Genomic DNA, 56970 nt, shown 5'->3' with positions numbered 1-56970 from the left:
CATGCTTTTTTGTATGTATTTATTCGCAAGTTTCACACCACTTTCCTTTGGGGAGTGGTGTTTTTTGTATGTCCGGCCTGTTCGATACAGGAGGTGATGGCAATCAGATTGATGGCAGTAACTGATGATGCACATGAGGCAGCAGACTTGGTGCGTATCTTGCTTGAGATACATCCTTATGTAGATCATGTGCAAATCCGGGAGAAGCAAAAACCAGCTGGATTGGTGTATCAGCTTTGCATGGAGCTCTTGGAGGAAGGCCTGCCGGCACACAAGCTTTGGCTCAATGATCGGGTAGATGTCGCATTGCTGCTTGGCTTAAAGCAAGTTCATATACCGGGTCAGGGTCTTCCGCTGGAAGAATTGAAAAAGCTGTATCCTGATTTGCGGATTGGTGCGCCTGTCCATTCGCTCGAAGAAGCAGTACAGGCGGAGGCTGCCGGAGTGGCATATGCGCTCTACGGGCATTGTTTTTCAACAGCCAGTAAAAAAGGGAAATCCCCGCAGCCATTAGCCAATTTAGGGTCTATTCGTCAGAACATCCGAATTCCATTGTACGGAATAGGAGGAATAGATGTTGAACGATTAGTCTCTTTGAAAGCGCTTGAATTAGATGGAGTTGCTGTTATGAGTGGTATCTTTTCAGCGAAAGATCCGCTTAGTGCCGTGAAGAAATTAAGGGAGGAGTGTCTTCGTCTTGACGAAATCCAGTGAAGTAGCAGTTGTCGGAGGAGGTATCATCGGCAGTGCAATCGCTTATTATTTAGCAAAGGCTGGCCATCAGGTGGAATTGCTCGAAGCAGGAAAAGTTGGATCAGGATCGACGCAAGCAGCCGCTGGTATGCTTGGAGCACATTCGGAGTTTAAAGAATTTGGTGCTTCCCTATACTCCTTTGCTCGTACTAGTCAAGCGATGTACGAAGAAGCGGAAACGGATATTCGTTCTCTGACTGGGATAGACATCGAACGCCGCACAGGAGGATTAATGCAGCTTGTTTTTAATGAAGAGGAAAAAGAAATGTTGCTGTCTCAGTTCTCTTCTTTGAAAGGTGTGACTTGGCTGGATTGTCCAACTGTCACGAAGAAGATGCCAGGACTGTCAAAATCTGTTTTAGGTGCATTCCATATGGCTGAGGATGTGCATGTCACACCTGAAATTGCTTGCCGAGGATTCCATACAGCCGCAAGTATGCTAGGTGCCCGAATTAACGCTTATACCAGTGTCGATGAGATTGTGAAGGAATCCGATCACTATCGATTACGGACTTCCAAGGGAGAATGGCAGGCCGAACGTGTGGTGATTGCCAGCGGGGTTTGGAGTAATGCACTGCTCCAGCGTTCAGGGTTGGGAACGCCAATTTTTCCAGTCAAGGGTGAGTGCATTGCTGTTACAAATACACAAACTCCTCTTACATGCAGTTTATTCCATGACCAGCATTATATTGTCCCGCGGAACAACAACGAGTTGATCATAGGTGCAACCAAGATCAAGAATGATTGGAGTACCGAACCCACACTTGGCGGATTACAGACTATCGTGGAGAAAGCGAGAAAGATGCTGCCAGAGGTGGATAAGATGCCGTTCCGCAGAAGCTGGGCAGGTCTTAGACCTCAGACATCTGATGGCAAGCCGCTGATTGGTGAACATCCGGAAATGAAGGGCTTGTTTATTGCTGCTGGACATCAGCGCAATGGAATTCTGCTTGCTCCAGCTACGGGTAAGATGATTTGTGATTTGATAGGCAGCAATGTAGTTCCGGAAGAATGGAAGGAAGCATTTCGTGTCGACAGATTGAACACTGGCGAGGAGGTGTTGATGTGAACATTCAGCTGAATGGCAGGCAACAGGAACTATCCGCTGATATCAAGACTATAGCTCAGCTGTTAGCATCACTTTCCCTGGAAAAAAGGATTGTGATTGTCGAACTGAACAAAGAGATCATTAACAAGACTGCATATGCAGAACGGCCGATTAGAAATGGTGATAAAGTCGAGCTGATTCATTTTGTAGGAGGAGGATGAAGGATGTTACAGATTGCAGATAAGACTTTTACTTCTCGCTTATTACTAGGAACAGGGAAATACCCGTCATTTGAGGTGCAGGAAGAGGCAGTCAATATTTCGAAGGCAGAGATACTGACATTTGCTGTAAGGCGGATGGATATATTTGAGCCATCTCAGCCTAATTTCCTGGAACAGCTGGATTTGGAAAAGTACTCTTTACTGCCAAATACAGCAGGGGCAAAGACGGCAGAGGAGGCTGTTCGTATTGCCAAACTAGCCAAAGCTTCCGGGTTATGCGATATGGTGAAGGTGGAAGTGATCGGCTGTGATAGGACATTGCTTCCAGATCCAGTCGAGACTTTGCGAGCTTCGGAAATGCTGTTGGATGAGGGCTTCATTGTTCTGCCTTACACTTCGGATGATGTTGTATTAGCCAAGCGACTTGTGGATCTGGGAGTGCATGCAATCATGCCAGGTGCATCGCCAATTGGGTCGGGGAGAGGAATCATCAATCCTTTCAACCTGCGCATGATTATTGAACAGAGCAGTGTACCAGTCATTGTAGATGCTGGTATTGGTTCACCCAAAGATGCTGCGTATGCAATGGAACTTGGGGCTGATGGTGTCTTGTTGAATACAGCTGTGTCCGGCGCTGGTGACCCTGTTCGTATGGCACATGCGATGAAGCTAGCCATTGAGGCAGGCCGATTAGGGTTCGAAGCAGGAAGAATTCCCGAAAAAAATTACGCAGTAGCAAGCAGCCCGAATGAAGGTTTGATTACCTGATGAAGGATCGTTATCGGAAACAGGAGCTGTTCATCGGCAAGGATGGGCAGGCGCAGGTAGAAAACAGTAAAATTGTCTTAATAGGGATGGGAGCATTAGGTTCTGCTTCAGCAGAGATGCTGGTACGTGCAGGTATTGGAGAACTGATGCTTATTGATCGGGATTATGTTGAATTTCATAATCTCCAGCGCCAGCAGCTGTATACGGAGCAAGATGCTGCTGCTTATCTGCCGAAAGCTTCTGCAGCAAGGGAGCGATTACAGGCAATCAATCATCAAGTTACACTGCATACAGTGATCGAAAATGTTGATCACCATAATATCGAGCATCTGATAGAAGGTGCAGATGTAATTGTGGATGCTACAGATAATTTCGAGACACGCTTAATTGTCAATGATGCAGCATTGAAGCATAATATTCCTTACTTATATGGAGCATGTGTAGGCAGCTATGGGATAACATACCCAGTGCTTGCAGATAAAGATTCTCCATGTCTTCACTGTCTTCTGGAACAGCTCCCGCAGCAAAGCGAAACATGTGATACAGCGGGAATCATCAGCCCGATTGTCCAATGGGTGGCAGCGATGCAAGTCACACAAGCATTGCGAATCTTATGCGGTCAGGAAGTAAAGGCAGAACTATGTGCGTTTGATATATGGACAGGGGATTATACGAGGATGGACGTAAATAGCCTTCGTAATGCAAGCTGTTCCAGTTGCGGCACAAATGCAGAATTGCCTTTTTTGAATGGTTCCTCCCAGACGAGGCTTGATGTGCTTTGCGGCAGGGAGGCTGTCCATATCCGGCCTAGCGCCAAGAAATCACTGGATTTGCCAGCTTTATCAGAAGAATGGGCAACTGCACTTGACCAGGTCACTGCCAATAAATACTTGCTTGCCTTTCAATACAAGGGTCATCGAATTGTGTTATTTGCCGATGGCAGGGCGATCATTCATGGTGTGGCCGATATAAGCCGAGCACGTTCCCTTTATGACAGTCTTGTCGGATAATGTTGTTAGAATTTTCAGTTGACTCTATATATTATTCATGCTAAACTCCTTCATAACAAACGAATAGAAAACTCTTATCAAGAGCGGCGGAGGGACTGGCCCTATGATGCCCGGCAACCTGCAAGTGTAACTTTAACTTGTATAGGTGCTAATTCCTGTAGATGAGAGAAGACACAGTACGGTAAATTCGTCTCCCTGTCCTCTCAGGGAGGCTTTTTTTATGCAGAAAATCATTTAAGGAGGCAAAACAGATGACAGCAGTGAAGATTGGATTGATTGGATATGGCACAGTAGGAAGTGCTGTAGGGAGGACGATCCGCTCCCACCAAGAGAATCTGCAGACGATTTTCGGTAAGGAAGTACAAGTGGCAGGTGTCTTGGTGCGGGAGAAGCAGAAGTATGAACAGCAAGTAACGGACGCATTGCTGACGGACGATGCAGCGGAGCTTTTCTCAATATCTGACCTTGATGTAATCATCGAAGCGAGTGTCGGCATTGAGCCAGCCTTCAGCTACTTGACTGAAGCTATCCATCATGGCTGTCATATCATCACGGCAAATAAAGAACTGATTGCTTCCAGGGGGGCGGAGCTCAAACGCTTGGCAAAGAAGAAAGGCGTGCGGCTGGAATATGAAGCAGCAGTCGCAGGCGGCGTGCCGGTGATTGGGACGCTGAAGCAGCTTCTGCATATCAACCACGTCGTTAAGGTAGAGGCGATTTTGAATGGCACATCCAACTTTATACTGACGGAAATGTCAGATAAGGGACTACCGTTTGAAGAAGCGCTGCAGCTTGCGCAGGAAGCAGGATTTGCAGAAGCTGATCCCGGAAATGATGTTGATGGCTGGGACGCTTTTTATAAACTGATGGTGTTGAGTGATTTGTTATTCGAGGCTCAGCCGGACTGGGAGAAAGTTACACGAAAGGGAATCCGCTCAGTTTCCTCACAAGATATCCAAGCCGCTGCAAAACAAGGTTGGAAAATCAAGCATGTTGCTACGCTTGAAAACGCTGGCGGAGAGGTGACTGCATCTGTCGAACCAGTCATCTTAACGGCTGCACATCCTCTGTACAGCGTGGATGGAGTAGATAATGCTGTATGTGTGGAAGGTGACCTAGTTGGCAAACTGAAGCTGCAAGGGCCAGGCGCCGGAGCCCTGCCGACGGCAAGCGCCATCGTCGAGGACTTGGCGAATCTTGTCCACCAGCGGAAGGAAATCGAAGTAAAGCGGGTAATTAAATTCACGGAGAAACGTGAGGCAGTTCCTTTCGTTCACTTGCCGTCTGGTGAGACCATTCTTCTGCACGGAGAAAACGTTGAATCCGATAGCCATTATTATCGAGTTGCAACTAGAACACCGGCTAAAGCAGAAGCCTAACATAGGAGGGGAGTTCGAATGACAATCGTATTTCTAAACGGAAGCTTGAATCCTCTATCCGTTACGAGACATTGTAGAAATAAGTGCGCATTACGTAAAAGATTCGATTGAGTGTGAAAATAGATTGTTCGGGGAGGCATTCCATGACCTATCGATTGGGCATTCTGGATCAAAGCAGAATAGCGGATGAAGATAATCCGCAAGATGCGCTGCAGGCTACTATTCGACTTGCCGAGCAAGCAGAAGAATGGGGATATGAACGATTCTGGGTTTCAGAGCATCATGGAAAAGAAGAGCTTGCAGGCGCTTCACCTGAAATCCTGATGTCTTATTTGCTGGCTAAAACTAAAACGATCCGGATTGGCAGCGGAGGTGTTATGCTTCAGCATTACAGCCCGTATAAGGTAGCTGAAAACTTCCACGTCTTAGCAAATCTTGCGTCTGGCCGTATTGATGCAGGAATAGGAAAAGGACCTGGCGGAGGACCAAAAACGTCAGAGGCACTGCGGCAAGGCGGGCCGGACACGATTCCTTTTACAGAGAAACTTCAAGAGCTGGATAGGCTTTTGAGAGGCAGCTATACAAGTGCATTGCCTAGTCCTATCCCAGCAGAACCCCCAGATAGATTTCTGTTGGGAGCGGGCGTGAAAAGTGCTGAACTTGCTGCTGAGCATCACTGGAACTTCGTATTTGCAGCATTTATCAATGGTGATAGAGAGGAATTGCAACGCACAGCGCAGGCTTACCGGAAACAGTACCCGGATGGCAGGTTCATTTGCTGTCTTCCGGTCTTTGCTGCGCATAGCAGGCAAACAGCTGTAGCTTTAGCCGAGGATAGTAAGGTATATAGAGTTAAAACAGCTGGTAAGACAGTCACGGTGACGACAAGGGAAGAAGCAGAGAAGTTAGGACGTGAGACAGGAGAGGCGTTCGAAATTGAATCACATACGATAGAAGTTATCGCTGGTACAGCAAATGATGTACACCATCGTTTGGAACAGTTGCAGCAGGAGCACGATATAGACGAATTTCTGCTTCTAACGAGCATCGGGACAAAGGAACAACGGATGCAATCCTTCCAATTACTCAGCCCTTCTCAGCACCATTCGGCTAGAAAGGAGAAAGCGGATGTCAGCAGCTAAAAAGATACAATTCGGTATCATGATTCAAGGGCCGGGAAACCATATGCATGCGTGGAAGGATCCTCGTACCCCTGTTGATGCAAGTGTGAATATCCGCTATTACCAGTCTGTCGTGAAGCAGGCAGAAGCTGTAGGGTTCACATTTGCCTTCATTGCTGATGGATTAAGCATTAGTAATCAGTCCATCCCGCATTTTCTAAATCGCTTCGAGCCTTTGACTTTATTATCTGCTTTGGCGTCGGTAACAAGTTATATAGGACTCGTTGGAACGCTATCCACCACCTATAGTGAACCTTTCACCGTAGCCAGACAATTTGCGTCCCTGGATATGCTTAGCGGAGGCAGGGCAGGATGGAATCTTGTCACTTCCCCGAATAAAGGAGCGGCTGCTAATTATAATAAAGGACAGCATCCGGATCATGCAGAACGGTATCGAATTGCTGAGGAGTACCTGGAGGTCGTGCAGGGATTATGGCATTCCTGGGAAGATGGTGCCTTTGTGCGTGACAGGGAAACAGGCCAATTCTTCGATGAAGAAAAGATGCACACACTTGATCACAACGGCGATTATTTTTCAGTGAAAGGACCATTGAATATCGCTCGTTCACCGCAGGGCCAGCCAGTCATCTTCCAAGCAGGGGCCTCAGAATCGGGCAAAGCATTCGCTGCGGCCAATGCCGATGCGGTCTTTACCAATGCTGCGACTTTGGAGGAAGCTAAGCAGTATTATAAGGATGTAAAAGGCCGGGCAGAGAAGTATGGGAGACAGCTTCGTGTTTTCCCTGGTATCCAGGTCATCGGAGGGGAAACGTTGGCTGAAGCAGAAGAAAAGTATAAGAAAATTCTCTCCTACACATCGATTGATGATGCATTGCTTTATCTGGGCAGATTCTTCGATCACTTTGATTTCAGACAATACCCACTCGACGAACCTTTTCCGGATATCGGAGATGTTGGGAAAAGTGGCTTTCAATCTACGACAGATGGTATCAAACAGCGAGCAGAGGATCAGCAGCTTACTCTCAGAGAGACAGCTCTGCAGCTGACAGTGCCGAAAGGTGAATTTTTCGGGACTTATGAGCAGATTGCAAATAAGCTGATAGAATGGATCGACCAAGATGCTGCTGATGGCTTTATCTTCGGTGCGCCTATACTAGCGCCCGCGCTAGAAGAACTTGTAACACATGTTCTGCCCATACTGGAAGAACAGGGCTATTATTCGACAGATTACAAGAGTCGAACACTGCGAGAGAATTTGGGTTTAACAGAGCTATCTGCCATACCGGATTAAATTACCTAGGCATACACAAGGAAGTGTATGTCTTTTTTCACGCATATTCTAATAAACACTGACTCTTTTGACCTATTTTTTGTATAATGAGGAAGTACATAGATAAATGTGCAATTTTTTAGGTAAGGGAGTAGATTTTATGGTATCTTGTCCGTCGTGTGGACACAACAGTACAGAAGAGAGTAAGTTTTGCGAGAATTGCGGTGCGGCTTTGGAAGGGCAAACTACAGCAAATACAACGCAATCTGCTGTAACCCAAACACAGCAAGCAGCATCAAGTCAGCAAGATGCCAGTGGAAAAGCGAATGAATATTTGGAGACAACGAAAAAAGTGTCTAAACAGTACTTTTCTTACTTCTTTGATGTCTTAAAGCGTCCTGATGGAAATGGAATGAAATACGGAACGGATAATTTTGTGAATGCTATTATTACATTTGTTTTATTCTCATTGATCATTCCGTTGACTCTCTATTTCCAAGCTAATAGACAAAGTTATTTTGAAGTACCATTCGGAGAAGTAGTAGTAAAGCCTGTCATTGTCTTTGCTGTATTCCTATTTATTTTTGCGACAATTATCTTTGGTGTATTGAAGCTAGATCAGTCAACCGCATCCTATAAATCTGTCCTTGTTCGGTATGGCAGCTTGCTGGTTCCGTTTACTGCTATAATGATAGTTGGCGCATTATTTACATTTATTGGATTGGAATTTTGGGGTATTGTTTTAGTGATTAGTGGATTTTCTTTTGCCCTGTTCATCGTTCCGTTAATTTTGATTCCAGGTTTCAAACAGGATAGACAGCGCGGGATTGATAATGTCTATTTAGTATTGATTGTCTATGTAATTACAAGCATTGTTCTTGGGATCATGTTCTCTATGTTAGTAGATTCACTGCAGTATTCTGATTTTGGTAATCTGTTTTATTGAAAAAAGCACATCAGCTTAGCTGATGTGCTTTTTTCATTTACTCAATATTAGTCAGCTGCCAATCATCTCCGGATTTTTCTGCTGTGTAAGTCCAGTTATAATCTTGTTGTTCGGAGGTGCCATTGCTGTAAGATATTGTAATCGACTCTTTTGTTGTGATAGTTGCTGAGTCGCCATCTTCTTTATAGCTTGTAATCTCATAATCATCTAGGGATTCTGTGATACTTTTAGACGTTAGATTATCAACAAGTGTCCGTTGTGATTCGTATAACGCAGAACCATCTGCCATATAAGGAGAAACGCTGCTGAAGCTATCGTAATTAATTGCACCGATTAAACCATATAGATAGTTGTCCATTAATGTGACTGCTGTATCAGGAATATCCCCTTCAGCGCCGTCGTCATCCTTTTTTGTTTCATCGGATTTGGCAGATCCATCAGCTGCATATACTGTAGGCTCCTTGTTCTCCACTATTTTTGTGTTTTCGCCGATGGAGCTAAACAGTCTATTTTCTGCATTATATACTTGCCATTTCTTTGCTTTTTCATCATACAACATGATAAAAGTCAATTCATGAGACTGCTTCTTAAGTTCATCAGAATATTCATCATAAATTTCAGCTTCATTGAATGTTTGACTTACATCGACTGTTACTGCCCAGCCAGGCTCATATTTAGAAACATCAAATGAATCCATATCAAATTCCGATGAAAGGTAAGAGCCTTTGTACGTTGTTTTAAACAAATAATCCAAGTCATCTATATCATCTTGGATCATTTGTTTGAAAGGTTCTCCTACGTCTTTCAACACGCTCGTGTCTTTAGCAGCCTTCGCGTGTGTAAGCTGATCGCCAACAACATTAATTTGGTCCATAATCTGTTTTCTTGTCTCTTCATTTATGGACGCTTCTACCTGCAAATCAATGTATGGATTCGTATCTTCACTGTAAAGATCGAGGCTTTCTGCGGCAGCCATCTCTACCATATTTTTTGTCAGAGTTGCAGATACATCGTGGGTGCCAGGTATGAATGGACCATAAGTTTTCTCAAAATCGTCTTCATCTGCCTTTCCTACTTCTTTACCATCTACTTTAAGGATAGAATCTTTATAAGCAGTGGCTAGCGTTATGTAATAGGGCTGGACATTAATTTCATAATTATCATATAACAGAAGTTTCTTGCCATCTTTGGAGAGGTGGACTGGACCAGTGGCATATGCGACTGATTCCTCCGTTTGTCTTCTCATATCCGCTACCAGAATGTCCAATTTTTCTGGATTTTCATTGTAGAAATTAATTAAACCTTTGACTGAATTTTCATTGATTGTAAGTTCTTTATCATCTGTAGTGAGAATTTTAGCAAGTTTATTTGCATCTTTCTCTGCTAATGCGGTTTCGAACTTGTCAATCACCTTTTCCTTAGAGGTCATGGCTTCTCCGGTTTTGTAGCCGGCAAACAGGATAATAAGGACGGCGATGACACTCGCTAGAATGATTTTGTTTTTCTTACTCATTTTTTTCTTGGGTGCGGTTTGTTGCTGACGCTGAGGAGTGGATGTACCGCTCGCGTTTGTGCCACAATTATTACAAAATTGCGCACTGGGCTTCAGCTCCTTACCGCATTCTTTACAGAACTTCATAAGTTCCCCTTTCCCTGTCTTATCGGAATAATATTATAAAAATAATAAAGACAGCATTATTATTATAATATTATCCTACTAAATATCTAGATTAATAAGGGAATTAATTTGGAAAAATGGAATTTTTATTATAAAAACCAATAAAAAACGACTATAAAGGTCAAGAGAGAAGATATGCAGTTTATAATTTGTAGTGAAAACGGACCATATCTCTACACTGAATACCATTTTCAAAAATAGGTTCATCGTAGTGACGGAGAAAGAAATCATGATCAATCGTTGCCATCCTGAAGCCGCATTTTTGATAAAAGGCAATTTGATCGATACTGGAATTGCCTGTTCCTACTTCCAGATAAGCATAGCTCTGTGCGCGGGCTTGCTCAATCGCATGTTGGATGAGTTTTTTACCTATACCTTTTCCTTGATCAGCTTCTCTTACAGAAATGTTGATTACTTCCGCGATGTCTGAGCTGGTCGGCAGCAGAACGTAAATGCCCGAGATATGATTGTCTATTTCTGCAATAAAACTGCTTCCATGACGAAGGTAGGACGCTATTTTTGTCTTAGATGGATCTGCTTCGAGCAAGAGATCCATGGGCGGTATTTCAGTTGGGTGCAGCTCGCGTATCTTCATTAATTCACACCTCTAATAATTCATTTAGTATAGGCTATGAAAAAGGCTGCCGAAATCCTTCGGCAGCCTTTTGTTATGACAGGTATTTGACAATCATAACAGAGCATTTGGCTCGTTTGGCTACACGGCTGCTGACACTTCCAAGGACGATTTCCTGGAGTGGATTCAGTCCGCGACTACCGATGATAATAAGGTCAGCTCGTGTATCGCGTGCATGCTCTAAGATCATCGGCGCTGGTTCGCCGTGTTTCATTATCAGCTTGTACTGAATGGATGCCGCTTCGAATGCATCACGAAAACGCTGTAGCTTTTCGTCGCGTTTGCTTTGCAGTTGAATTGGATCAGTACTGTGCAGAACATCTGCTTTGGTCTTTTCATAATCAAGTACTTGAATTCCCTCCACATGGGTTCCAGGCTGCAGCTTCGCCAGTTGGATGGCATGCTCTGCTGCTAGGAAGGAGTGGTCGGACCCGTCAATTGCTACTACGATTTTCTTATACATGGATGCACCGCCTTTTAGTGGTTTGATACGTTCACATGTGTTGAATCGTTAGTTGTCAATTTGTGCAAAAGTGCCTGGCTATCCTTGTTCAACCCTTCCAAAGTAACGGAAGAGCCCTTCTCCTTGAATTTTAGCACGATTTTGTCAATCGCTGCCACTGCGGAGTCATCCCAAACATGTGTGTTTGTGAAATTAAGAGTTACTTGTTTTGCCATATCCTCATAGAAGAAACTGTTCATGAATTCGGTCACGGAAGCAAAGAACAGCTGTCCGGTAATAGTGTAACGAATATGTTCTGCTGTAGTATCGGTTCTTTTTTCGACTTTCACTTTCGATATTTTAGCAACAAAGAAAATAGCGCTAAGCAGAATACCGATGAATACACCGATGGATAGGTTATGCGTCGCCACTACAGCGATGACGGTTACTACCATGACTATTGAATCCGATAAAGGAACGCGGGTAAGGCTGCGCAGGGAAGACCAGTCAAATGTACCGATACAAACCATGATCATAACACCGACTAGAGCGGGCATCGGGATTTTCACTACCCAGTCTCCTAATACGAGAATTAAGAACATAAGGAATATACCTGCAACAAGCGTAGAGAGTCGTCCCCGTCCGCCTGATTTGACGTTGATAACGGACTGTCCGATCATTGCACAGCCAGCCATCCCGCCGAAAAAGCCAGTTAAAATATTGGCAATACCTTGTCCTCGGGCTTCTTTGTTCTTGTTACTGCCTGTATCCGTCATGTCATCGACGATAGACGCAGTCAGCAAGGATTCCAGCAATCCGACGATCGACAAAGCTAGTGCAGTCGGGAAGATGATTTGCAATGTCTCTAAGTTGAGCGGGATGTTTGGAATAAGAAAGGAAGGCAGTGCTTGCTGGATTTCCCCTAGATCACCAACGGTCCGGACATCGATATGCAGGAACATCGACATAATTGTCACTGCCAGAATGGCCACAAGCGGAGCAGGAACAGCTTTCGTGATGAGCGGGAACAGATAAATGATGGCAAGCGTGAGTCCTACTACGATATAGGTGGATATATTGATGCCAATGAAATGTGGAACCTGCGCCATGAAAATCAGAATAGCGAGTGCGTTCACGAATCCGATCATGACAGAACGCGGGATGAATTTCATAAAACGGGCAATACCTAATATGCCGAATAAGAGCTGTAATACCCCAGTCAGAATCGTAGTTGCGAATAAGTATTGCAACCCGTGATCCTTTACTAATGTCACCATCAATAACGCCATTGCGCCGGTTGCTGCAGAAATCATTGCCGGTCTGCCGCCGACGATAGCAATGACAACTGCCATTGAGAAGGATGCATATAATCCGACCATCGGGTCCACGCCTGCGATGATGGAGAATGCGATTGCCTCGGGGATTAAAGCCAAAGCAACAACGATACCAGAAAGGATGTCCCCGCGGATGTTGCCAAACCATTGCTTATTTAATTTTGCTGTTGCCAAGTTACATACACCTCATTTTTATTATTTTTATGACTTCTAAGTCTCATAGAAGTCGGGTCCGAATTTTGATAAGCTTACTGTAACACGATTCAGTTAGTTTTGGAACCAAAACTACCGTTTTTGGTACTTTATTTGGAGTGAGATAAAATGAAGATTGGATATATACGGGAATTCGTACAAGAAAAATGGGACAGTCAGCCAACAGAAATAATGAACTGCGAGAGATTGATGGAAGAGAAAGAGGACGTGCAGGGTCAGCCTCTATTAGAGGAGCTTTTGGAGAAGCTGCAGCGGGGTGATGTGCTAGTTGTACGTAAGCTTTACAGCCTGGCAAATTCGACAAAGCATCTGATCGAAATTTGCCGTAATCTGCAGGAGAAGCAAGCGGATTTGGTATCGATCGAGGATAGTATTGATACGAGAGATGATTCGTTTTTTCAGCATTTGGAGCAGATTGTCGTATTCCGGAAAGAAGTAGTAGGGGAGAGAACCAAGGCAGGACTTTCCGAAGCAAAAGCAAGGAACCGAGCGGGTGGAAGACCGCGTAAACCAGATAGGAATGTTCAAAAAGCTATCGATATGTATCAAAGCAAGAAGTACTCGATAGCCGATATAACCATTGAAACAGGTATCAGTAAGACAACGCTGTATCGGTATCTTCAAGAATAGATTTTGTCGGCATTTGTTTTATAATCAATCGTTTGTTTAGCTGAAAAATAAGCACCTGCATCGCATTTGGATGAAGGTGCTTTTCATTTTTTATACTATATTCCTTGATAATCTATACACAACTGCAAAGAATTTAAACTGGTTGTATACAATTTGAAGAATGATATAACATCATTCTATAATACTTTTTAGTACCCAATAGCATAGTTAATCTACATCCGAACTGAACGCATCCAGACACCTAGACTCAAAAATATTACTCCTGTCAGAAAGAGAATTCCAAGTATGGCGGGTAGTTGAGCAGCTGAATCAAATAAGGTGATTTGCAGACCGAATGTTTCTTTGAATTCATCCAAAATGGAGACCGGAGCTTCAGCAAAGGTAGTTTCAATTGCAGGCTGCATCAGAACGTCACGCAATGCTGCAACACCATAAGTCGGGGGAAAGAACTTGGTTATTTCCTGTACAAAGGCCGGCAGCTGTCCAATTGGTATGTAGATGCCCAGCAGAAAACCGGATAAGGTACCGACCAGAGTACCCATAGATGAAAAAGATTTTCTGGAACGTATTAGAACTGTAATGGCGAAAAGGAAAGTTGCGGAAGAAAAAGTAATCAGCATGATTAAACCGATAGCCGATAGTAAGCCATTCCAAGTAACGGTAGGTTTATCATTTAACCAGAAGTATCCTTGAGCAATGAGCAAGGCGCCGACAGAAAATATTACAGCGATCAGCCAAGCGGATAATAGGTATCCGATGACCAATTGGGTTCTTGTTATTGGTGTGATCAGTAAAGCGTGCAACTGATTGCTGACGGCGTCTTCAATCATCGTACTTAAAACAGCCAATGTGACTGTCAGAGAAATGACTACAATGATTCCGGCGAGAAGCCAGCTTTGCATCAGTTCTTTCATGCCAGTTGCTCCCTGTGCTGCTTGCTGTGCCGAATCAGTCGTCACATCAGCCAAGAAAAGCAAATAAAGGACAATAATGATACCAGTTGTGAGTAAAGACATGAAGACAGCAGTCTTGTCACGAAAATACAATCGATTAGAGCGCTTTGTCAGCTGCCAGATTGTGTGCATGTGTATTCTCCTTTACTAAGTTAATGAACACATCGTCCAGACTGCCTTTGATTAATTCGAAATCGGTAATACTGTCCTCTAAATATCGCAGGATATGGTAGGCTTGCAAGCTATTTTGGACGGAAACTTGGAATAAGTCGTTCTTAAGGCTATAGCTGTAGCGATGTTCATTTAAATACGTTGCTGTAAAATCGTTATCGTTTACTTGCAAGCGCAATGTATCTGAAGCGTAAAGCCGTTTTAACTCTGCAGGTGTTCCTTGTGCCTTGATTTTACCTTTATCGATGACAACAATTTGATTCGCTTCAGCTGCTTCCTCCATGTAATGCGTCGTCAAAAACACAGTCATTTGGAGCTGCTGCTGAAGACTTGCAATTGTTTTCCACACATCGACTCTTGTTTGAGGATCCAGACCAGTCGTCGGTTCATCTAAAAATAGAATAGCTGGCCGGTGCAGCAGTGCGCGGGCTATCTCTGCACGTCGTTTCTGTCCGCCTGACAGATGCCGGAATTGTTTTTTTAGGATTGGTTCCAGCAGCAAGGTATCGGTTATCCAGGAGATACTTTTCTGAGTATCGGTTTTCGACATGCCATAGAAACGCCCCCACATGTCGAGATTCTCCTTTACGGTAAGAACATCATCGAGTACATTATCTTGAAAAACCAGACCAATCCGCTTGCGAATTTCTGCGTCATCCTTGCCTGCCTGGAAGCCATCGACAAAAATAGCTCCATTTGACTGCTGCAAGCGAGTTGCAATCATATGGATAGTTGTCGACTTTCCTGCGCCATTTACACCTAAAAATGCGAATAGATGCCCTTTTTCCACATCGAAGGATATGTCATCCACAGCAATGAACTTACCATAGCTTTTCGTTAGATTATTAATTTCAATGATTTTCATTTGCTCCAGCCTTCTTCCTTTTATAATTAGCCAGTTCTTCATTCAATTGCTTTGCTTCAACACTATGAATAAGGCGATAGATAGCCCAAAGGACGATATAAATGAAGATAACAAGAGCAAATAATAACGCGAGCAGCTTCCAGTTACCTGTATCAAACCAGCCGAACAGGGCAGCGGAAGCTGTGAAAGTACCCAAGACAACAAGGAGGAACAGAAGTGAGCGGGTAAAGATGTTAGATTCATTTGCTCGACCCAGAATCAAATGCTGTATCCAAGTCAGCACAAAAGTAATAAGTAGATTTTGAGGTACAAGGGCAATATCCATTGTTTGATTTCCGATGAAGGCATAAATGTATATGCTTGTTGCCAAAATAGAGAACATAAACATGATGCCCCATGATTGGATGAAACTTACGAAAGTCTTCATCATTTACTCCTCCTTTTCTATCCCGAGCTTATGCTTGAGCTGCGGTACGTATTGCCTGGAAATCATTAATTTTTCTCCGTTCGTGAGGGTGGCAGTAAGTTTCCGACCTAAAGCGGGCTTTAGTTTTTCCACCTTCGAGAGATTGACGATAACAGATTTAGAAATACGTATAAGATCAGGACTGAAATGCGATTCCTCAATTTGATACAGCTTTAATGAGGATTGGTATACAGCGTTCTTATCATAGAGAAATACCGTATTATCCACTGACTCGATATAGTAGATAGAGTCAGGCTGCAGAAGATGCAGCTCGCCATTCCTTTCACCAGACAATCGTTCCTTGTTAGAGGCTGATAGGATTTTGACGAGTTCCAAAATGCCGGAATCTGTTTGACGGCAAGTGATCTGCACTTCGGTTTCCTGGCAATTATCGTCCTCCTGGATTGTGATTTTCATAGCACGCCCCCTATCTTTTAACTTGTTGATATTTCCAGTGTACCGGTCAGCAGAGGAAAAACAATAGCTGATGGTGTATCCTGCCAATAGAAGCACGTAAGCTGCCATCTAACAGATTGATCAAACGTTTGATGAAGAATGCTAACCGGGAAAAAGTAAGTGATGAAGGAGGAGAATACGATGAAAACTATTACCCTGCCGGATGGAACAGAACTAGCGGCAATAGGACAAGGAACTTGGTATATGGGTGATGACGATTCGAGGCGTCATGATGAGGTCCAAGCTTTGCGTACAGGAATTGATCAGAAATTGCAGGTTATTGATACAGCAGAAATGTATGGAGCCGGCCGCTCGGAACACTTGGTACGGGAGGCGATAGCTAATCGAAGGGAAAAAGTATTTCTCGTTTCGAAGGTGCTGCCATCTAATGCAGCATACGATGATGTGCTCACAGCATGCAATCGTTCCTTAGAACGGTTAGGAACTGATTATCTTGATCTGTATTTGCTTCACTGGCGGGGAGCAGTGCCGCTTGAAGAGACAGTGGCTGCTTTTGAAAAGCTGAAGGAAGAAGGAAAGATTAAGCGCTGGGGCGTATCGAATTTCGATACGGATGATATGGAAGAGTTATGGAATGTAGAGAACGGGAAGAATTGTGCAGTCAATCAAGTACTCTACAATCTTACTGCGCGAGGAATTGAATATGATCTGATTCCGTGGCAGAAGGAGAAAGGTATTCCAATTATGGCGTATTGTCCATTAGCGCAAGGTGACCGGAAGGAAATCTTGCATAATGCCGCAGTCCGTGAACTGGCAAAAGCATACGGAGTGTCTGTTTCCCAGATTGCTTTAGCGTGGACGATTCAGTCAGGACATGTGCTCAGTATTCCAAAAGCGGGACAGGCTGCTCATGTGGTGGAAAATGCTGTGGCTGGCAACCTTGTCTTAAATAAAGAAGATCTTGCAAAATTAGACAAGGAATTCCCACCGCCGATGTCGAAAGTACCGTTGGAGGTCGTGTGAATGCATAGGCATTTTACATGACAGCCTATGCAGGCAACGCTATACTAAACGAGAAAAACGGCTAAAGGAGTGCTTTTAAATGAACTATGTAACACTGAATAATGGCGTGAAAATGCCACAGCTTGGCTTTGGAGTCTGGCAGGTTGGAGATGAAGAAGCAACTGCAGCAGTAGCGAAAGCACTTGAAGTTGGTTATACAAGCATCGACACAGCAATGATCTACAAAAACGAAGCAGGCGTCGGCAAAGCGATCAAGGAAGCAAACGTGAACAGAGAAGATTTGTTTATCACAACAAAAGTATGGAACTCCGATCAAGGTTTCGACAATACAATTACAGCTTTTGAAGCAAGCCTTGAACGTCTTGGACTTGAGTATGTGGATCTTTATCTTATCCACTGGCCTACTCCGCAATATGATGAGTACGTGGATACGTTCAAAGCATTAGAGAAGCTTTACAAAGACGGTCGCGTGAAAGCAATCGGCGTATGTAACTTCGAAATCGAGCATTTGGAACGCCTATTAAAAGAAACAGAAATCGTGCCAGTCTTGAACCAAGTGGAATGCCACCCGTACTTGGCACAAAACGAACTAAAAGACTTCTGCAAAAAGCATGACATCTTTGTAGAAGCATGGAGCCCGCTTGATCAGGGCGGCGATGTATTGAAGGATGAAGTCGTGACAGCAATTGCTGAAAAACTTGGTAAAACAGCTGCACAAGTAGTACTTCGCTGGCACCTTCAGAATGACACAATCGTCATTCCGAAATCTGTAACACCATCTCGTATCGAAGAAAACTTCCAAGTATTCGACTTCGAGCTATCTGCAGAAGATATGGATGCAATCAATAAATTGGATGCAGGACGCCGTAAAGGTGCACATCCGAATGACATGAACAAACGATAAGAAAGACAGGAAGAGCGCCGAGATGGCGCTCTTTTTTTACGTTGACACTTATAGGGAAAGGGGATCTATGGGTGTAGAATCAAAAGAAGGCTGTCTGAATATCAGACAGCCATCATCTTACCTTCTTACCATTCGCAGCCTACTCCATCTCCATCACGATCTAGATGCCTGCCATATCCAGGATCTCCATCGCGAACCGGTGCAGCTCCAGCTTCTTTAGCAGCTGTGCAGTTGTCGAAATAAACACTAGTTGTCGCTGTGTTATTCGACTCTTGCTCATAAGTATTATCATTACTACTAGAAGCTGTTTGTACTGATGCTGTTGCTTCGGACTCTAGGTTATCGATTTCGTCTTCAGCACTTGAGAGCTGAGTTGTTAACGTGCTGTTTTTTTCTTTCTCAGAATCCAAATCACTTTGCAAACCGTCTTTCTCTTTTTCTAATGTTTCAACTTTAGCTTCTAATGATTCTTTATTTGAGCCGCTTTCCTTTGCATCCTCGGTCAATTGATCGTTTTTCTTCGTAAGATCCGATACTGTAGCTGTCAGGTCCTTCACTTCCTGAGCTGATGCATCTAATTGGTTTTGAAGTTTAGTCTTTTCTTCTGTTAGAGTATCTAGTTTCTGTTGCAAGTCAGTGTTATTTTGCGTTGCTAAAGTTGCATGACTTTCACTTGTCATGGACATGAAAGTCATCGTGAAAATGAAGAAGAGAATAATGGCACCAGGATAGATATACAGAATATGACGACGTCTTTTGAAGAAAGCAAGCCTCGGGTTAATCAACCCTAAAACAAGAAATATAAGTGCTGCTAAAAATAAAACCAGAAAGATTAGTGCAAGTGCTAACATAAAACAAAACACTCCTTATTTATATTTTGAAAAACAAGAGTATGTATAGAGGAGAATTTTGCTTTTCTTGAGGATTATATACTATATTTATGGTTTTTGGTGGAAAAAGATAGTTATAATTACATTTTAGGAGTTTCATTGTAATAATCTAAGAGGAAATGAACGGATCTATCTGCATATGATTGAAGATGATGAAGGAAAGGAAATGTATATGGAGAAAAAAGGACATATCTATAACCTTATTTCTATTCTAATGATGGCGATAGGACTTTACTAGCTAAGTTTGGTGTGCTGGAGATAAGCCCGGCACAAGCTGCAATCATTAATGTGCTGGTTATTTTACTAGCAAGCTATCTATTCGGATGGATACAAGGCAAACAAGTAACCTTCTATGCAGATAAAGAGATGATTCTGCTAGGAGTGCTGAATTCATTCGGCGTTATTCTTCTTTACATTAGCACCAGTTTGTTGTCTCCTGTTGAAATAGGATTCATTGGCCGTTTCTACACGGTATTCGCAATCTTATTGTCTTTGTTCATTCTGAAAGAGCGATTGAGCAAAAAAGAGACGTTATTTATCTTGGCAGCCATGTTAGGGATTTTTCTATTTATTGATACGACGAACGTATCTGGTGCTAGCTTGATAGGCAGTATATGTGCACTCTTCCAAACATTCTTCTTTGCTCTCTCCAATATCTATATTAAAAGGACTATGGCGACCGATAAGGATTCCAATTCTATCTTGTTCACCAATAACTGTATCGCGCTCGTTTTTGTAACGCTCTACGCAATTGTTACTGGACAGCTTTGGGAAGGGAATTTGTCGTTTTCAGGTATAGGATTGATTGCATTATCTTCTTTACTGACGGGCTTCATTGGCACGTTGTTCCTATATGAAGCTTTGAAATATTTGAGATTTTCAATTGCTAATACGATACGCGCATTTAGCCCGATATTGCTCGCTTTTATCTCTTTTCCGTTCTTTCCAGTTGAGATTACTTGGCAAAAAATCGCGGGAGCAAGTGTTATGCTGCTTTCGATTTTTCTTCTCACTGCAGATAAAAAGAAAAGACATCAATCATCCAAAAAGAGTACGGGTTGATGATAAGGTTTGTGCATGTCATATGCTATAGTAAAAGGGAAAATTAGAGGAGGGATTAGGATGCAGACAGAACGGTTACAGAAGCAGGATTTAGAAGCGGCAATGCAGATGTCGGAGTATGCTTTCCGATACCGCATACCTGAGGATAAGCGTGAGGCGAGACTGGAGCAGATGGATCAGCACCAGCAGCTTTATGGTATCAAGGAAAATGGGAAGCTGGCTGCTAAGCTGCAGCTGCTGCCGCTTTCGATCAAACTCGGTGAGCATACAATGCTGATGGGCGGGATCGCCGGGGTGGCTACTTATCCGGAATATCGCCGGAATGGGTATATCAAGCGACTATTAACTGATACGCTTTATCACATGCGCGAGCAAGGGATGCCTGTTTCTATGCTGCATCCATTCTATGTTGATTTCTATCGTCGGTTTGGATATGAGTTGTTCACGGACCGTACGATATATACATTGAAGAAGAAGGACCTCATTCGCTTGGCTCCAGTGGACGGAACAATTGAACGTATGAAAAAAGAAGAACATACGCAGGAAATTGAAGATATTTACACTGCCTATGCAGCTACATACAGCGGCATGCTTGCGCGGGAGGATTTTTGGTGGAAGTATCGGGTATACCGGGACCATGATTTTATTGCCCTTTATCGTGACTCTGACGGAAAGGCGCAAGGGTATATCATTTATGAAACTTCTTCGCGTGACAAGCTAGACGTGTCGCAATTTGTAGCGCTTAATGCTGAAGCCCGCAGGGGTCTGTGGAATTTCCTTGCTCAGCATGATTCCATGTTTGAGGAAGTAACACTGGATCTTCCGCCGCATGATCCTCTCATTTTTATGCTGCCAGATCCGCAGCTTGAGGTGAAGCATTATCCGTACTTTATGGCTCGTATTTTAGATGTGCCTGCTTTCTTTGAAAAATATGATTGGCAGGGAAGTCCTGCGGGTGTTGTGCTACATGTGGAGGATACAATCATTCAGGAAAATAACGATACTTTTACGTTTAAAGATGCAAACACAGTGATTTCAACAGAGACAAAAGGCATCAAGCTATCCATCAACATGCTTTCCGCCATTGCGTTTGGTTACAAGCGTCCGCTTGTACTTTGGCAGGCAGGGTTGATAGACGGACCAGAGGAAATGATCCGAAAATTCGAGCTGAGTATTCCAAGACGTGAACCGTACATTTATGATTTCTTCTAAGGAGATTAGCATTATATGATAAAGAAAGAATTTCACCGCCTTGCCCGTGCTGTAATCCGGAAAGGAGACAGCATCCTGCTTGCTAAGGCTGAAGGATGGCATAACAGCTTCCTGCCTGGCGGTCATGTGGAAATTGGAGAAGGTGCTGAAACTGCCTTGCTGCGTGAACTGCAGGAGGAGCTTGGCGTAAAGGGTAAGATTAGTAGCTTTCTCGGCGACTTTGAGCACAGCTGGCAGCATGAAGATACTGTACACTTTGAATTGACACATGTGTTTGAAGTGGTGATTGAAAAGGAGCAGATCGAGAGCCAGGAACCGCATCTTCAATTCTTCTGGGCAACAGTTGAAGAATTTGAAGAGCTGGATTTGCAGCCTTATCCACTTATCGGCGTTTTACGTGCAAGCCTGCTTCCTGCATCGGTCTGGCGGAGTACATTGGAGACAAACTGATTTTATCGGTTTGTCTTTTTCTTTAAAAAAGGACTTGCGGTTAACGTTGCGTCAACGTTTATCGTGAAAGCAGAAGGAGGGAAGTATGATGACATATACCGTTCAAAAACTGGCAGAGCTTGCTGGTGTGAGCAAGCGAACATTGCGCTATTACGATCAAATTGGTTTGCTGCATCCGGCAGAAATTAATGCGAGCGGTTATCGGATTTATACGGAGAACGAGGTAGATCTGCTGCAACAAATTCTTTTTTTTAGAGAGTTGGATGTGGATCTAGATACAATCAAATCCATTATTTATTCTCCGGATTTCGATAGGAAGAAAGCTTTAGAAGAGCACCGCGACAGTTTACTGAATAAGCAGGAGCATATCCGTATGCTTCTTGGAAACGTTGAGAAAAGCATTCAAGCAATGGAAAGGAAGGTAGAAATGACTGATAACGAGAAATTCATAGGCTTCAAAGAAAAGAAAATTGCTGAAAATGAGGCCAATTATGGAGAAGAAATCAGAGAAGCATATGGCGAGGAGGCAGTAGAAACTTCCAATCAAAAATTCCGAGGTTTGACCGAGGAACAGTACAGAAAAATGGAGGCAGTCGAGCAACAATTATTCGAGAAGCTGAAAAATGCAATGCAGGCAGGAGATCCAACAGCACCAGAAGCGTTACAAGCTGCTGAGTTGCATCGGAAATGGCTGTCATTCACTTGGTCTACATACTCCAAAGAAGCGCATGCAGGTTTAGCGGAGATGTATGTCCAGGATGAGCGATTCGCAGCTTATTATAAAAATAAAATCCGAGAAGGAGCAGCTCAGTTTCTCCGGGATAGCATCCGTTATTACACAAAACTTTAATGTCATGCGCAGCTTTTGTAATCCAAAGCAAAGAGGTGATACACTTATTGGAAAAGGAGAGATGATATGAACAAAAAAGTAGTAGTGAACGGCATGGAATTGGCGGCTTATGACTATGAACATAAATATGTCACGAAAAATGGAAAAGAATTGAACGAGATCAGCTTCAAGTTTCCAGTGACAAGTGAGGCTTACCATGATGTAGCTGTGTTGCTGTATAAAGATGATTTCCAAGTGGAAGTTCCGGAAGATAACATTACTTTTGAAGCAGCGATTAAACAGTACAGCACAAGTATTACGAATCTGTATGAGAAAGACCAGGTAGGCGAATATTCCCTTGTGCTGGAGGAGAAGGTTGGAGCAGCGCTATGAAAATTGTCGTAGCTCCCGACTCCTTTAAGGAGAGTATGACAGCCTTGGAAGCGGCGGCTGCATGTGAGCGGGGAATCCGCCGGGCGATGCCGGACGCAGATGTCATCAAGGTCCCGATGGCAGATGGCGGTGAAGGGACTGTGCAATCACTGGTCGACGCAACGGGCGGCAAGCTGCATACACGTGAAGTGACAGGACCTCTTGGAGATAAAGTAACTGCTGTATTTGGTATGCTTGGTGATGGAAAAACGGCAGTTATCGAAATGGCTGAGGCATCAGGTCTCCATCTTGTGCCGCGTGACAAACGGGATCCGCTTCGGGCTACAACGCGTGGAACAGGCGAATTGATGCAGGAAGCATTAGAAGCAGGAGCAAATCATATAATTATCGGCCTTGGCGGTAGTGCAACGAATGATGGCGGTGCAGGTATGGCTGCTGCACTAGGAGTTGAATTCCTCGATGCAAAAGGAGAGCAGCTGCAAGATGGCGCGCTGGCTTTGAAGAAGCTCACCGAGGTGAAAGCAGAAGGAATAGATCCTCGCTGGCAGCATGTCCAAGTGGAGGTAGCCTGCGATGTGGAGAACCCTTTGACCGGTGACAATGGTGCATCTTATGTGTTCGGTCCGCAAAAAGGTGCAGATGACGAAATGGTAATTCAATTGGACGAGATACTAACACATTACGCTGCAAAAGTAGAACAGACTGTCGGAAAATCAATTAAGCAGCTGCCGGGTGCAGGAGCTGCAGGTGGATTAGGAGCAGGGTTAGTGGCTTTTCTGCCGGCAGAACTAAAGAGCGGCATCACCATAGTCAAAGAAGCAACGGGATTGGCAGATCATATCAAGGATGCAGATTTGGTTATTACAGGCGAAGGAAAGATTGATGGCCAGACGATTTATGGAAAGACACCGATTGGGGTAGCCAGAACGGCAAAACAATTTGGAGTTCCGGTCATTGCAATCGCCGGAAATGTAGGCAAAGGAAGCGAGGCAGTGTATGACCATGGAATAGATGCTGTGTTCAGTATCATGCCGGGAGTCATGGACTTGTCACAGGCGCTTTCCAATGGGGAAACAAATATTGAACAGACTGTCTACAATATATCTAAAATGATGAAAATTTCCCGAGCGTTCTAAAGAAATCTTTCCTTGAAAATAGGATTTGAAGAATACCTTTCTTTATGTATAAATCTTCACAAATTGGTCACACTGTTATGTGTAAGCGGTTACTTTATAGCGTATACTAACAGTATAAAGTGGAGGGTATACAGAAAGGAGAGGCTGAGAATGATCTTGAAAGCGCTTAAGGAAACGGGTGACATGACAATCTCTTATTATGAGAATGGCATGCTGCATACCTTTACCGGAAGATATCATAATCTGAATCTCTTGGACCAAACGCTTTGCCTGGAAAATGATGAAAAGAAACGAATGATAATCCATATTGCGGGTATTCAGCATATACATTAACAAACAGCCGAAAGCATCTCTTGATGTTTTTCGGCGTTTTTTTTATGTTTTTTACCATTTTTGCGGTACAATAGATGGAACAAATAAGATACCCGTTGCCTTATGTAAACGGATACGGGAAAACAGCTGTCAGAGAACGGGCTGATTAGTGGAGGTTTCAAGCATGAGTTCGCAATATCCAGATGATGGACTGACTTTACATACAGATCTTTATCAAATCAATATGGCGGAGACGTATTGGAGTGATGGGGTCCATGAAAGAAAGGCAGTGTTCGAGGTTTCGTTCCGCAAGCTGCCGTTCGGTAATGGCTTTGCCATATTTGCAGGATTGGAACGCGTTATAGAGTATTTGCAGCAATTTCGTTTCACAGAGAGTGATTTGACGTACTTAAAGGATGAGCTTGGCTATGGGGAAGACTTCCTGGCTTATCTGAAGGATTTGCGCTTTACAGGGACAGTTTACTCCGTTGTAGAAGGGGAGCTTGTCTTCAGCAATGAACCGCTAATGCGAATCGAGGCACCGCTGGCTGAGGCGCAGCTGGTAGAGACGGCAATATTGAATATCGTCAATTACCAGACACTGATTGCGACAAAGGCATCGAGAATCAAGCTTCTGCTGGGCGATGATATTGCACTGGAAATGGGCAGCCGTCGTGCACATGAGCTGGATGCAGCAGTCTGGGGCACGAGAGCAGCCTATATCGGCGGGTTTGAGGCAACTTCGAATGTCCGTGCAGGCAAGAAATTCGGCATTCCGGTAGCAGGGACACTGGCACACTCGATGATTCAGGCTTACCGTGACGAATACACAGCATTCACCAAGTATGCAGAGCGGCATACGAATTGTACATTCCTTGTCGACACATATGATACGCTTCGTTCTGGTGTACCGAATGCTATCCGTGTTGCAAAGGAACAGGGTGATAAGATCAATTTCACTGCAATCAGACTTGATAGCGGAGACTTGGCTTACTTATCCAAAAAGGCTCGGAAAGCATTGGATGATGCCGGATTTACTGATACTAAGATTTCCGCATCGAATGATTTGGACGAAGAAACGATTCAGAGCTTGAAGTCTCAAGGAGCTAAGATTGATATCTGGGGTATAGGTACGAAGCTGATTACTGCTTATGATCAGCCGGCTTTAGGTGCTGTGTACAAACTGGTGAGCATCGAGGATGACGGTGCTATGCAGGATACGATCAAAATTAGTGCCAATCCGGAGAAGGTATCGACGCCAGGCTTGAAGAAAGTATACCGGATCGTTAATCGGATCAGTAAAAAATCCGAAGGCGACTACATCGCCATGGAGGATGAAAATCCGCAGGAAGAGGATCATCTGAAGATGTTCCATCCAGTCCATACGTATGTGAGCAAGTTCGTGACGAATTACGATGCAGTTGATTTGCATCAGACGATATTCCAAGACGGCAAGCTTGTATACGAGCTGCCAGCTATTGAAGATATCAAGGCATATGCGAAAGCTAATCTTTCTCTGCTATGGGATGAATATAAACGTCCGAAAGCGCCGGAGGAATATCCTGTCGATCTCAGTCAGAAGTGCTGGGATAATAAGATGGCGAATATCCAGAAAGTGAAAGAGCATGTAAAATCTTTGCACACAACAAGTTGATAGGGTTACAATTCTGTCTAATGGGAATAACTGTATCATCCAGTTTCTATCTTCTAAATGGAAAACCTGTGAAAATGCTGTTGCAGCAATGTTAAGAATGCAGATTAGTAGCCATGAACATAGGGATGCATGCTATAATAAGGAAATACGGGGACAGCTATGTTCCTGCATATTAATCTAGAACATACAGCTTTTACATCAGGTGAAGGTTATGTATAAATTTATTAAATGAGGTGTTTTTAATGAACAAAGCAGAACTAGTAGAAGCAGTAGCACAACAAGCAGAACTATCTAAAAAAGATGCAAGCAAAGCAGTTGATGCACTACTTGAAACAATCTCTGAGACACTAGCAAAAGAAGAAAAAGTACAGCTTGTAGGCTTCGGTACTTTTGAAGTGAGAGAGCGTGCAGCACGTACTGGCCGTAATCCACAGACAGGCGAAGAAATCACAATCCCTGCATCCAAAGCTCCAGCTTTCAAAGCGGGTAAAGATTTCAAAGAAGCTGTAAAATAAGAAGATTCCTTCGTGAAATAGAAACTGCCGACGCACTTGTGCGTCGGCAGTTTTTTTATAGCTTGCTGATATGGATGATAGACAACTGTCCGCTGTTTGCTTCCACTTTCCATAGCGGCTCGAACATTGTACGTAAAATAGCGGCTGTAGCTTCATCCGACTTCAGACCTTGGACCGTCTTCTCATCTACTGCATAATCTTTACCTTCCTCTAATCCAAAGCGCAGATGCAGAAGATTGCGTACACCGTTGAAGGTAGGGAAGGAAATGCTATAACCCTCTTTCAAAGCAGATGTTAGCTTGTTTTTCTGCGACTGGAGCATTTCTGGGTCGGCTTTTGGATAGCTGTCTTGAATTGCACTCCACTCACCTGCTTCAATTAGTCTTGCTGTTTGCTCTCTTCCCAGACCGCTATGGGCAATGCGTTCGATTTGGTAGGCTTCTGCTTGAGATATGGTGATTGTCATGTTCAAGTCTCCCTTAGTGAATGGCTTTATTCGATGGTGCTTGGATAGTGAAGGATTTTCGCCTTTTGTACAGGTAGGCAATCAGTTCCAGCAAAAAGCCGGGAATCTTTTTAGGAAATAGTCTTTTCTTGTAGAACCTATCATAGGCTCGGTGAAGATCTTCCCATTGCGTGCAATGCTTTTGCTGACGGAATCGTGCAGGATCGATTAATCGGATGTCTCCAGCTGGTGTAATCAGGATATTCCGCAAATGAATGTCGGATGGATTCAATCCTTCTGCTGCTGCTGCGACTAGGGCATTGTCGATGTCGGCTATATGACGATCTGTTACGGGGATCCCCTCGCGAAGACATTCGTACAGAGTATGGCCGGGGATATAATCCATTACTAAATAACCGTTACCGGCTGCGTGAAGAGCCGGGAAGAAGTGATTGCTCTCAAGTGTTTTATAGATTTCCGCTTCTTCTGCCGCAATGTGGCGGAAGGCAGGAAAAAATACCTTCATTACTTTAGAGGATTCCGTTAGGCGGAATGCAAATGCGCTCCTGCCGGTCCCGATCAGCACGAGAGAGGAAGGGTACGCTGTTAAATGGGGCATTGTATCAGAACCAGACATGTGAATCTGCTCAGCAATCTGCTCAAAATCAGCCATTTCCAGCACTCCTTTTCTTTGAAACAAGGGCTCGTACAGTTATCATACGCACAAAAACGAGAGTAGGTGCATAAAATAGTAAAAAAGCTAGTCCATCCTCCATAATTCCTATCTCTGCTTTTCCTGCTTTCTGGCTATTTTCATCTTAACAGGGACTGTTTCCTTTACCTTTAGGGAAAATAACTATATCGTCAATCTATAAAGTTCTACTTTTTCCCAATCTAATCGAAATCATATAAAGAAAAAAGGTGATTACATGCAAGAGAGACCTAGTACGACAGAATATCCTGCTTATTTCCAAGATTACATGAAACTTGTGCCTGAGGGAAATATAGTAGCTCTGTTTAAGGAACAGGAAAGGCAAACATCCAATCTTCTGCAAGGCCTAACTGATGAGCAAGCTCGCTTCGCTTACGATATTGAAAAATGGACGATCAAGGAAGTGATCGGCCACCTTACAGACACAGAAAGGATTATGTCTTATCGACTGCTTACCATTGCCCGCGGAGATGTGACGCCGCTGCCAGGTTTTCATGAGGATTCCTATGTGCTGCAAGCTAAATTCACGGAGATGACAGTAGCAAGCCTTCTGGCGCAATATAAGGCAGTGCGTGCGTCCACGATCGCTCTGCTGGAGTCACTGCATGATCAGGATTGGGTCAGGCAGGGAATGGCAAATGGTCATGTCACATCGGTTCGATCGCTGGCGTATATAATGCTTGGTCATGAACGTCATCACCACAATATCCTTCACGAGCGTTACTTCGCTTCCGCTACGTATCCGCTCAACCGCATGTGATTTGGGGTATATTGACAGAGAACAAACAATCATGTATGCTATATTGCAGATTAATAGAATGGGATTGTGATTGCTCCAAAGGGGAGTAGCTTCCAGTTAAGTCGACAACACGTGATAGCTTGCTATCGCCGGTTTAACTGACAACGTTAAGTTGTTTGCCAGACCTTTGCCAATTTGGTGAAGACTGATTACAGACAGGACCTTCACACTGTGGGGGTCCTTTTCGTTTAGTACACACAAATGGAGGAATTATTTCCGTGTTGAAGAAATGCTTAGAACTGATACAGCTGCGGGCACCATCCATCAAGCTCGAACTGATTCAGGCAAGCTATCATGCAGGCGAAAAAATCGAGGGACATTTTCAGCTTCTAGGAGGCTGGAAGGACCAAAATCTAAACAGATTGGATTGCGATTTGGTTATAAAAAACAGCGCAAACGATAAAATAGTGAATATAAAGAATGTACTAAACATTTTTATGACCAAGCAATTAAAATCAAATGAACAAATGAAGAAGCCGTTCACATTCCGTTTACCAGAGGAATTGGAACCAAGCTCCAGTACATTGGTCTATGAGCTGCAGACAAAGCTCGTGTTCGCCAATGAAAAATGCGCGAAAGATGATAGGCAAGTACAGATATTAGCGTAGACGCTATGAGAAGGAGGAGATTGCATTGGGAAGGCTTTGCTGAAGATAATAACCTTTTATAACAGAAGTTTTGCTGGCGCTGCTCCTCGTCGAGGTGTCGCAGCTATTTTATTAATCTGCTTGTAAACTATCAAACAAATAAGCGAGGTGAGTCCCTTCAATTAACGAAGGGAATTAATTGGACCCATCAATAGTCATTAATTTAAGTTTAGTAGTGTTATTCATCATTTTTACAGCCTTTTTCGTAGGTGCAGAGTTTTCAGTTGTGAAGGTGCGTATGTCCCGGATCGACCAGCTTGTTGCAGAAGGTAACAAACGGGCAATCATTGTTAGTAAGCTAGTGAATAATCTTGATTATTACTTGTCAGCCTGTCAGCTGGGTATTACTGTAACGGCGCTTGTACTAGGTGCGTTAGGTGAACCTACAGTAGAGAAAATACTGCACCCGCTGTTCAATGATCTAGGATTGTCTGAATCTGTTTCCACCTTGCTTTCCTACGCCATTGCTTTTGCGTCGGTCACTTTCTTACACGTTGTAATTGGTGAATTGGCGCCGAAGACACTAGCAATTCAGTACACGGAGCAATTGACATTAATTTTAGGTCCGCCGTTGTATTGGTTTGGTAAGCTAATGGCTCCGTTCATCTATTTGCTGAATGGTTCTGCTCGTGTATTTCTGAAGTTGTTCGGCGTGAAACCGGCGGCTCATGAATCAGCACACTCGGAAGAGGAACTGCGTATCATCATGACACAAAGTTATCAAAGTGGTGAAATTAACAAAACAGAACTTAGTTATATGGAAAATATTTTCACATTCGATGAGCGTGTGGCGAAGGATATCATGGTGCCGCGGACACAGGTGGTCACCTTGGAGAAATCCATGACAGCTGCAGAAGTAATCGAGATCATCGATGAACATCAGTTCACACGTTATCTTGTGACAGAGGATGGAGATAAAGACCATATCATCGGTTTCGTCAATGTGAAGGAAATGCTTACGGATTTTGCAGCGGGCAGAAGACAGAGTCTGCCTAACTTCATCCATGAGCTGCCGCTTATCCATGAAGGAACATCCTTGCAGGATGCTCTTTTGAAGATGCAGACTGAACGCGTGCATATTGCACTCGTAGTGGATGAATACGGCGGAACCGCAGGTATTCTGACGATGGAGGATATTCTGGAAGAGATCGTCGGGGAAATTCATGACGAATTCGATGAAGATGAAGTGCCGGATATCCAGGAAGTGTCTGATCGTACGTATCATATCAACGGTCGTGTACTGCTGGATGATTTGGAGGATCAATTCGGCTCTGTGTTTGATAATCGTGCAGATGTCGATACAATAGGTGGCTGGATTTTCGTTAAGAACGACGAAGTAGATTCTCAAACGACTGTAGTGGATGTGGCAGGAAATGAGTGGGAAGTTATCGAAATGGATAACCATCAGATTCTTATGATTGAACTGCGCATCCTGGAACAAGAACAGCTTCCGATGCTGGAAGCTTGATAGATAAAGTAAAGTAAGAAAAGGCCGGGATGCCTATTGTGCATCCCGGTCTTTTTTATGGAGGTAAACACAAGATGATCAGACTTTATGAAAATAAACATCAGGAAAAGAATGAGGTTGCCAGGCATCAGCATGACACACATCAGTTGTTATATGTCCTGGATGGAGAAGGGGAATGTGAATTAGATATGAGGAGCCAGGAGCTTCTGCCTGACAGTATCATGCTCATCTCTCCGCATACAGAGCATGCTATTCAAGCTCATTCGAAGATGACGGTGCTCGTGCTAGAATTCGATATCCGACATTTGACAGACGACGTCGTTTCTTATCTTGTCGAGCCAGTGTTCGTAGTATCTCGGGTGTTAAACCTATCTCTGTTCGAAAGCAGTGAGCTTCGTCAGCTTCTGCGGAAGATGCTATTCGAACAATCCCAGAACCATCCGATTCATGCAATGGGATTGAAGCTCCTGCTTGCTCAAGTGCTTTATCAGCTTGCTATCATGCAACAGGAAGATACAACGCAGGATACAAATACAAGGCGGGCGAAGTGGCTAAAGCATCACTTGGAAACACGATATTTTGAGATTGCCAGTATGGAAGAAGTTGCAGCCAAAGCTGGTGTAAGCAGCCGGTACATGAATCAGATTTTTAAAGAAATGTATGATACGACTCCTTATCAGTTCCTGACAGAGGTACGGCTGCTGAAGGTGAAGAAGATGCTGCGTGAATCTGACAGAGAAATTGTTTCTATCTGCTTTGAAGTTGGTTTTGAAGCGGTCTCGACATTTTATCGTGTCTTTAAAAAATATGTCGGTGTAACACCGAATGTTTATAGGCGGACAACAGATGATTTCCGAAATTGAGAATATGAGAAAAGAATGATAAGAAAAATGTAAACGCTTTACTTATACTATCCTTAATATGGATAATGGGAGGACGTAAAGATGGCGACAAAGAATATTGGGATAATCATGAACGGTGTAACAGGCAGAATGGGTACAAATCAGCATCTTATCCGATCCATCGCAGCAATTCGTGCAGAAGGCGGTGTGTTGCTTTCGAACGGAGATCGTTTGCTGCCGGATCCGATTCTTGTCGGGCGGAATGAAGAGAAGCTCGCAAAACTTGCCAGAGAGAATGATGTGGAGCGTTACAGCACGGATTTGGAGGCGGCTTTGGCCGATGACTATAACGTGATTTATTTTGATTCACAGACGACAAATCGAAGGGAAGCTAGTATCAAGCAGGCAATTGAAGCAGGCAAGCATATTTATTGTGAGAAACCGACGGCTACTAGCTTGGAAGGATCCTTAGAACTAGCCAGATTGGCACGCGAGAACGGTGTGAAAAATGGGGTTGTGCAAGATAAGCTTTTCCTGCCTGGATTGCTGAAGCTGAAGCACTTAATCGATAGCGATTACTTTGGGGAGATCCTGTCTGTAAAGCTGGACTTTGGCTATTGGGTATTCGAAGGCGATTGGCAGGAAGCACAGCGTCCGAGCTGGAATTACCGAGCCGAAGACGGCGGCGGTATCATTGTTGATATGTTCGCGCACTGGCGGTATGTCATCGACCATCTTTTTGGTGAAATTGACAGTCTGACTTGCCTTGGAGCAACACATATCCCGTACCGGGTGGATGAAGCGGGTAATCGCTATAAAGCAACAGCAGATGATGCGGCATATGCAATTTTTGCTCTTAAGAACGGGAGAGTTGTACAGGCAAACTCCTCTTGGACAACAAGAGTTGACCGAGATGATCTAGTTACCTTCCAAGTGGATGGGACGCTGGGAAGTGCAGTAGCTGGTCTGCGAGATTGCAAGGTACAGCATCGTGTTACTACACCGAAGCCTGTGTGGAATCCGGATATACCCAATGCAATTGACTTCCGTTCCCAGTGGGAGGCATTGCCGGAGAATCGTACGTATGATAATGGATTCAAGATTCAATGGGAGCTGTTTTTGAAGCATGTGGAAGAAGATGCAGCATTCCCTTGGGACTTGCTGGAGGGCGCGAAAGGTACCCAGCTGTCAGATCTGGGGCTGGAAGCATGGCGCGAGAAGAAATGGGTCACTGTTCCGAGTCTGGAAGTATAAAGGAGGAAGCAGCATGACAACGATTCTTTTACCGAAGCAAGGCCGTTCATTAGAGGCATACACACTGGTCCATCCAGCTTCCACTTACCCGACAGAAGGAGCCTTCCGGACAAGAACAGCCTATTCTGCTGCTCATGTCGTTGCGGATACGCAATCTGAAGCACACCCTATCTTAGGCGGGGCGGTTGATTGGGATGCAACTTTAGATTATCGGAAAGCGCTGTGGAAGCTTGGTTTCGGCGTAGCAGAAGCAATGGATACAGCGCAGCGAGGCATGGGGCTCACATATGAGATGGCAAAGGAATTGATTTCTATAAGTGCAGAGGAAGCGAAAAAAGAGAAAGCATTGCTTGCTTCTGGAGCCGGGACAGATCATTTGCCGGCTGACAGTACGTATACGATGTCGGAGATTAAGCAGGCTTACGAAGAGCAATGCACATTCGTAGAAGGTACCGGAAGTCAGATCATCTTGATGGCTAGCCGCGCGCTGGCTGCCAGTGCACGATCTGCAGCGGATTACAAGGACGTATACGGGCATGTGCTTGACGGAGTGCAGAAACCGGTTATCCTACATTGGCTTGGGCCGATGTTCGATCCGAAATTGACTGGCTACTGGGGATCGGAAACCATCAGCCGTGCGATGGACGACTGTTTGGAATTGATTCATCAGTACGAAGGAAAAATCGACGGTATTAAGATTTCTCTACTCGATAAGGACAAAGAAATCGAGATGCGAGCAAAGCTTCCGGCATCGGTTCGGATGTATACAGGAGATGATTTTAATTATCCAGAGCTGATTCAAGGTGATGGAGAGCAATATAGCCATGCGTTGCTCGGTATCTTTGATGCGATTGCACCAGCTGCTTCAGAGGCACTGCGCGCACTGGATGCTGATGATCCGGACCAGTACCGGGATATCTTCGATAAGACGGTACCGCTTGCAAGGCATATCTTTGAAACACCAACATACGCCTACAAAACAGGTGTTGTTTTCCTGGCATATTTGAATGGGTATCAATCACATTTCCGGATGATCGGCGGTGCAGAAGGAGCCCGGTCTGTTCTCCATTTGAGTGAGCTATTCAGACTTGCTGATCAAGCGGGAGTCCTAGTGGATCCAGCGCTTGCTGCAGAACGAATGCAGCTCGTATTGAAGCTTGCTGGTATTGAGCAGAAGGTGATGTCATGACAAGAGCCAATTTGCAGCTTCTTAGTCTGAATCAGATTACGACGGAAAACTGGTCACTGACCGAAGCAATCCAAGGCTGTGCCCGTCATGATATCCACTGGATATCTATTTGGCGGCATAAGCTGGAGGAAATCGGTTTAAAAGAAGCGAAAAAGCTGTTGACGGAATACGGCTTGCGCGTGTCCAGCCTATGTCGGGGCGGCATGTTTCCAGCAGCTACAGAGAGTGAGAGGCAGCAGCGTATAGATGATAACAAACGCGCAATAGAAGATGCGAAGGCATTGGGGACAGATGTACTGGTACTCGTTTGCGGTCCGGCTGCTGACAAAAATATCGCTCAGGCCCGTCAATGGGTGGAGGCAGGAATAGATGCGATCCTTCCTTATGCGGAAGAGATGGGTGTAAAGCTTGGAATCGAGCCTCTTCATCCGATGTATGCAGCTGATCGTTCTGTTATCAATACACTAGGTCAAGCCAATACTTTAGCGGAGAAGCTGCAATCCGATCATCTTGGGGTTGTGGTGGATGCCTTTCATGTATGGTGGGATCCGGAGCTGCGTAGCCAGATTGATCGAGCTAAGGGTAAGATACTAGGCTTCCATGTGTCAGATTGGAAGGTGCCGATGAAGGATATGTTCAAAGGGCGAGCCATGATGGGAGATGGAGTCATCAATTTGCGCGAGATGCGCAGCATGGTGGAGGAAGCGGGCTATCTAGGACCTATTGAGGTGGAAATCATCAATCAGGAGATATGGGATCAGCCAGGCGATGAAGTGCTTCATCAAATGAAGCAATGCTATCAGGCACATGTATAAAAGGGGAGCTGAACAATGGCACTGCTGAATCAATTGGAGGAATTGGCTCAAGAAGCAGCAAAAGCAGCTGACACTGAGATAATAGCACCTTTCTCTTTTTCTGTTGCGGGGCTGGATCATCCGCATATCTACAGTATGGTGCAAGGACTCTTGGATGCAGGAGCACAGCTGATGCACATCTATGACAGGAATCACGATCAGGCAAATGCTCTTCACCACAAATTCAGAACAGGAAACGTTGTCTCAGAGCTATCGCAGATCCTGCATAGCGAAGTGGATTTGGTGGCAACAAGCATTGTGCCATCCGAGCGCGGAACCTTAGGAATTCAAGTGCTGGAGCATAATAAGCATTTCCTTTCAGCAAAGGCACCTTTTATAAAGCTATCTCAATTGCATGCAGCTGAGGAAGCAGTGCGCCGTACAGGAAAGAAATGGGCTGTATTTTATAGTGAACGGTTGGCTGTGGAAGCAGCGGTGCTGGCAGATAATATTGTACAAGAGGGGTTGATTGGAGAACTTTATCAGCTCACTGGTTCGGGGCCGCACCGGTTGCAGGCAGGCACAAGGCCGGATTGGTTTTTCGATCCGCAGAAAAATGGCGGTATTCTTTGTGATATTGGTAGTCACCAGATTGAGCAGCTGCTTCATTATGCAAGAAGTAAAGAAGCAGAGGTACTGCATAGTAAGGTAGCAAATTATGCCCATCCACAATTTGGTTCATGGCAGGATTTCGGAGATGCAACACTTGTTACGAACACAGGTGTCAGCCAGTATTTTCGTGTGGACTGGTTCACACCTGATGGACTTCGGGTTTGGGGAGATGGACGAACGGTGCTGCACGGCACAAACGGGTTTGTGGAACTGCGAAAATACACGGATTTAGCACGCTCGGCAGAAGGGGATCATCTTTATGTAGTAACGGAAAAGGAGGAAGTGTATTTTTCGGCTAAAGGAAAGATAGGAGTTCCGTATTTCAGACAATTAATTACTGATTGTCAGCAGGGGACGGAATCAGCAATGAGTCAGGAACATACTTTCCAGGCTGCGGCTCTGGCAATCCAGGCACAGGAGCAGGCAATCAGCCTGACAAAGGCAGGGGAAAAGCAATGAAGCAAGCTATCGTTCTAATTGGGATGAATGGATACGGTGAGCATTACTTGGATGCATTGCTGAAGCGGGAGGACATCACATTCGCTGGTATCGTGGAAATCCATCCGGAGAAAAGCAGTCTTTTGGAACAAGTAAAGCAGCGTGGAATCCCGATATTTTCTGCGCTGGACGTCTTCTATCAAAACAATCAAGCGGATCTAGCCATCATCGCCACACCTATTCATTTGCATACAGAGCAGGCGATCTTTGCGTTACGACATGGCTCAAATGTTCTTTGCGAAAAACCGATTTTTGCCGATATGCGGGATCAAGTGAAGTGGGAGCAGGCTATTTCGGAATCAGGGAAGTGGGCTGCGATTGGTTTCAACTGGTCGTTCACTAACCCAATTTTAGAGCTTAAGAAAGATATACAGAAAGGACTCTATGGGAAGCCGAAGCAGATGAAAACAATGGTGCTGTGGCCGCGAGATGAAGCATATTTCTCCCGTTCATCTTGGTCGGGGAAGCTGATGGCACAGGATGGACGGCAAATACGTGATAGTGTAGCCAATAATGCAGCTGCTCACTTCATCCATAATATGCTTTTCGTGCTCGGACATGAGCTGCAAGAAACAGTGAGAGTCAAACGCCTGGAAGCAGAACTGTATCGGGCAAACGATATCGAAACCTTTGATACATGTGCCATCCGTCTGCAAACGGAATCTGATTGTGAGCTGCTTTTTTATGGATCTCATGCAACGGCAACAGAGCAAGGTCCTCAATTCTTATACACTTTTGAAAAAGGCTATATTGTTTATGATTGTGATCTCAATCAGGGCATCGTCACGGCATATACGGATGATAGTCAGGAAAAGATCTATGGAAATCCGCAGGCAAATCACCTGAATAAATTGGATTATTGCATCGCTGCACTTACAGATGGCAGGGACATTCCGTGCACATATGAGACCGCGTTAGGTCATGCGGCGATTATTGAAGCATTGCACAAGAATATCCCGACTGGGCAGCCTTTCCCCAAAGAAGCAATCAAACAAATGGCAGGTAAGCTTCAAACAGTCATCGATTTAGAACAGACGATGAATGCGTGTTTTATGAGTGGAAAGCTGCCGCATGAATTACAAATACCGTGGAGCAAACCCGCAAAACAGGCTGATGTGGTTCTGACACTCCAGAAAGGAAGCGTCTGATCACATCCTGCTGAACGTTGTAATTTGTAAGCGCTTTATAAAACCTTTTGGAGGGTGAAACATGAATCGAGCGAAAACGACGTGGCTAATTCTTGCTGTTCTACTGCTTAGCATAGGTGTGCTGATGGTTGTCGCTCCGGCTACAGATGCTGCTGGCCAGGAGACGAGAGAGCTGACGATGGGGCATATCCATAATCCAAATAGTCCTGTTTATGCGAGTCTGGAGGAATTCAGCGGGGAGCTGGAGCAGCGTACAGACGGTGTATTGACGACAGATATTTATACGGAAGGCGGGCTTGGTGACGAAAGGGTAATGCTGGAGCTTGTCCAGAATGGGGTAGTCGATATGGCTAAAGTGAATGGCGGAGTGCTGGAGAGCTTTTACTCTGATTTCTCTGTTTTCAGTTTGCCTTATGTATTCGAAGATGAGGAGCATTTCAAACGAGTTATGCAGTCAGATATTGTGAAAAACTTATACGAAGAGCTGGAGGCTATCGGTTTGCATGGTATCGCTTATTACGATGCTGGTGCAAGGAGCTTTTATACCGCAGACACACCGATTGAGAAGCCGGAAGACTTGCATGGACTGAAAATACGTACGATGACGAATACAACATCAATTCGAACGATGGAACTTCTTGGTGCGTCTCCAACACCACTTCCTGCACCGGAAGTATATACAGGGCTACAGCAAGGCGTCATTGACGGAGCAGAAAGTAGTCCGATTGCACTTACCGATGCAAACCATGGTGAGGTAGCTAAATACTTTTCTTACGATGAACATACACGCATTCCGGATTTTCTCATTATGAGTGAGAAGACATGGGATAGTCTGAGTCCGGAGCAGCAGCAAGCAGTAGAAGAGTCTGCTGCAATTTCTTCGGAGAATCACAATGCGCGTTGGAATCAGCTGATCGAAGAAAGTATTAAGCAAGCAGAAGATGAAATGGGAGTTACCTTTAATGAGCTTGATCAGGAGCCTTTCAAGGAATTAGTGCAGCCGCTGATCGAAGAAAGACGAGAAGACCCGGAAGTTGCGAAAGTGCTGGATGACATCGAGGCGTTACAGTAAATGAAGAGGAGCTGAACAAGGTGGAAAAAGTACGGTATTGGGTTGATAGATGTATTTTGCTCGTGACTTGTACGCTAACCGTCTTCTTAGTCGCAGGTGCAATATGGCAGGTCTTCACTCGATTTGTCCTGCAGAATCCGAGCGTTTTCACAGAAGAGGTGCTGCGATTTTCCTTCATCTGGGTCGGATTGCTTGGAGCCAGTTATGCTTTCGGGGTGAAAGAGCACATTGCACTAACGTTCTTGATGTCCAAATGGAAACATGCAAAGGATAAAAAAGCTGCTGAGCTTATTATTGAAGTGACAGTACTAGTGTTCATGGTGATTGTCTTTATTGTTGGCGGGACACAGCTGATGCTTGCATCCATGACGCAGACTTCACCGGTTCTCGGTCTGCCGATGGGCTATGTATATGCTGCATTGCCATTGTCTGGCGTACTGAGTGTGTATTACATAGTCACGAACCGACTGATGGCACGTAAAGAAGCGGCTAGAGGGAGGGATGCAGCATGACGAGTGTCGTTCTTGCAGGGATCGTCTTGTTCGCTTTATTCTTTCTCTTGATTTTCTTCGGTGTTCCTATCGCAATTAGCATTGGCTTGTCATCGTTGGCAGCTGGAGCGATGCTGCTGCCATTTGATGAGATATTAATGGTCGTTTCGCAGCAATTTGTCGCTGGGATAGACAGCTTTGTCTTGTTATCTCTTGTCTTCTTTACATTGGCAGGAAGCATCATGAATACAGGCGGCATCGCTTTGCGTCTAATCAATTTGGCCAAGCTGTTGGCAGGACGACTTCCTGGTTCCTTGGCGCACACAAACGTCATCGGGAATACGCTTTTCGGAGCTCTATCTGGTTCTGCCATTGCTTCTGCTGCGACAATGGGTAAAATCATGGCGCCAATGCAGAAGAAAGAAGGCTATGATCCATCATATTCAGCAGCCGTCAACGTAGCTTCTGCACCAGCCGGTTTGATTATCCCGCCTAGTGGCACCCCGATCTTGTATTCTGTCCTCAGCGGAGGAACATCAATTGGGGCATTATTCATAGCCGGTTATTTGCCAGGAATTCTGATGTCTGTCTTGATTATGGTTACTGCTTACATAGTTGCAAAAAGGAAAGGCTATGCAGTATCTGAACCAATACGTTTCTCGCAGGCTGCCAAAGTTGTTTTGGATGCCATTCCGAGTCTGATGCTGATTGTAGTCGTGATCGGCGGAATTTCCTTTGGAGTCTTTACGGCAACAGAAGGAGCAGCTGTAGCAATCCTCTATGCAGTGGTGCTGAGCTTGATTTACCGTAGCCTTAAATGGAAGGATATCCCGGTGATTCTTCGTGATACAGTCATGTTCTCGGGTGTTATCCTGCTGTTGATTGGAGCTTCAGGAGCTATGTCCTGGATTCTATCGTACTCCAAGCTGCCGCAGATGCTTTCGTCCGGTATACTCGATTTCAGTGGTAATGCAGCAGTACTAATGCTGATAATTATCCTGATTCTATTGCTTGTCGGAACCTTCATGGATATCGCACCAGCCTTGCTGATTTTTACGCCTATCCTGCTGCCGGTGGCGTTGGAGTTCGGTGTTGATCCTGTCCATTTCGGTACAATCATGTCGATGGGACTTGCTATCGGTACGATTACACCGCCGGTTGGAACGGTGCTCTTTATTGGATCCAAGGTCGGCAATGTCACAGTAGAGCAAATGACAAAGCCATTGCTGCTGTTCTACATCCCTGTGTTCCTTGCTTTCCTTGCAGTAGCCTATATACCGGCACTGAGTCTATGGCTGCCGGAGCTTATGGGTGTACTGGGTAAATAGGAAACAGGCCTTCTCGCAGAAGGCCTGTTTTTTTGTTAAAAGCAGCTAAATGCTGCAACTCGTCTGAGGTCGATGCCAAAATACTGCCAGCGGAACTGCTGCGGGCGCCAACGGAAGCCGGCGATGGAAGTGCGGCCGACAAATACTGGGTAGTACCAGAAGCGCTGCCCGTTCTCAAGCTGCATGTAAGTGTATCTGAAAAGACAGAAACGGATTCCACCCGGATCTACAGCAAAGGCAGAAGGACCACCTGTGCCTACAGACTGCAGCTGAGGAATTTGAGATGGAGGAGGCCCAGGAGGTCCGAATTGCCCCTGCTGTCCGCCACCTTGCCCGCCACTTCCTGGAGGAGGTCCGCCTGGAAAGCCGCCTTGGCCGCCCCCGAAGCCAGGTCCGCCTGAGCTAGGACCACCGAAGCCAGGTCCACCGGGACCGCCAAAACCAGGTCCACCTGGAAATTGAATTTGTCGTTGTTGGTTTTGCTTTTCATCGTTTTCGTTGTACATCATCATTCTCCCTTCTTGCTTCTTCTTCATCGTATGTAGGCATCTGTGCAAGGGTAGCTTGCCTATGTTATTTTTCTGGTTTCTCTTATACATGGCTTGGGTATAGCTCTTAAAACAGGAGAGGAAGACGATTATGGCCGATAAACAAGGAGCCAAACGAAAAGCAAGGGAGACTAAGGAAGAAACAAAACCATGGATTCGGAGATTCGGACGTATCGGGTATATGTCTCAGGGAATCGTCTATGCCCTCATCGGTGTTCTGGCACTCTTAGCTGCCCTTCATGTGGGAGGAGATACAACTGACACAGGTGGTATGCTGCAAAGACTAGCAGGATTACCATTTGGAAACGTTTTATTATGGTTGATTGGAATTGGATTGATAGGATATGTGTGCTGGGATGCAATACTTGCCATCAAGGATCCGAACAAGGAAGGAAACGGGACAAAAGGAATTATTGTTCGCATAGGCTATGGTGTCAGCACCATCATATATGCCAGCATTGCATTTAATGCACTGCGTTTTGCTGCCACGAATCAAGGAAGTGGCGGGGGGAGCGAGCAATCCCTAACTGCAAACCTTCTTACATATCCCTTAGGACAGTGGCTGGTTGCAGCTGTCGGACTTATTATTATCGGATACGGTATCTATGAATTTTTCAGTGGTGTGTCGGGAAGTTTTATGAATCGATTCAAGACAGGAGAAATGAATAAACACGAGAAACGGGCGGCTCGCCATGCAGGTCGAATTGGTCTGATAAGCAGAGGCATTGTGTTCGGTATAGTTGGGTTCTTTTTCGTCCTGACTGCTATCCAGTCTGATCCAGATGAAGCCAAAGGGCTGGATGGGGCGCTAGCAGAAGTTTCGCAGCAGCCATTTGGACGCTGGCTTCTAGCAATCGTATCTGTTGGATTCATTCTATTCGGAGTATACAGTGTCATCCGAGGTCGCTACGAAAGCATGAGCTTTGGGAAAAATGCATAATAATATTATTATTTTTCAAAAAAAGGGGAAAGCTACGTAAGCAGAAGAGTGAAAGGGCTTTTATTATGTCTTTTTTTCGAATATATAATAGGAAATGAAAAAAATCATTAACGCGTGTGAAATAACTTTTGACAAGTTCTCCAAGTAGGAGTAAAGTTGTAGATGGATATTTTGAGCAATTTGTGAACGTACAGTTGTGAACAAATTCACAACAAAGTATAATGTTTACGTATAAATATAATGCATTACCATAGCAAAGGAGAATACGTTATGTCAGAAACAAACGAAAGTGTTAGCCAGAGCCAACAAGACCTAGCTGCGCAATTGCTAAAACCTGAAGTACAAGAGTCATTGACTTCTTTGATTGAACAGCTTCCAAAAATCAATGAACTTGTGAACGCTTTGACTGCTTCTTACGATTTCGCACACGCTGTAGCAACAGATGATGTGTTGAAATCCGATACAGTAGGTGCTATTACAGAAGTACTTCACCCAGTGACAGATTCAGTGAAATCAGTAGCTCAAACTGCGATTGAAGCAAAAGACCGCGCAGAAGCAAGCAACGAAACAATCGGTTTGTTCGGTTTGCTTCGCCTGATGAAGGATCCACAAGCACAGAAGATGTTCCGTTTTGTTCAGAGCTATCTTGAAGTTGCGAACGAAAAAGAAAAACAAAAACAAAAATAAGAGCTTAAGGTAAGGACGGAGGATTAAGTATGGCAAAGAATATCGTTATTTTAGGCGCCGGTTATGGCGGAGTCTTAGCCGCTCAAAATGTACGTAAGTATTACACTAAAGCACAAGCGAATGTAACACTTATTAATAAAACACCTACACACCAAATCATCACTGAGCTTCACCGTCTTGCAGCAGGCAGCATTTCTGAGCAAGCAGTGGCAATGCCTGTAGAGAAGCTTTTGAAAGGTTTGGATGTAGACTTCAAAGTAGCAACAGTAGAAGGCTTTAATGTCGACAAGAAAGAAGTTGTTCTTGCAGGCGGAAATACGCTTTCTTACGATGCTTTGGTAGTAGGTCTTGGAAGCAAGACTGCTTACTTCGGTATCCCTGGATTGGAAGAAAACAGCCTTGTATTGAAATCAGCAGATGATGCAAATAAAGTATTCAACCAAATCCAAGATAAAATTAAAGCATATGCAGCATCTAAAAACCCTGCAGACGCGACAATCCTTATCGGTGGCGGCGGTCTGACTGGTGTTGAGCTCGTCGGCGAAATCGCGGACAAGCTTGCTTCTTACTGCTTGCCTCACGGTGTAGATCCAAAAGAAATCAAGCTTCAGCTTGTTGAAGCTGGTCCTAAGGTTCTTCCAATGCTTCCACAGCATCTAATCGACCGTGCGCAATCCAGCTTGGAAAAACGCGGCGTAGAATTCTTGCTTGGCTTGCCTGTAACGAACGTGGAAGGCAATGTCGTAGAATTGAAAGATGGTCAGAAAATCGAAACGAATACATTCGTTTGGACAGGTGGCGTACAAGCGCTTCCAATGGTAGCTGAATCAGGATTGGAAACAGATCGCGGTCGTGCGACTGTGAACAATTTCCTTCAGTCTAAGAGCCATCCAGATGTATTTGTTGTCGGTGACAGTGCTGTATACTTTGGTGAAGACGGTCGTCCTTGGCCTCCAACAGCACAAATCGCTTGGCAGATGGGCGAGCTAGTAGGTTATAACCTATTTGCTTTCCTTGAAGGCAAAACAATGGAAAACTTCAGCCCGATCAACTCCGGTACACTTGCAAGCCTTGGCCGCAAGGATGCTGTAGCATTCATCGGTGCTAACCAAACACCATTGAAAGGTCTTCCTGCTACAATGATGAAAGAAGCAAGTAACATCCGCTACTTGACTCACGTAAAAGGACTATTCAGCTTAGCTTACTAAGCAGAACGAAAGCACCTCCCCGTTGGAGGTGCTTTTTTTGTGTGTTACGAAATGTCTAAGATACTGATCATTTCTCTTATTTTTCCAGTTATAATGGAAGTCTAGGAGGAGAGATCATGCTTTTTTTCATTCGTTTATGGAAGAGCGTTACAGGGTTTAATTTTCTTTCAATAGCTTTAGCATCCGTCCTTGTTGTGCTGGTAGGAACCGTCGGTATTCATCTAATCGAGAGAGATAATTTTCCGTCATTGTTCGATGGGTTTTGGTGGACGATGACGACTGTCACTACAGTCGGATATGGAGATTTTTATCCAGAGACGATACCTGGAAGACTGCTGGGGATCTTTTTGTTCCTGTTCGGAATAGGTGTAATTGGAGTATTGATTGGGAAAATCGTTGACGGTGCTTCAGCGTATAAGCGCATGCAAAGGGAGGGGAAACTGATGATCAAAAAGAAGGGACATTATATTTATATCGGCTGGTCAAAAAAGGTGAAAAGATCAATCGAGGAAGTACTGGCAAGTGAAAAGAATGCTTTTATTGTCGTCGTGGATGATACGAAAGAGCATCCATTCGATCACGAACAAGTTGCGTTTGTACAAGGAGACCCTTCAGATGAAGCAACTTTGATTCATGCGAATCTTCTGGAAGCAGCGCGCGTTGCTGTATTCTCTGATCCTGAATTGGAATCTACACTACTAGCAGATGCCAAGACACTCTTGATAGCTTCAGCGGTCGAAGGGCTTTCCAAGAAAGAAAATACCAATATACATACTGTTGTAGAAATCAATAATGAAACACATATACCTAAATTTGAGCATATATCCATTGATGATTTTATTCTATCCAATGATTCTGTTTCCCTTCTGATGGCGAAGGCTGTAATGGCACCGGGAACATCCAATCTGTTCCGTCAGCTGTTGAGCAAACAATATGGAACGAATATTTATGAAATACAACCAGATTCTATTTGGAAAACATATCAAGATGCACAAGAAGAGCTGACAAAAGAGGGAATAGTCTTGCTTTGTATCAATCAAGACATGAACTATCTCAAAGAAAGGGAGACTTCCCTTCGGACCGAAGATCGGCTGTATATCATAGCAAGTGATGAAGCTTACGAAAAAATTTCAAGAAGTATTGTGCAGTATCCTTTTACATGATATTATAGAAAAAATTTACAAGCGATGAAGTGGAACAGTAGAGCATGTAAACTCTTTCTACAGAGAATCCCTGCGATGGTGAAAAGGGTGAAGGAGCCAAGCTTGAACAAACCGCAGAGCTGTTTGCCGGATGAAGATGATGGCAGGCCGGGAGTGCCCGTTAGCGCACAAGGGTCTACGCAGCAATGTGTGTACTTTTTGAGCCTGGCTGGGTGACCTGCTGGGGAAACTAGGGTGGCACCGCGACGGTATCTCGCCCCTAAGATGACAATCTTGGGGGTGGGATTTTTTTATTTGCTTCACTTCAAACAGAGAGAGGGGAATGAAGATGAAGAAATACCGTTTGCGTGCTATCGGAATGCTGATTGCAATTGCATGTGCATCCTGTGGGGAATGGCTGTATTTGATCGCTTTGAATTTAAAGGTATACGAGCAGGCAGATCGTGCTGCAGCAGCTGTTGCAATCCTTTATATGATCAAGCCAGCAGCTGGATTACTGATGAACAGCTGGGCTGGCAGTATTATTGATCGACTGGATAATAGGAAGTTGATGATCCTGTTGTATGTTATAAGGATCTTAGGAATAGCCGGGATGATCATGGCTACTTCCCTGTGGCAAATTTATGTGCTGGTTTTCTTCGTTGCAGCTGCAGGAGCCATTTTTGAGCCTGCCAGTTTACCGTATATAACTGGGTTAATCCGAGAACGACACTGGCAGAAATTCAATTCGTACCGTGCTATTGCGGATGGCAGTGGCTTTGTATTAGGTCCGGCGGCTGCAGGGATTTTAGTAGGCACAGGATCTGTTGAGGTTGCGCTGGGCGCTAATATAGTATTACTGCTGGTAGCTGTTAGTATATGTATCGCTTTACCATCTGTAAAAGTTATCTTGGAAGAAAGGCAGGAGGGGAGATGGCTGAACATTTGGAAAGAGGATTGGCGTCTTGTTACAGCTTTCAGTAAAAAGTTCGTCATGCTGACCGTATTGCTACTGCTGTTCAGCTGCATCACTGTCATGACTGCGGCCATCGATTCCATGGAAGTTGCTTTTTCTGCAGAAGCAATCGGATTATCAGAACCAGCTTATGGGCTGCTTGTAAGTATTGCTGGAATCGGTTTTATTTCGGGTTCAGTACTGTTGACTATCGTAAGTCGCCATTTCCGTTCCATACAGCTGCTTACTTATGGGGCAGCCGGAGGAGCCTTAGGATATGTACTGTTTGCTTTTTCTCAAAGCTTTTTCCCAGCAAGTGCAGGTGTATTCATCTTATCCGGTGCGCTAGCTTTTGCGAATGCTGGATATGTAACTTATATGCAAGAGCATGTTCCAGTCGAAAAAATGGGTCGTATGCTGAGTATGTATCAATCGATAGAAGCAATTTTAATTATCGGGATGACAGCAGGTTTGGCTGGTATCAATCAGCTGACGAGTGTAGCAGCAGCAGTGCAGACTGGCTGTTTGATCATGCTGTCGCTGACGATCTTTTTAGCCATAATTAGCAAAAGAGCATTAGTTCGAGAAAAAGCCTAATATCCTTCTGGATACCAGGCTTTTTCTTATATGCGTTTACTAAACCTTATAAAACCAAGCCGCACGCAGCACCGAGAAATACGATAGCCCATGCTGGAACTTTCCAAAAAGCGAGCAAGCTGTAAAAGATAGCAGCAAGTGCAATATCAGTGGCTGTATGAATCGTCGATGACCAAATGGGGATGAAGAATGCACTGATCAATATTCCTACAACTGCAGCATTGATCCCGGCAAAGGCCTTACGGAAGCTGCTGTTTTTCTGCAGACTCGTCCAGAATGGCAGAGCTCCGATTAAGAGCAGAAAGGCTGGAAGGAAAATAGCTGCAGTAGCTAGTAATCCACCTTGCCATCCGTAAAGCACGGTCCCTAGATAAGCTGCAAATGTAAAGAGCGGCCCGGGGACTGCTTGAGCAGCTCCGTAACCTGCAAGAAAGTCTTGCTGGCTGATCCAGCCGCTTGTGACGAATTCGCGCTCCAAAAGCGGAAGGACGACATGACCGCCCCCGAATACGAGTGAACCTGCACGATAGAAGCTGTCAGCCATCGCAAGCAACGGAGCATCTGTTATCGCGCGCAGCATAGGAAGTCCGGCTAATAAAAGCAAAAACAGACTCAGGCAAATTGCACCGGCCTTCTTACTGATAGAAATGTTTAAATGACCAGATTCCTTATCGTTCTGATTCGGGTGCAGCAATAAATATCCAGCACCGGCTGCAAGTAATATGGCTAGTAGCTGCGCCAATTGATGGGACCATAAAAGCGTGAGCGCTAAAGCGGCTAATGCAATTCCCTTCGTTATGGGATTTGATGTGAGCTTCTGGCTCATTCCAAGTATGGCATGAGCAACAACGGCAACAGCGACGAGCTTTAACCCTTGGATCCATCCAGCATCTGCAAGGTTTGTTTGTCCAAGTAATAGAGCGAATAAGATGAGTATAAGGACAGAAGGCAGAGTAAAACCGATAAACGAGATAATACCTCCAAGTATACCGCCTCTTATAATTCCAATACCGATTCCGACTTGACTGCTGGCGGGGCCGGGGAGGAACTGGCTTAATGCAACTAGATTTGCGTATGCCTGTTCACTGAGCCATCTTTTGTTGCGCACATATGCATCCTGAAAGTATCCGAGGTGAGCAATAGGTCCGCCGAAGGAAGTGCAGCCTAAGCGGAGCGAAATAAGAAATATTTCGAGAAGAGCTGATAATTTTCTTTGGTTATTTGTCATATTTAGTGCTCCTTTCCATATATTAATCGATGGTGCAGTGTGAAAGGTGTTATAAAAATTCATCTGTACTATAACATTTCCCTTTACTCTAGTGCTTCATAATTTACGATAACTTTATAAAAAAATTGCAGATCACATTCTTGACAGGTTAAACAAAAAAAATTATTATTATCTAGACCAATCGTTATAATTTAAGGGGTGCAAGGTTGTATGGAGCAGTGAAAAAGAAGGAAAGCACAAAAGAACTCATCTTACGTACCGCTTCGGAGCTGTTCCAGCGACAAGGCTATCACGGCACAGGCTTGAATCAGATCATTGAAGAAAGCGGTGCTCCTAAAGGATCGCTGTATTATCACTTTCCTAATGGGAAGGAACAGATTGCTGTAGAAGCAATCATGCTCATGAAGAAGCATGTATTAGAAGGAGCGGCTAAGGATTTAAACGAGAAGGACACTGCAGCAGAGGCTTTTCAATATCATATCCATAAGATTGCCCATGATTTTGAAAAAAAACATCAAATGGATGGAGTTCAAATCGGACTGATTGCTTCTGAGACGGCAGCTACTAATGAAGCTCTGCGAAACAGCTGCCAGCATGCCTATGCGGATTGGCAGGCATTATATGCAGATCGATTGATCACCTTTGGCTATGAAAAAGAAATGGCAAAAGATTTAGCTGTTACGATAAATGCTTTGATAGAAGGGGCCGTAACCCTGGCTCTGACAAGTGCATCAGGAAGCCCACTGTATAGTGTGGCGAAACAGCTTCCGTCATTACTTAAACAATAATTCCACATTGGAGGAGAAAGCTTTGCAAATGGATAGTAATAATACAGCTTCAACAGCTGTGAACAACAGCAATATCAAAGCTATGCCAATCATCATCTCATTCTTGATTGCTGGTTTTGTCGGTCTGTTTAGTGAGACAGCGCTGAATATTGCGCTGCAGAATATTATTAATGGGTTTGGTATCTCAGCATCTTCAGCTCAATGGCTGACTACGGGTTATCTATTGACACTTGGTGTGCTCGTGCCAGTTTCTGGTTTAATCATGCAATGGTTCACGACACGTCAGCTATTTTTAACATCTTTGGTCTTCTCAATTATCGGTACTATCATTGCTGCCGTCGCACCAACATTCACCGTGCTGTTAATCGCACGAATTGTGCAGGCAGTAGGAACTGCGCTATTGCTGCCGCTAATGTTCAATACAATCCTAAACATCATCCCGCCTCATCGACGCGGTAAAGCAATGGGATTGATCGGATTAGTTATTATGTTCGCGCCTGCAGTAGGTCCGACAATCTCAGGTTTAATCATTGATAAAATGACTTGGCATTGGATTTTCTGGTTCTCCTTGCCATTACTAATAGTTGCATTTGTTTTCGGTGCATTCTTCATGCAAAACGTAACACAATTGACGAAACCGAAAATCGATATCCTGTCTATCATCTTATCCACTATTGGTTTCGGCGGAGTAGTTTATGGCTTCAGTCATGCTGGTGAAGGCGGCGGTTGGGGTGACCCAATTGTAATCGTTTCTATTGCAGCCGGTGTCTTGAGTCTTATCTTATTCTCTGTTCGTCAGGTTAAGATGGATCAGCCGATGATGAACTTGAATGCATTTAAATATCCGATGTTCGTATTAGGCTTAGTACTGATTTTAGTAAGTATGATGGTTATGCTTTCTTCTATGATCTTGCTGCCATTGTACTTGCAAACATCTCTAGCGCTTACACCGCTAGTAGCCGGATTGACAATGCTTCCGGGCGGAGTTATCAATGGTTTGCTTTCACCTGTCATGGGGGGACTATTCGATAAATACGGACCAAGATTCCTTGTTACTCCTGGTCTTATCATTGTCACTTTGGTTATGTTCGGGTTCTCTACTATTTCTCTAGACACGTCTACTGGCTTCATCATTGGATTGCATATCGCTTTGATGATTGGTATCTCAATGATCATGATGCCAGCACAGACAAATGGCTTGAATCAGCTGCCTCCTAGTCTGTACCCAGATGGAACAGCTATCATGAACACATTGCAGCAGGTTGCTGGTGCAATCGGTACTGCTGTAGCGATTTCTATCATGACAGCTGGACAGAAGAGCTTTATGGAAGATGCAGCTAATCCACAAGATCCAGCTACAATGATTCAAGCATTCACTGAAGGTGTCCAAAGTTCGTTTATCTTTGGTATCATTGTTGCTATAGTTGGTGTGGTCATCAGCTTCTTCATCCGACGAGTGAAAGTGGATCATCAAGCAAATTAATTAAAAACCTGCCGTATATTCGGCGGGTTTTTTTGTGTGGAAAATTAAGGTATGATAAGTGGGTAAACAGGAATTGGGGGTAATGTGTTTGCTTGCAATTGAACAATTAAAAGAAATAAAAGCACTTCAGCAAGTAGTAGAAAGATACGACAGTATAGATCTGAAGCTTAATTGGGATATGCTTGAGAACAGAAAGGAAGAGGAGCAGACTGATTTTCTGTCATATGATTCGGGCCAGCTTGTTGGTTTTTTTGGATTATATAGTTTCGGGAGCAAAATTGAGGTATGCGGTATGGTGCATCCAGATTACCGCCGGAAAGGCATCTTCGGTAGGTTATTCCAGAACAGTCATCCTGCCCTGGAAAAAGCTCGACACATACTGCTGAATGTCCCGGCAAACAGTGAATCAGGCAAGTTATGGTTAGATTCAATAACGTGTACATATGAAGAATCAGAGTACATGATGAAATGGGAGGGAAAAGAACTTCCTGATTTGGATGAATCAATCTGTTTGCGACCTTCTTTTAAAGAAGATATCGAAATGAAGATAAAATTAGATGTCGTCTGCTTCGATTTCCAAGCGGAGGAAGCAAAAATGTATAATGACCGTTTGGAAAAGGACGGATTTCAGAAGGAGTTTTTCATGATTGAGGTGGAAGATAACACAGTCGGGAAAATCCGTATCCATCATGAGAAAGAACGAAGTGAGATATATGGTTTTGCTGTTCTGCCAGAATTCCAAGGAAAAGGATATGGGGGAAAGGCTCTGCGGGAAGCTGTGCGGATGGAAGCTCAGCGGGGACAATCAGTCTATTTGGAGGTCCAGCCTGAGAATGAAAAGGCATTGTCTTTATATACGTCGACCGGATTTATAAAGGAGAGCCAGCAGGATTATTATCTTTATTCTATATAAAAAGGCCGCCTTAAGGGCGGCCTTACTTTATTTTTGCAATAGACGATTAATGCTCACCATTTCGACGCACAAGCATAGTACATCGATGGCTTTTTTCAGTTCTTCAGTCGGCGGCAGTGTTGGTGCAATACGGATGTTCCGGTCATATGGATCTTTGCCGTAAGGGTAGGTTGCACCTGCGCCAGTCAAGGTTACACCGGCTTTCTTGGCAAGCTCTACGACATCCTTGGCGCAGCCTTCCATTGTGTTCAAGCTAATGAAGTAGCCGCCTTTCGGATTCGTCCAATCGGCTATGCCTTTATCACCCAGCTTCTCTTCCAGGATTGTAAGGACAGTCTGGAATTTTGGCGCAATGATTCCGGCGTGCTTTTTCATATGGGAAGAGAGTGTGTCTTTATCTTTCAAAAACGCTACGTGGCGCATCTGATTCAACTTATCCGACCCAATTGATTGAACAGATAGATGCTTTTTATAGAAAGTTATATTCTTTTCGCTGGAAGCAAGAGCAGCAACACCAGAGCCTGGGAAAGTCACCTTGGAAGTAGAAGTGAATTCCATGACACGATCCGGATTCCCCGCTTCTGCCACTGCTATCATGATATTTTTAAGTTCATCTGGTTCTTCTGTAAGATGATGCACGATATATGCATTGTCCCAGAAAATCCGGAAATCATCTGCAGCCGTCTGCATGCCAGCAAGACGATCAACAACAGCATCGGAGTATGTAAAACCATCCGGATTGCTGTATTTAGGTACACACCAAATGCCTTTGATTTGCGGATCCGCTGCAACGAGCTTTTCCACTTCCTCCATGTCAGGACCTTCAGGAGTCATTGCAACAGGAATCATCTTGATACCTAATGCTTCGCAAATTGTGAAATGACGATCATAGCCAGGGCTAGGGCAGAGGAATTTCACGTTGTCTTGTTTGATCCATGGTGTTGCTTCCTCGGATACACCATGAAGCAGGAATTGAACGATAGAATCATGCATCAAAGTCAAACTGCTGTTTCCGCCGACGATTACTTGCTTTGGTTCAACATCTAGGATAGAAGCGAAAAATGCCTTTGCTTCTGGAATACCGTCCAATACACCATAATTTCGGGCGTCCGTTCCATTTTCCGTTTTAACTGTGCTGCTTGATGTGATAATATCGAGCATCGGCTGGGAAAGATCAAGCTGTTCGGTACATGGTTTCCCGCGGGACATATCCAGCTGCAGCTGCTGACTGGCGATCGCCTCGTATGCATCCTGCAGCGTATTGTATTTCTGTTGTAACGCTTCATTCGAAAGATCTTGATAATTAGCCATGGTTGCCGCCTCCGTTGCATATTTTTCAAAGATTATCTTAACACGAAAAGAGTGGAATTCCTAACGTGTTCGAATTATTCTATTAATATTACAAAGAAAGGAATGGGGGTTAAGGAAATGGGAAATGTTTTTACAAGAATCGGAGAAAAGGTAAGTGATTATCCGTTGTTTGCAGCGGAGTGGGAAGAGCGGGCTCGCGAGATTCTTCCAGCTGGTCCCTTTGGTTTTTTGCAAAGCGGAGCTGGAGATGAAATGACACTCGGTCATAATCGAGAAGCATTCAGCGAGTACGACATCCTGCCGCGCGTACTGCGGGATGTTTCAAATGTCGATACTTCTATTAAGCTGTTCGGGCAGTCGCAAAGTATGCCGGTGATGCTGGCACCGGTAGGGTTCCAAGGAATCTTTCATTCACAGATGGAGCTTGGCAGTGTGAAAGCTGCAGCAGCTGCTGGTATTCCGTTTGTTGCAAGCACTGTTACATCTGCTTCCTTGGAAGAGATTGCTGCCGCAGCACCTGAAGCAGTGAAATGGTTCCAATTGTATTGGTCGAAGAATCGTGATTTAACTGCCAGCATGGCAAAACGAGCAGAGGAAGCGGGCTATAAGGCAATTGTAGTAACGGTCGATACAGGACTGCTAGGCTGGCGGAAACGCGATTACCGGAATGGATATTCACCGCTAAAGCTGTTAAAAGGAGCAGCAAATTACATAAATGACCCTGTTTTTAAGAAACTGGTACCAGAGCTTACAGAAGAGCATGTGAGAGAAGCGATACTGGAGAATATTCATCATCCGAATCTTACATGGGATGATTTGTTATTCCTGCGGGAACAGACAAGCTTGCCGATTGTTGTGAAAGGTATCTTGCACCCAGCAGATGCCAAGCAGGCAGTCAAATTAGGAATGGATGCTATCGTTGTGTCCAACCATGGCGGAAGACAACTTGATAGTGCCATTGCTTCTTTGCGTGCATTGCCCGCTATTGCGAAAACAGTAAATGGAGCAGTGCCGATATTAATAGATGGCGGTGTGCGGAGTGGAGCAGATGTATTCAAGGCAATTGCCCTGGGAGCTGACAGCGTCCTGATTGGCCGGCCTTATGTATATGGACTCGCAGCTGGCGGACAAGCTGGGGTAAGCCGGGTGATCGAGGATCTGCGAACAGAGCTACAACTGACCTATTCATTGTCAGGAGTGTCATGCACGAAGAACATTGATGCAGCTTATCTAGTAAAGAGGTAGGGAATAGTAATTTTAGAGGTGAAACTATGCGGACACAAACACATACAAAGAAAAAACGGACGAAAGCAACGATTGCAACCGTCCTGCAATACGTATTAAATGTAGCCTTAATTCTTTTGGCTATCGCTATTACCATATTGCTAGTGAAGGAATTGATTGATATTATCACCAACTCCTTGTTTAATGAAGGCAATACTTCCCGACTGGAATTCTTAAATAATATCCTCGTATTTTTTCTGTATTTTGAGTTTATTGCTATGATCGTAAAGTATTTTCAGGAGGATTATCACTTTCCAATCCGTTATTTTCTTTATATCGGTATCACAGCATTGATTCGTCTTATCGTCGTCTACCATGAGAGTGCGCTTAATACATTGTTTTTCTGTGGTGCAATTCTCATGCTTGTCATTTGTTATTTCATCATGAATAGAGCTAACGAAAGATCAAAGAAAGAAGACTTCTGAAAAGAAAAGCATACTGCTTTAAGAGCTGGTATGCTTCTCTTTTTTTGGAAACAGGGTATAGCTGAAGCTGATAATAAAATCAATACCGAGAATAATCGACCAGATGCGCAGGACGCTGGTGAGTGCTTCTGTCCGAACCGGGTCATTGATCCAATAGGTGACGGCGAGCAATAAACCAGCACCTATGATGTATGCAAGCAAGTGCTGCAGCCAGCTCTTCGCTTCTTTTCTTGCATGCTCTTTTCCGTAGAATTTCTTTGGTTTCTCACCTTGTTTTGTGATGTAATAGGCAAATCGCTGATCGGCCCAGCGTATCATAGATTTTCCATATGCAAGGCTGACGCCGATGTAGATAGCGGCAATGGCATGGGCGTTTGTTGCTGTTGCCCCGCGAGCTAGATCAAATCCAGTGGCTGCAAGAAGTGTGAGGTCAATTAAAGGGGTTGCTCCGAGCAGGATTATACCGACTTTAGGTAGTTTAAACACATAGCGAGCGATCAGCCCGGCAGCAATAAAAACCCAAAAACCGACTTCACATAGAATGATTAAAACAATAATGCCGTTCATTTTTCATCTCCTTTTATAGTACAGTTGTATTATTATGCTAACACGGGAGCTTTTGTGATACAAGCGTATTAAATAAATTGATTTCAAATAAAGTTTTTGCTAGAGTAAAGCTATGCCAAAAAAAATAGATCATGAAGCAAGAAAACAATATATAGCCAAAGCAACTTGGAAGGTCATTATGGATGGCGGGATAGAGGCAGCCTCTGTACGGAATATTGCCAAAGAAGCCAATTTGTCACTTGGTGCGCTGCGCCATTATTTCACGACGCAGGAAGAACTGCTTCACTATGCGATGGAGCTTGTTAAAGCCCGCTGCGAAGCTAGAATCATGCAAGTGATTCAACAGGTGCTGCAGCCAAAACAGCTTGTAACAAAGGTTTTATTGGAGCTTATTCCAATTGATAAGGAAACAATGGCAGAAATGCAAGTATGGTTTATGTTCACACTGCATTTTAAATACAAGCAAGGAGACGCTTTCCGCCAAACAGATGGTATCCGGGAGACTGTGCAACGTTTGTTAATATTCCTTTCTGAAAGTGGAAACATGAAAGAGGGGAAAGATCTGCTGAAGGAAACGGAAAAACTATATGCTCTAATTGATGGATTAGCTTTTCACCGTTTCATTGATCCTGAGAATTTTTCCGGCGAATATGCTGCAGAAATTCTAACCGAATATGTAGATGATTTATGCCAGGAAGAAAAGAGGAGCAATTGATGCTCCTCTTTTTTTAGTTAAAAAAGAGTGCCAATTTAACTAAAATTTATAGATTCAATTTTGCGGCGGGTGTAAATTGGATAATAAAAATGACATACTAATCTTATATGTTATATACTTAGAAACCTTGATATCATGGAAAAAATTTAATTATTTTTTTTGAGCAAAATGATTCCATTATAAAAATGTTAGTAGTAGAATGAGTGTCAGAAACTTTTTTAAGTTTTTTAATTAAATAAACTAACTGCAACACGAGGAGGAAAAAGTAGTGGAGTCAACATTAACAGCACAACGTTATTACGTGAATGGCGAATGGAAAGAAAGCACCACAGGAAATGTCGTAGAAATCATGTCTCCGTACAAAGAGGGTGTCGTCGGTACTGTGCAGGCATTGTCTCAGGAAGAGGCAGCAGCAGCAATCCAATCTGCGAAGCAAGTACAGAAAGAATGGGCAAAGGTTCCTTTGCAGGAAAAAGCAAATCTGCTTTATAAATGGGCGGATGAACTTCTTGCTATGCAGGATGAACTTGCACAAACAATGATGCTTGAAGTTGGTAAGAGCCTGAAGGATGCCAAAAGCGAAGTACAGCGGACTTATGACTATATCCGTTATACTGCGCAGGAAGCATTGCACACCAATGGCGAGAGCATGAGAGGCGATCGTTTCCCAGGTGGATCCAGCTCCAAGGTTGGTATTGTGGACAGAGTACCGTTAGGTGTCATCCTGGCAATTTCGCCATTCAACTATCCAGTAAACTTGTCAGCATCCAAACTGGCTCCAGCACTTATTTCCGGTAATACGGTCATCTTCAAGCCTGCAACACAAGGCGCTCTAAGCGGTATCAAGATGATGGAGGCGTTCGACCGAGCTGGCTTCCCAGCAGGTGTCGTCAATATCGTCACTGGCCGCGGATCTGTCATCGGTGACTTCCTTGTGGAGCATAAAGATATTAGCATGGTTTCCTTCACTGGAGGAACTAAAACTGGTGAAAACTTGGCGAAAATCGCTGGCATGAAGCCTGTCGTTCTTGAGCTTGGCGGTAAGGATCCTGGTATCGTCCGCGAAGATGCGGATCTTGATAAAGCTGTGAAGAATATCATCAGCGGAGCATATTCTTATTCAGGTCAGCGTTGTACAGCAATCAAGCGTGTACTTGTTCATGATAATGTGGCAAATGACTTGGTTGCAAGATTGCAGGCTGAAGTGGAAAAATTAGCTGTCGGATCTCCAGAAGACGGCAATACAGTTGTTCCATTGATTGATAGTAAATCAGCAGACGGCGTGCAAGCGTTAATCGATGATGCTTTAGAAAAAGGCGCAACACTTATTGCAGGTAACAAACGTGAAGGCAATTTGATTCATCCGACATTGCTTGATCATGTAACCGAAGATATGGATGTTGCATGGGTAGAACCATTCGGTCCGGTACTGCCTGTCATCCGCGTTGGATCTGATGAGGAAGCAATCGAGATCGCCAATAAATCCGAGTACGGCTTGCAAGCTAGCATCTTCACTCGTGATGTAGATAAAGCCTTCTATATTGCGAACGAATTGGAAACAGGCGCTGTCCAAATCAATGGACGCACAGAGCGTGGTCCTGACCACTTCCCGTTCCTTGGAGTAAAAGGTTCTGGTATGGGAACGCAAGGTATTGCGAACAGCATCCTTTCCATGACAAGAGAAAAATTGACTGTATTGAACTTGGATAAATAAAACATAAAAAAAGAGGAATCCCGCGGGGATTCCTCTTTTTTTATGTTTAGTCTTCGTCGATGATTGTAAGTTGACGAGTTTTCTCAGCTATTTCTTCTGGATCAACAGTGATACGGTTGACTCCAGTATCCATCGCTGCTTTTGCTACTGCTTTCGCAACAGCTGGTGCAACGCGTGGATCAAATGGAGCTGGGATAACGTAGTCTTCGTTCAAGTCGCTTTCGTCGATTAGCTCGGCAATTGCTTTTGCAGCTGCGATCTTCATTTCTTCGTTAATGCCAGTTGCGCGAACATCTAGGGCACCACGGAAAATACCAGGGAATGCAAGTACGTTGTTCACCTGGTTCGGGAAGTCAGAGCGTCCAGTACCGATAACACGTGCACCA

61 protein-coding genes, 1 riboswitch and 1 other annotated feature are annotated in these 56970 nt (G+C 44.3%); of the genes, 45 read left to right on the top strand and 16 right to left on the bottom strand.

Annotation, left to right across the window (positions count from 1 at the left end; all coding sequences use genetic code 11):
- Nucleotides 1-96: 96 nt before the first annotated feature.
- From CHH58_RS15695 to CHH58_RS15655, 9 genes are all read left to right on the top strand, one after another.
- Nucleotides 97-714, top strand: a complete 618-nt coding sequence (locus CHH58_RS15695; RefSeq protein ID WP_249275159.1) for a thiamine phosphate synthase — start codon at nt 97-99, stop codon at nt 712-714.
- Nucleotides 698-1822: a glycine oxidase ThiO gene (gene thiO, locus CHH58_RS15690; protein WP_095228409.1), complete on the top strand. Its 1125-nt coding sequence runs from the start codon at nt 698-700 to the stop codon at nt 1820-1822. The genes CHH58_RS15695 and thiO overlap by 17 nt, the downstream gene beginning before the upstream one ends.
- The gene (thiS, locus tag CHH58_RS15685; RefSeq protein WP_095228411.1) at nt 1819-2022 is read left to right on the top strand and encodes a sulfur carrier protein ThiS; all 204 of its coding nucleotides are present in this window, start codon (nt 1819-1821) and stop codon (nt 2020-2022) included. Before thiO ends, thiS begins: the two co-directional genes overlap by 4 nt.
- 3 nt (nt 2023-2025) lie before the next feature.
- Complete coding sequence (locus CHH58_RS15680) at nt 2026-2790, top strand: thiazole synthase (RefSeq protein WP_095228412.1); 765 nt, start codon at nt 2026-2028, stop codon at nt 2788-2790.
- Entirely contained in the window at nt 2790-3800 is a 1011-nt protein-coding gene (locus tag CHH58_RS15675; RefSeq protein ID WP_095228414.1) for a ThiF family adenylyltransferase, read from the top strand. The genes CHH58_RS15680 and CHH58_RS15675 overlap by 1 nt, the downstream gene beginning before the upstream one ends.
- 71 nt (nt 3801-3871) lie before the next feature.
- Nucleotides 3872-3968: riboswitch (SAM riboswitch) on the top strand.
- Between the two features lie 83 nt (nt 3969-4051).
- The gene (locus CHH58_RS15670) at nt 4052-5179 is read left to right on the top strand and encodes a homoserine dehydrogenase (RefSeq protein ID WP_095261449.1); all 1128 of its coding nucleotides are present in this window, start codon (nt 4052-4054) and stop codon (nt 5177-5179) included.
- Nucleotides 5180-5322: 143 nt separating this feature from the next.
- Entirely contained in the window at nt 5323-6321 is a 999-nt protein-coding gene (locus tag CHH58_RS15665) for an MsnO8 family LLM class oxidoreductase (protein ID WP_095262788.1), read from the top strand.
- Nucleotides 6308-7612, top strand: coding sequence for an LLM class flavin-dependent oxidoreductase (locus tag CHH58_RS15660; protein ID WP_095233679.1), 1305 nt, complete (start codon nt 6308-6310; stop codon nt 7610-7612). Before CHH58_RS15665 ends, CHH58_RS15660 begins: the two co-directional genes overlap by 14 nt.
- Nucleotides 7613-7751: 139 nt before the next feature.
- Complete coding sequence (locus CHH58_RS15655) at nt 7752-8537, top strand: zinc ribbon domain-containing protein (protein WP_095228422.1); 786 nt, start codon at nt 7752-7754, stop codon at nt 8535-8537.
- A gap of 37 nt (nt 8538-8574) precedes the next feature.
- Here CHH58_RS15655 and CHH58_RS15650 read toward each other — a convergent pair whose 3' ends face one another.
- The 4 genes from CHH58_RS15650 to CHH58_RS15635 all read right to left on the bottom strand — a co-directional run bounded on the left by CHH58_RS15650 (nt 8575) and on the right by CHH58_RS15635 (nt 12799).
- On the bottom strand, nt 8575-10176 hold the full coding sequence (locus tag CHH58_RS15650) for a zinc ribbon domain-containing protein (protein ID WP_095262787.1): 1602 nt from the start codon (nt 10174-10176) through the stop codon (nt 8575-8577).
- A 181-nt stretch (nt 10177-10357) separates the two neighbouring features.
- A complete protein-coding gene (locus CHH58_RS15645; protein ID WP_095228426.1) occupies nt 10358-10810 on the bottom strand; it encodes a GNAT family N-acetyltransferase in 453 nt (150 codons plus the stop codon).
- Between the two features lie 73 nt (nt 10811-10883).
- Nucleotides 10884-11312 (bottom strand): universal stress protein, encoded by a 429-nt coding sequence (locus tag CHH58_RS15640; RefSeq protein WP_095228428.1) that lies wholly within the window; start codon nt 11310-11312, stop codon nt 10884-10886.
- Nucleotides 11313-11326: 14 nt separating this feature from the next.
- A complete protein-coding gene (locus CHH58_RS15635; RefSeq protein WP_095262786.1) occupies nt 11327-12799 on the bottom strand; it encodes a SulP family inorganic anion transporter in 1473 nt (490 codons plus the stop codon).
- A 147-nt stretch (nt 12800-12946) separates the two neighbouring features.
- Between CHH58_RS15635 and CHH58_RS15630 the strand changes: the two genes are divergently transcribed.
- Entirely contained in the window at nt 12947-13468 is a 522-nt protein-coding gene (locus tag CHH58_RS15630) for a recombinase family protein (RefSeq protein WP_249275158.1), read from the top strand.
- Nucleotides 13469-13680: 212 nt separating this feature from the next.
- Here CHH58_RS15630 and CHH58_RS15625 read toward each other — a convergent pair whose 3' ends face one another.
- Genes CHH58_RS15625 through CHH58_RS15610 form a run of 4 tightly spaced genes read right to left on the bottom strand, consistent with a single transcriptional unit; the run spans nt 13681 to nt 16340 of the window.
- Nucleotides 13681-14553: an ABC transporter permease gene (locus tag CHH58_RS15625; RefSeq protein WP_095262785.1), complete on the bottom strand. Its 873-nt coding sequence runs from the start codon at nt 14551-14553 to the stop codon at nt 13681-13683.
- The gene (locus tag CHH58_RS15620) at nt 14519-15457 is read right to left on the bottom strand and encodes an ABC transporter ATP-binding protein (RefSeq protein ID WP_095235004.1); all 939 of its coding nucleotides are present in this window, start codon (nt 15455-15457) and stop codon (nt 14519-14521) included. Before CHH58_RS15620 ends, CHH58_RS15625 begins: the two co-directional genes overlap by 35 nt.
- Nucleotides 15444-15887 carry a DUF3021 family protein gene (locus CHH58_RS15615; RefSeq protein WP_095262784.1) on the bottom strand — a complete coding sequence of 148 codons (444 nt, stop codon included), beginning with the start codon at nt 15885-15887 and terminating at the stop codon, nt 15444-15446. Before CHH58_RS15615 ends, CHH58_RS15620 begins: the two co-directional genes overlap by 14 nt.
- Nucleotides 15888-16340 carry a LytTR family DNA-binding domain-containing protein gene (locus CHH58_RS15610; protein WP_170937664.1) on the bottom strand — a complete coding sequence of 151 codons (453 nt, stop codon included), beginning with the start codon at nt 16338-16340 and terminating at the stop codon, nt 15888-15890. It lies immediately after the preceding gene.
- 180 nt (nt 16341-16520) lie between these two features.
- Between CHH58_RS15610 and CHH58_RS15605 the strand changes: the two genes are divergently transcribed.
- Both CHH58_RS15605 and CHH58_RS15600 read left to right on the top strand, forming a co-directional pair.
- The gene (locus tag CHH58_RS15605; RefSeq protein ID WP_170937663.1) at nt 16521-17363 is read left to right on the top strand and encodes an aldo/keto reductase; all 843 of its coding nucleotides are present in this window, start codon (nt 16521-16523) and stop codon (nt 17361-17363) included.
- A 79-nt stretch (nt 17364-17442) separates the two neighbouring features.
- Nucleotides 17443-18267, top strand: coding sequence for an aldo/keto reductase (locus tag CHH58_RS15600; RefSeq protein WP_095228439.1), 825 nt, complete (start codon nt 17443-17445; stop codon nt 18265-18267).
- Between the two features lie 125 nt (nt 18268-18392).
- Here CHH58_RS15600 and CHH58_RS18520 read toward each other — a convergent pair whose 3' ends face one another.
- Entirely contained in the window at nt 18393-19118 is a 726-nt protein-coding gene (locus CHH58_RS18520; RefSeq protein ID WP_212551799.1) for an excalibur calcium-binding domain-containing protein, read from the bottom strand.
- Nucleotides 19119-19406: 288 nt separating this feature from the next.
- Here CHH58_RS18520 and CHH58_RS15590 point away from each other — a divergent pair, with 288 nt between their 5' ends.
- From CHH58_RS15590 to CHH58_RS15550, 9 genes are all read left to right on the top strand, one after another.
- Nucleotides 19407-20219 (top strand): DMT family transporter, encoded by an 813-nt coding sequence (locus CHH58_RS15590; protein WP_249275157.1) that lies wholly within the window; start codon nt 19407-19409, stop codon nt 20217-20219.
- A gap of 60 nt (nt 20220-20279) precedes the next feature.
- A complete protein-coding gene (locus tag CHH58_RS15585) occupies nt 20280-21431 on the top strand; it encodes a GNAT family N-acetyltransferase (protein WP_170937662.1) in 1152 nt (383 codons plus the stop codon).
- Nucleotides 21432-21446: 15 nt separating this feature from the next.
- Nucleotides 21447-21881, top strand: a complete 435-nt coding sequence (locus CHH58_RS15580; RefSeq protein ID WP_095228444.1) for an NUDIX domain-containing protein — start codon at nt 21447-21449, stop codon at nt 21879-21881.
- An 85-nt stretch (nt 21882-21966) separates the two neighbouring features.
- Nucleotides 21967-22731: a MerR family transcriptional regulator gene (locus tag CHH58_RS15575; protein WP_346426088.1), complete on the top strand. Its 765-nt coding sequence runs from the start codon at nt 21967-21969 to the stop codon at nt 22729-22731.
- Nucleotides 22732-22797: 66 nt separating this feature from the next.
- Nucleotides 22798-23103 carry a DUF3219 family protein gene (locus CHH58_RS15570; protein ID WP_095228448.1) on the top strand — a complete coding sequence of 102 codons (306 nt, stop codon included), beginning with the start codon at nt 22798-22800 and terminating at the stop codon, nt 23101-23103.
- Complete coding sequence (locus CHH58_RS15565; protein ID WP_095228450.1) at nt 23100-24239, top strand: glycerate kinase; 1140 nt, start codon at nt 23100-23102, stop codon at nt 24237-24239. Before CHH58_RS15570 ends, CHH58_RS15565 begins: the two co-directional genes overlap by 4 nt.
- Before the next feature lie 150 nt (nt 24240-24389).
- Nucleotides 24390-24572, top strand: coding sequence for a YolD-like family protein (locus CHH58_RS15560; RefSeq protein WP_095224488.1), 183 nt, complete (start codon nt 24390-24392; stop codon nt 24570-24572).
- Nucleotides 24573-24735: 163 nt separating this feature from the next.
- A complete protein-coding gene (locus CHH58_RS15555; RefSeq protein WP_095261438.1) occupies nt 24736-26205 on the top strand; it encodes a nicotinate phosphoribosyltransferase in 1470 nt (489 codons plus the stop codon).
- A gap of 242 nt (nt 26206-26447) precedes the next feature.
- Nucleotides 26448-26720: an HU family DNA-binding protein gene (locus CHH58_RS15550; protein WP_038557662.1), complete on the top strand. Its 273-nt coding sequence runs from the start codon at nt 26448-26450 to the stop codon at nt 26718-26720.
- Nucleotides 26721-26775: 55 nt separating this feature from the next.
- Here the strand turns inward: CHH58_RS15550 and CHH58_RS15545 are convergent, their stop codons facing one another.
- Both CHH58_RS15545 and CHH58_RS15540 read right to left on the bottom strand, forming a co-directional pair.
- The gene (locus CHH58_RS15545) at nt 26776-27186 is read right to left on the bottom strand and encodes a hypothetical protein (RefSeq protein WP_095228454.1); all 411 of its coding nucleotides are present in this window, start codon (nt 27184-27186) and stop codon (nt 26776-26778) included.
- A gap of 13 nt (nt 27187-27199) precedes the next feature.
- On the bottom strand, nt 27200-27838 hold the full coding sequence (locus CHH58_RS15540) for a serine/threonine protein kinase (RefSeq protein WP_095261437.1): 639 nt from the start codon (nt 27836-27838) through the stop codon (nt 27200-27202).
- A gap of 256 nt (nt 27839-28094) precedes the next feature.
- Here CHH58_RS15540 and CHH58_RS15535 point away from each other — a divergent pair, with 256 nt between their 5' ends.
- From CHH58_RS15535 to CHH58_RS15480, 12 genes are all read left to right on the top strand, one after another.
- A complete protein-coding gene (locus tag CHH58_RS15535; RefSeq protein WP_095228458.1) occupies nt 28095-28637 on the top strand; it encodes a DinB family protein in 543 nt (180 codons plus the stop codon).
- A gap of 257 nt (nt 28638-28894) precedes the next feature.
- Nucleotides 28895-29284, top strand: a complete 390-nt coding sequence (locus tag CHH58_RS15530) for a sporulation protein (protein WP_170937661.1) — start codon at nt 28895-28897, stop codon at nt 29282-29284.
- A gap of 178 nt (nt 29285-29462) precedes the next feature.
- The gene (locus tag CHH58_RS15525) at nt 29463-30791 is read left to right on the top strand and encodes a hemolysin family protein (RefSeq protein ID WP_095228462.1); all 1329 of its coding nucleotides are present in this window, start codon (nt 29463-29465) and stop codon (nt 30789-30791) included.
- 74 nt (nt 30792-30865) lie between these two features.
- Nucleotides 30866-31654 (top strand): helix-turn-helix domain-containing protein, encoded by a 789-nt coding sequence (locus tag CHH58_RS15520; RefSeq protein ID WP_249275156.1) that lies wholly within the window; start codon nt 30866-30868, stop codon nt 31652-31654.
- 81 nt (nt 31655-31735) lie between these two features.
- The gene (locus tag CHH58_RS15515; protein ID WP_095262780.1) at nt 31736-32887 is read left to right on the top strand and encodes a Gfo/Idh/MocA family protein; all 1152 of its coding nucleotides are present in this window, start codon (nt 31736-31738) and stop codon (nt 32885-32887) included.
- A 13-nt stretch (nt 32888-32900) separates the two neighbouring features.
- Nucleotides 32901-34076: a dihydrodipicolinate synthase family protein gene (locus CHH58_RS15510; RefSeq protein ID WP_095233667.1), complete on the top strand. Its 1176-nt coding sequence runs from the start codon at nt 32901-32903 to the stop codon at nt 34074-34076.
- On the top strand, nt 34073-34891 hold the full coding sequence (locus tag CHH58_RS15505; RefSeq protein WP_095262779.1) for a sugar phosphate isomerase/epimerase family protein: 819 nt from the start codon (nt 34073-34075) through the stop codon (nt 34889-34891). The genes CHH58_RS15510 and CHH58_RS15505 overlap by 4 nt, the downstream gene beginning before the upstream one ends.
- Before the next feature lie 15 nt (nt 34892-34906).
- A complete protein-coding gene (locus tag CHH58_RS15500; protein ID WP_249275155.1) occupies nt 34907-36001 on the top strand; it encodes a Gfo/Idh/MocA family protein in 1095 nt (364 codons plus the stop codon).
- A complete protein-coding gene (locus CHH58_RS15495) occupies nt 35998-37188 on the top strand; it encodes a Gfo/Idh/MocA family protein (RefSeq protein WP_095262778.1) in 1191 nt (396 codons plus the stop codon). The genes CHH58_RS15500 and CHH58_RS15495 overlap by 4 nt, the downstream gene beginning before the upstream one ends.
- Before the next feature lie 61 nt (nt 37189-37249).
- A complete protein-coding gene (locus CHH58_RS15490) occupies nt 37250-38260 on the top strand; it encodes a TRAP transporter substrate-binding protein (protein WP_095261433.1) in 1011 nt (336 codons plus the stop codon).
- Between the two features lie 20 nt (nt 38261-38280).
- Nucleotides 38281-38772 (top strand): TRAP transporter small permease, encoded by a 492-nt coding sequence (locus tag CHH58_RS15485; protein ID WP_170937660.1) that lies wholly within the window; start codon nt 38281-38283, stop codon nt 38770-38772.
- A complete protein-coding gene (locus CHH58_RS15480; protein ID WP_095261432.1) occupies nt 38769-40079 on the top strand; it encodes a TRAP transporter large permease in 1311 nt (436 codons plus the stop codon). Before CHH58_RS15485 ends, CHH58_RS15480 begins: the two co-directional genes overlap by 4 nt.
- Before the next feature lie 35 nt (nt 40080-40114).
- On the opposite strand, the gene CHH58_RS15475 is transcribed toward CHH58_RS15480, so the two are convergent.
- Nucleotides 40115-40588, bottom strand: a complete 474-nt coding sequence (locus CHH58_RS15475; RefSeq protein ID WP_430980849.1) for a hypothetical protein — start codon at nt 40586-40588, stop codon at nt 40115-40117.
- Nucleotides 40589-40718: 130 nt separating this feature from the next.
- Here CHH58_RS15475 and CHH58_RS15470 point away from each other — a divergent pair, with 130 nt between their 5' ends.
- The 5 genes from CHH58_RS15470 (at nt 40719) to CHH58_RS15450 (ending at nt 46156) form a co-directional block, all read left to right on the top strand.
- Nucleotides 40719-41567, top strand: a complete 849-nt coding sequence (locus CHH58_RS15470; RefSeq protein ID WP_095228480.1) for a DUF1206 domain-containing protein — start codon at nt 40719-40721, stop codon at nt 41565-41567.
- 270 nt (nt 41568-41837) lie between these two features.
- Complete coding sequence (locus CHH58_RS15465) at nt 41838-42254, top strand: DUF1641 domain-containing protein (protein ID WP_095228482.1); 417 nt, start codon at nt 41838-41840, stop codon at nt 42252-42254.
- Nucleotides 42255-42283: 29 nt separating this feature from the next.
- Entirely contained in the window at nt 42284-43462 is a 1179-nt protein-coding gene (locus CHH58_RS15460; protein WP_095228484.1) for an NAD(P)/FAD-dependent oxidoreductase, read from the top strand.
- 116 nt (nt 43463-43578) lie between these two features.
- Nucleotides 43579-44625, top strand: coding sequence for an ion channel (locus CHH58_RS15455; RefSeq protein WP_095262777.1), 1047 nt, complete (start codon nt 43579-43581; stop codon nt 44623-44625).
- A gap of 15 nt (nt 44626-44640) precedes the next feature.
- Nucleotides 44641-44889: a binding site (T-box leader), on the top strand.
- A gap of 64 nt (nt 44890-44953) precedes the next feature.
- Nucleotides 44954-46156 carry an MFS transporter gene (locus CHH58_RS15450; RefSeq protein WP_170937659.1) on the top strand — a complete coding sequence of 401 codons (1203 nt, stop codon included), beginning with the start codon at nt 44954-44956 and terminating at the stop codon, nt 46154-46156.
- A 46-nt stretch (nt 46157-46202) separates the two neighbouring features.
- On the opposite strand, the gene chrA is transcribed toward CHH58_RS15450, so the two are convergent.
- Nucleotides 46203-47384 carry a chromate efflux transporter gene (gene chrA / locus CHH58_RS15445; protein WP_095261429.1) on the bottom strand — a complete coding sequence of 394 codons (1182 nt, stop codon included), beginning with the start codon at nt 47382-47384 and terminating at the stop codon, nt 46203-46205.
- Nucleotides 47385-47602: 218 nt separating this feature from the next.
- Between chrA and CHH58_RS15440 the strand changes: the two genes are divergently transcribed.
- The 3 genes from CHH58_RS15440 to CHH58_RS15430 all read left to right on the top strand — a co-directional run bounded on the left by CHH58_RS15440 (nt 47603) and on the right by CHH58_RS15430 (nt 50568).
- The gene (locus tag CHH58_RS15440; RefSeq protein WP_095228514.1) at nt 47603-48172 is read left to right on the top strand and encodes a TetR/AcrR family transcriptional regulator; all 570 of its coding nucleotides are present in this window, start codon (nt 47603-47605) and stop codon (nt 48170-48172) included.
- Between the two features lie 28 nt (nt 48173-48200).
- Complete coding sequence (locus CHH58_RS15435) at nt 48201-49655, top strand: DHA2 family efflux MFS transporter permease subunit (protein ID WP_095228492.1); 1455 nt, start codon at nt 48201-48203, stop codon at nt 49653-49655.
- A gap of 88 nt (nt 49656-49743) precedes the next feature.
- A complete protein-coding gene (locus CHH58_RS15430) occupies nt 49744-50568 on the top strand; it encodes a GNAT family N-acetyltransferase (RefSeq protein WP_095262775.1) in 825 nt (274 codons plus the stop codon).
- Nucleotides 50569-50595: 27 nt separating this feature from the next.
- Here the strand turns inward: CHH58_RS15430 and CHH58_RS15425 are convergent, their stop codons facing one another.
- Nucleotides 50596-51879, bottom strand: a complete 1284-nt coding sequence (locus tag CHH58_RS15425; protein ID WP_095262774.1) for an aminotransferase class I/II-fold pyridoxal phosphate-dependent enzyme — start codon at nt 51877-51879, stop codon at nt 50596-50598.
- 117 nt (nt 51880-51996) lie between these two features.
- Between CHH58_RS15425 and CHH58_RS15420 the strand changes: the two genes are divergently transcribed.
- Nucleotides 51997-53124: an alpha-hydroxy acid oxidase gene (locus tag CHH58_RS15420; RefSeq protein WP_095261426.1), complete on the top strand. Its 1128-nt coding sequence runs from the start codon at nt 51997-51999 to the stop codon at nt 53122-53124.
- 26 nt (nt 53125-53150) lie between these two features.
- Nucleotides 53151-53588, top strand: coding sequence for a phosphate-starvation-inducible protein PsiE (gene psiE, locus CHH58_RS15415; protein WP_095228500.1), 438 nt, complete (start codon nt 53151-53153; stop codon nt 53586-53588).
- Between the two features lie 18 nt (nt 53589-53606).
- Here the strand turns inward: psiE and CHH58_RS15410 are convergent, their stop codons facing one another.
- Nucleotides 53607-54155, bottom strand: coding sequence for a hypothetical protein (locus CHH58_RS15410; RefSeq protein WP_095233660.1), 549 nt, complete (start codon nt 54153-54155; stop codon nt 53607-53609).
- A gap of 112 nt (nt 54156-54267) precedes the next feature.
- On the opposite strand from CHH58_RS15410, the gene CHH58_RS15405 reads away from it, so the two are divergent.
- On the top strand, nt 54268-54870 hold the full coding sequence (locus CHH58_RS15405) for a TetR/AcrR family transcriptional regulator (protein WP_095228503.1): 603 nt from the start codon (nt 54268-54270) through the stop codon (nt 54868-54870).
- A gap of 268 nt (nt 54871-55138) precedes the next feature.
- On the top strand, nt 55139-56584 hold the full coding sequence (locus tag CHH58_RS15400; protein ID WP_249275154.1) for an NADP-dependent glyceraldehyde-3-phosphate dehydrogenase: 1446 nt from the start codon (nt 55139-55141) through the stop codon (nt 56582-56584).
- Nucleotides 56585-56630: 46 nt separating this feature from the next.
- Here CHH58_RS15400 and CHH58_RS15395 read toward each other — a convergent pair.
- Nucleotides 56631-56970: malic enzyme-like NAD(P)-binding protein (locus CHH58_RS15395; protein ID WP_283162800.1), on the bottom strand; the 340-nt coding region annotated here is incomplete at its 5' end.

The sequence above is a fragment of the Terribacillus saccharophilus genome, assembly GCF_002272745.1.
In the GTDB taxonomy this organism is placed as follows: Bacteria; Bacillota; Bacilli; order Bacillales; family Amphibacillaceae; genus Terribacillus; species Terribacillus saccharophilus_B.
Note: the sequence above shows the minus strand (reverse complement) of the source record. Positions and strands in the feature narration are given on the sequence as shown.

What these genes read in the sequence shown, in the direction of transcription:
- CHH58_RS15480 (WP_095261432.1), top strand. Translation starts at nt 38,769, where the DNA reads ATGACGAGTGTCGTTCTTGCAGGGATCGTCTTGTTCGCTTTATTCTTT.
- CHH58_RS15585 (WP_170937662.1), top strand. Translation starts at nt 20,280, where the DNA reads ATGCAGACAGAACGGTTACAGAAGCAGGATTTAGAAGCGGCAATGCAG.
- CHH58_RS15460 (WP_095228484.1), top strand. Translation starts at nt 42,284, where the DNA reads ATGGCAAAGAATATCGTTATTTTAGGCGCCGGTTATGGCGGAGTCTTA.
- CHH58_RS15580 (WP_095228444.1), top strand. Translation starts at nt 21,447, where the DNA reads ATGATAAAGAAAGAATTTCACCGCCTTGCCCGTGCTGTAATCCGGAAA.
- CHH58_RS15665 (WP_095262788.1), top strand. Translation starts at nt 5,323, where the DNA reads ATGACCTATCGATTGGGCATTCTGGATCAAAGCAGAATAGCGGATGAA.
- CHH58_RS15630 (WP_249275158.1), top strand. Translation starts at nt 12,947, where the DNA reads ATGAAGATTGGATATATACGGGAATTCGTACAAGAAAAATGGGACAGT.
- CHH58_RS15615 (WP_095262784.1), bottom strand. Translation starts at nt 15,887, where the DNA reads ATGATGAAGACTTTCGTAAGTTTCATCCAATCATGGGGCATCATGTTT.
- CHH58_RS15405 (WP_095228503.1), top strand. Translation starts at nt 54,268, where the DNA reads ATGCCAAAAAAAATAGATCATGAAGCAAGAAAACAATATATAGCCAAA.
- CHH58_RS15425 (WP_095262774.1), bottom strand. Translation starts at nt 51,879, where the DNA reads ATGGCTAATTATCAAGATCTTTCGAATGAAGCGTTACAACAGAAATAC.
- CHH58_RS15645 (WP_095228426.1), bottom strand. Translation starts at nt 10,810, where the DNA reads ATGAAGATACGCGAGCTGCACCCAACTGAAATACCGCCCATGGATCTC.
- CHH58_RS15455 (WP_095262777.1), top strand. Translation starts at nt 43,579, where the DNA reads ATGCTTTTTTTCATTCGTTTATGGAAGAGCGTTACAGGGTTTAATTTT.
- CHH58_RS15515 (WP_095262780.1), top strand. Translation starts at nt 31,736, where the DNA reads ATGGCGACAAAGAATATTGGGATAATCATGAACGGTGTAACAGGCAGA.
- CHH58_RS15565 (WP_095228450.1), top strand. Translation starts at nt 23,100, where the DNA reads ATGAAAATTGTCGTAGCTCCCGACTCCTTTAAGGAGAGTATGACAGCC.
- CHH58_RS15550 (WP_038557662.1), top strand. Translation starts at nt 26,448, where the DNA reads ATGAACAAAGCAGAACTAGTAGAAGCAGTAGCACAACAAGCAGAACTA.
- CHH58_RS15495 (WP_095262778.1), top strand. Translation starts at nt 35,998, where the DNA reads ATGAAGCAAGCTATCGTTCTAATTGGGATGAATGGATACGGTGAGCAT.
- CHH58_RS15500 (WP_249275155.1), top strand. Translation starts at nt 34,907, where the DNA reads ATGGCACTGCTGAATCAATTGGAGGAATTGGCTCAAGAAGCAGCAAAA.
- CHH58_RS15505 (WP_095262779.1), top strand. Translation starts at nt 34,073, where the DNA reads ATGACAAGAGCCAATTTGCAGCTTCTTAGTCTGAATCAGATTACGACG.
- CHH58_RS15640 (WP_095228428.1), bottom strand. Translation starts at nt 11,312, where the DNA reads ATGTATAAGAAAATCGTAGTAGCAATTGACGGGTCCGACCACTCCTTC.
- CHH58_RS15610 (WP_170937664.1), bottom strand. Translation starts at nt 16,340, where the DNA reads ATGAAAATCACAATCCAGGAGGACGATAATTGCCAGGAAACCGAAGTG.
- CHH58_RS18520 (WP_212551799.1), bottom strand. Translation starts at nt 19,118, where the DNA reads ATGTTAGCACTTGCACTAATCTTTCTGGTTTTATTTTTAGCAGCACTT.
- chrA (WP_095261429.1), bottom strand. Translation starts at nt 47,384, where the DNA reads ATGACAAATAACCAAAGAAAATTATCAGCTCTTCTCGAAATATTTCTT.
- CHH58_RS15540 (WP_095261437.1), bottom strand. Translation starts at nt 27,838, where the DNA reads ATGGCTGATTTTGAGCAGATTGCTGAGCAGATTCACATGTCTGGTTCT.
- CHH58_RS15660 (WP_095233679.1), top strand. Translation starts at nt 6,308, where the DNA reads ATGTCAGCAGCTAAAAAGATACAATTCGGTATCATGATTCAAGGGCCG.
- CHH58_RS15490 (WP_095261433.1), top strand. Translation starts at nt 37,250, where the DNA reads ATGAATCGAGCGAAAACGACGTGGCTAATTCTTGCTGTTCTACTGCTT.
- CHH58_RS15600 (WP_095228439.1), top strand. Translation starts at nt 17,443, where the DNA reads ATGAACTATGTAACACTGAATAATGGCGTGAAAATGCCACAGCTTGGC.
- CHH58_RS15620 (WP_095235004.1), bottom strand. Translation starts at nt 15,457, where the DNA reads ATGAAAATCATTGAAATTAATAATCTAACGAAAAGCTATGGTAAGTTC.
- CHH58_RS15450 (WP_170937659.1), top strand. Translation starts at nt 44,954, where the DNA reads ATGAAGAAATACCGTTTGCGTGCTATCGGAATGCTGATTGCAATTGCA.
- CHH58_RS15655 (WP_095228422.1), top strand. Translation starts at nt 7,752, where the DNA reads ATGGTATCTTGTCCGTCGTGTGGACACAACAGTACAGAAGAGAGTAAG.
- CHH58_RS15670 (WP_095261449.1), top strand. Translation starts at nt 4,052, where the DNA reads ATGACAGCAGTGAAGATTGGATTGATTGGATATGGCACAGTAGGAAGT.
- CHH58_RS15535 (WP_095228458.1), top strand. Translation starts at nt 28,095, where the DNA reads ATGCAAGAGAGACCTAGTACGACAGAATATCCTGCTTATTTCCAAGAT.
- CHH58_RS15680 (WP_095228412.1), top strand. Translation starts at nt 2,026, where the DNA reads ATGTTACAGATTGCAGATAAGACTTTTACTTCTCGCTTATTACTAGGA.
- psiE (WP_095228500.1), top strand. Translation starts at nt 53,151, where the DNA reads ATGCGGACACAAACACATACAAAGAAAAAACGGACGAAAGCAACGATT.
- CHH58_RS15420 (WP_095261426.1), top strand. Translation starts at nt 51,997, where the DNA reads ATGGGAAATGTTTTTACAAGAATCGGAGAAAAGGTAAGTGATTATCCG.
- CHH58_RS15410 (WP_095233660.1), bottom strand. Translation starts at nt 54,155, where the DNA reads ATGAACGGCATTATTGTTTTAATCATTCTATGTGAAGTCGGTTTTTGG.
- CHH58_RS15560 (WP_095224488.1), top strand. Translation starts at nt 24,390, where the DNA reads ATGATCTTGAAAGCGCTTAAGGAAACGGGTGACATGACAATCTCTTAT.
- CHH58_RS15605 (WP_170937663.1), top strand. Translation starts at nt 16,521, where the DNA reads ATGAAAACTATTACCCTGCCGGATGGAACAGAACTAGCGGCAATAGGA.
- CHH58_RS15465 (WP_095228482.1), top strand. Translation starts at nt 41,838, where the DNA reads ATGTCAGAAACAAACGAAAGTGTTAGCCAGAGCCAACAAGACCTAGCT.
- CHH58_RS15695 (WP_249275159.1), top strand. Translation starts at nt 97, where the DNA reads ATGGCAATCAGATTGATGGCAGTAACTGATGATGCACATGAGGCAGCA.
- CHH58_RS15650 (WP_095262787.1), bottom strand. Translation starts at nt 10,176, where the DNA reads ATGAAGTTCTGTAAAGAATGCGGTAAGGAGCTGAAGCCCAGTGCGCAA.
- CHH58_RS15510 (WP_095233667.1), top strand. Translation starts at nt 32,901, where the DNA reads ATGACAACGATTCTTTTACCGAAGCAAGGCCGTTCATTAGAGGCATAC.
- CHH58_RS15675 (WP_095228414.1), top strand. Translation starts at nt 2,790, where the DNA reads ATGAAGGATCGTTATCGGAAACAGGAGCTGTTCATCGGCAAGGATGGG.
- CHH58_RS15475 (WP_430980849.1), bottom strand. Translation starts at nt 40,588, where the DNA reads ATGATGTACAACGAAAACGATGAAAAGCAAAACCAACAACGACAAATT.
- CHH58_RS15625 (WP_095262785.1), bottom strand. Translation starts at nt 14,553, where the DNA reads ATGCACACAATCTGGCAGCTGACAAAGCGCTCTAATCGATTGTATTTT.
- CHH58_RS15575 (WP_346426088.1), top strand. Translation starts at nt 21,967, where the DNA reads ATGATGACATATACCGTTCAAAAACTGGCAGAGCTTGCTGGTGTGAGC.
- CHH58_RS15470 (WP_095228480.1), top strand. Translation starts at nt 40,719, where the DNA reads ATGGCCGATAAACAAGGAGCCAAACGAAAAGCAAGGGAGACTAAGGAA.
- CHH58_RS15555 (WP_095261438.1), top strand. Translation starts at nt 24,736, where the DNA reads ATGAGTTCGCAATATCCAGATGATGGACTGACTTTACATACAGATCTT.
- CHH58_RS15545 (WP_095228454.1), bottom strand. Translation starts at nt 27,186, where the DNA reads ATGACAATCACCATATCTCAAGCAGAAGCCTACCAAATCGAACGCATT.
- CHH58_RS15435 (WP_095228492.1), top strand. Translation starts at nt 48,201, where the DNA reads ATGGATAGTAATAATACAGCTTCAACAGCTGTGAACAACAGCAATATC.
- CHH58_RS15570 (WP_095228448.1), top strand. Translation starts at nt 22,798, where the DNA reads ATGAACAAAAAAGTAGTAGTGAACGGCATGGAATTGGCGGCTTATGAC.
- CHH58_RS15520 (WP_249275156.1), top strand. Translation starts at nt 30,866, where the DNA reads ATGATCAGACTTTATGAAAATAAACATCAGGAAAAGAATGAGGTTGCC.